Here is a 57,671-nt window from a genome sequence, read left to right on the forward strand (position 1 = left end):
AAGTAGACATATTTTTCATGTACGAATAAGCAATTCTATCGTTGCTTAATTTTTTTACACGCTGACGATTTTCATAAATCCATTCATCATATAAAAGCGATTTCAATTCATTATTTGAAATAGGATGAATCTTCGTAGAAATTGTTTTTCCTTTTCGGTCAAATTCAAGAGTTAATTCTTCTAATTTTTTAGGCGTTGTAAAATAAGTTTCACGATTCAGGTTTTGATCGATTTTTTGTCCATTTACACTCACTAAAATATCACCTTCTTGAATATCAACATTTTTAAGGAAAGCAGGAGATTTTCGTAAGATTTTTTCAACTGTAAAAGGTTGATCTTTTTTGAAAATAATTCCAGTTTCGTTTGTGAAATAATTCAATCTTCGACTTTCTTCTTTTCCGAAAGATGAAAAACCTAAATGCGAAGAATTTAATTCACCTAGCATATCATTTAGCAAAATTCTTAAATCATTTCGATTGTTTACATAAGGTAAAAACGTTGCGTATTGTTCTTTTTTCGCTTTCCAATCAATTCCATGAAAATTCTCATCATAGAAATTTTCTTCTACTCCAGCCCAAGCTTCTTCGTACATTTGATTGAATTCTGAAGCCAAGTTTTTATTGAAATTATATTTAATACTAACTTTTTCAGGATTTGTAGAATTAATACCAAATTTGTAAACAGAATTATCGATTAAAGCGTAAAGATTTTTTTCATTTTTCAAGATAAAATCAGCGCCTTTGTTGAATATTTTGTCTGTTTTATCTTCTTCAAAATCAGCGGTCGTTTTTCTGTATAACTGAAATTTACCATTTTCTTGGTTAGTATTATAGAATAAAAATTGCTTTTTATCATCCGCAAAAACAAAAGGATTTGTCTGATATCCAAAACGGTCTGTTACCAATTCAATTCTTTCTAAGAATCCTTCTGGATTAATAGTTAATGCTTTAAAATCGTTCTTTTCTTCTTTTTTCTCTTTCTTCTCAACCTTTTTTTCTTCGACAAATAAATTATCAAATTTTTCTGATTTATAAGCTTGATCAAACCAATCTAAAGAAGCACGATAAATACTCGATTCTTGCATTCCCAAAGGATAGGAAGGGTTTTTTCTGTCGCTTGAAAAATAAATGTATTTTCCGTCTGGTGACCAAGTAGGGTCAGCTTCTGAAACACCAGTATTTGTTAAATTAACCGTTGTATTTTTCTTGATGTTGTGAATAAAAATATCTAACTCGAAATTACGTTTTGCAGAGAATAACACATATTCATCATTTGGAGAAAAAGATGGTTTCGAATTTTGGAAAGCCCAAATTTCATCTTTAACAATTGTTGATGATTTAAGTGATTTCAAATCTAATAATCTTACTTCATCGCGTCCGCTTAAATAAACAGCTTGTGATAAATCATTGTTGAATGTAATGTCTCGATTATTTCTTAAATCAGAAGTTAATTGTTCAACTTTTCCTTTTCCGTCAGCCGAAATTTTAAACCAATTTTGGTAACCTTTATACGTTTGGTTGAAGATTAAATTTTTGTTGTCTTTTAACCATTTTACTTCTAAAACACGCTCTTTTCCATCAGAAATTTGATTGACAAACTTTCCTTCATTATCCGAAACAAAAATAATTCCTCTGCTTACAAAGGCCATTTTCTTTCCATCAGGAGAAATGTCAAAATAATCGATGTTATTATCAACTTCAAAATTTTGCTCTTTTTCTAAAGATTTATTCGAATTAACATTAATTGTAAGAGGTTTCGACGTTTTAGTTTTTACATCGTAAACAAATAATTGATAATCTTTTTCGAAAACAACTTTTGAACCATCAGCCGAAACAAAAGGTTTCTTAATTGAAGTTTCAAATTTTGTTAACGCTTCTTTTTTACCATTTGCTAATTGATATAAGTTGTATTCGCCATTATTTTCGTCCGAAATAAAATAAATAATTCCGTTTTTATCAACTGTAGGATTGAAATCTTTTCCGTTATAATCGGTATATTGTTTATAACTTTTTGTGGTTGGATTATATCCTAATAAATCTGGATTATTTTCTCCTTTGTATCTTTTTCGTGTAACTTGACTTGCACTTTCAGATGAATTTGTGAAAATATATTCGCCTTGAGGAGTTTCTACTAAACCATTTGTTGTGTTGAAATAATTTGTAAAAAGCGCTTCTGGTGTTTTTCCATTTAAATTAATTTTAAAACTTCCAAATCCATTATTTTGGTTTGATGTAAAATAGATCGATTTACTATCCCAGCTCCAACTTTCGACTTCGTCTTTGGCTTGATGAAACGTCAATTGCTTAATTTTTCCACCATTTATAGGCATTACATAAATATCGTAATTCCCGTATTGATTAGAACTGAATGCCAACCATTTTCCGTCTGGTGAAACACGAGGATTGATTTCTTCTCCTTCTAAAGCCGTTATTCTTGCTGCATTTCCGCCATTTATATCGGTTGACCAAATGTCGCCATCGTAACTGAAATAAACCGTTTTAGCATCTGGACTTAAAGAAGGAGTAGAGGTGAAATACACTTTTTCCTGAGCAGAAACCTGCGAAATGGCAAAAGCACTAAGTAAAGTAAAAACTATTTTTTTCATGTGTGTGAATTTATAATTACTATAAACTTAGAAAGTTTTTTAGTATTTGTTCTCCTATTCCTGCAGATTTCTCTGGGTGAAATTGAGTTGCGTAAAAATTATCTTTATTTAAAGCAGCTGAATATTCTAAAATATAGTCTGTTTTCGCAATCGTATATTCTGAATTTTCGCAATAAAAACTATGTACATAATAAATGTCAGAGTTTTCTTGAACATTATTAAACAAAGGTGTTTTTAAATCATAAATCGTATTCCATCCCATATGAGGAACGATTTCTGTTGAAGGAAATAATTTCACTTGAATAGGGAAAATTCCTAAACAATCGGTATTTCCTTCTTCCGAATAAGCGCACATTAATTGTTGTCCCAAGCAAATGCCTAAGGTTGGTTGTTTTAAGTTTTTAATGACTTTATCTAATCCTTTTACTTTTAAATAAGTCATTGCGGAACTTGCTTCTCCAACTCCTGGAAAAATTACTTTGTCAGCATTTTGCAAAGTTTCAAAATCGTCTGTAATTATAGCTTCGAACCCCAAACGAGTTACTGCATTATATACCGATTTTACATTTCCTGCATTGTATTTTACTATTGCTACCATATTCTTTGATTTACGACTTTTGATTTACGATTGATATTAATCTTAAATCTTCATTCGTCAATTATAAAAGTCCTTTTGTTGAGGGTAAAATCATTTTTTCAGGATCGCGTTTTACAGCTACTTTAATGGTTTTTGCAAACGCTTTGAAAATCGCTTCTATTTTGTGATGTTCGTTTGTGCCTTCCGCTTTGATGTTTAAGTTGGCTTTTGCTCCGTCTGTAAATGATTTGAAGAAATGATAAAACATTTCTGTTGGCATTTGACCAATCATTTCACGTTTAAAATCTGCTTCCCAAACCAACCAATTCCTTCCGCCAAAGTCAATCGCCACTTGTGCTAGACAATCGTCCATTGGTAAAGTAAATCCGTAACGTTCGATGCCTAATTTGTTTCCTAAAGCTTGGGCAAAAACTTCACCCAAAGCAATTGCTGTATCTTCAATTGTGTGGTGTTCGTCAACTTCTAAATCGCCATCGACTTTAATCACCAAATCCATTTGTCCATGACGCGCAATTTGATCTAACATATGATCGAAAAAGTGAATTCCTGTCGATATATCCGATTTTCCTGTTCCGTCCAAATTCAAATTGATTTTAATTTTTGTTTCATTCGTATTACGAACAATTGAAGCAGTGCGATTTTGAAGTTTTAAGAACTCGTAAATTTCTTTCCACGACCTTGTTTTTAAAGCAATCGTTTCATTCAAACCTTCGTTATCATTGATTTCGTCTGCGCCTAAAGCTTCATCATTCGCGATAAAAATTCCTTTTCCACCCAGATTTTGAGCTAATTTCACATCCGTTATTCGATCACCAATCACAAACGAATTTACTAAATCATATTCAGGATTGTCGATGTATTTCGTCAATAGAGCAGTACCAGGTTTACGCGTTGGTGCATTTTCGTGGGCAAAAGTTTTATCAATGTAAATATCCTCGAATTTCACGCCTTCGTTTTCAAAAGCTTTTACCACGAAATTTTGAATCGGCCAGAATAATTCTTCTGGATTAGCGGGCGTTCCCAAACCGTCTTGGTTCGTAACCATTGCTAATTCGTAATCCAATTCTTTCGCAATTTTACCTAAATAAGTAAATGCTTCAGGATAGAATTCTAGTTTCGAAAAGCTGTCAACTTGGTAGTCATGTGGTTCTAAAATCAGTGTTCCATCACGGTCTATGAATAGTATTTTTTTCATAATTTTATATTTACGATTTACAATTTTTGATTTACGAATGACAGAAATCGTCAATCGTAATTCAAGAATCATAAATTAAATTATTTTAAGTGTTTGTATTAATTTTTGGTTTTCCTCTTCTGTTCCAATCGTTATTCTTAAACAGTTTTGACACAAATCATCGTTGTTTCGATTTCGAATAACAATTCCTTTTTCAACCAATTGATTGTAACGTTTGTTCGCATTATCAACTTTAATCAAAATGAAATTCGAATCGCTTGGATAGATTTTTTCTACAAATGAAATCTCAATTAAAGCAGTTTCTAAAACTTCTTTTTGTTCGATAATTGTATTTGTAACAGCTATCACTTTATCGTAATCGCTTAAAATTTCAATCGCTTTTAATTGCGTTAATTGATTAATATTATAAGGCGGTTTGATTTTATTCAAAACATACACAATTTCTTGTGAAGCATACAAAATTCCTAAACGAATTCCAGCTAAACCAACCGCTTTTGATAAAGTTTGTGTAACAATAACGTTTGGATAATTTTTGATTTCTTCTATCCAAGACGTTTCTGTAGCGAAATCAATATAAGCTTCGTCGATAATCACTAATCCATTGAAACGATTTACAATTTCTAAAATAGTTTCTCTTTTGATGATTTCTCCAGTTGGATTATTAGGCGAACACAAGAAAATCATTTTCGTATTGTCATCAACTTTTGAGAAAATATCTTCGATATTTGGTTGAAAATCTTCTTCGTTTAATAAAGATTTTCGGTATTCAATTGCATTCAGATTAGCTAAAACACCATACATTCCATAAGAAGGAGAAATCGCAATAACATTATCTTGATTCGGTTCGCAAAATGCACGAAAAATTAAATCTAACACTTCGTCACTTCCGTTACCTAATAAAATTTGATTTGCAGGAAATTTTTTGATTTTACTTAAAATCGATTTTACATTACGTTGTAAAGGATCAGGATAACGATTCAATCCATTATTGAAAGGATTTTCGTTCGCATCCAAGAAAACGAAATCGTTATTTATTTCTTGAAATTCGTCACGAGCTGATGAATAAGCTTTCAGCGTTTTTACGTTAGGACGAATGATGTTATTTATGTTGAATGAATTCATGTACGATTTTTGATTTACGATTTTAGATCATTTAGTCTTAAGGTTACTGCATTTTTGTGCGCAAATAACTCTTCGGCTTCAGCCATTAATTCGATTGCTGGACCAATGTTTTGAATTCCTTCTGCTGATAATTTCTGAAACGTGATTTTCTTGATAAAACTATCAAACGAAACTCCTGAATAATTTTTTGCATAACCATTAGTTGGCAAAGTGTGATTGGTTCCTGAAGCATAATCACCAGCCGATTCACACGAATAATTTCCTAAGAAAACTGAACCTACATTAATAATTTTATCGATATAATTTTCAGCCATTTCGCAAGCGAAAATTAAATGTTCAGGTGCATAAATATTTGAAAAAGTTACACATTCTTCGATAGAATTTAAAACAATTCCTTTTGAATTTTCTAACGCTTTAGTCGCTAATTCTTTTCTTGGTAGAACTTCTAATTGAGCATTAATTTCAATAATTGTTTCGTTTAATGTTTGCTCGTTTGTTGTTAATAAAATCACTTGTGAATCTATTCCGTGTTCTGCTTGCGATAATAAATCGGCTGCGACATATTTAGGAACTGAAGTTTCATCAGTAATTACCAAAACTTCGCTTGGACCAGCAGGCATGTCGATGGCTACACCAAAGTTTTGAGCAACTTGTTTTGCTGCAGTTACATATTGGTTTCCTGGACCGAAAATTTTATCCACTTTTTGAATCGTTTCTGTTCCAAAAGTTAACGTTCCAATCGCTTGAATTCCGCCAACTTTGTAGATTTTTTCAATTCCGATTAAGTTCGCAGTATATAAAATTGCAGGGTGAATTTTTCCTTCTTTATTTGGAGGTGTACATAAAATAATATTTTGGCAACCAGCTAATTTAGCAGGAATTCCTAACATTAAAGTTGTAGAAAATAACGGAGCTGTTCCACCTGGAATATAAATTCCAACATTTTCGATACCGCGAGATTCTCTCCAACAATTTACTCCTTTTGTGGTTTCAATAACTTTTACTTCTTCACGTTGTTCAGTGTGAAACTTCTCAATATTAGAAGCTGCTAATTGAATTGCTCCTTTTAATTCTTCAGAAATTAAAGTTTTTGCTTCTTCAATTTCTTGAGTAGAAACTTCTAAAGAAGTTAGCTTAACTTGATCAAATTTTTCTGTAAAATCAATTAAAGCTTGATCTTTCTCGGTTTGAATTTTTCCAAAAATATCTAAAACTATTTCTTGTAAATCTTGTGCTTCTTTCGTTGGTCGAGCTGTTAACGTAGACCAATCTGAAAGTTGAGGTTTGATATATGTTTGCATTTTGTTACGAATTACGATTTTAGAATTACGAATTACGATTCAATCGTAAATTGTAAATCGTCAATCAAAAATTATAAAATCATTTTTTCAATTTCTAGTACTAAAATTCCTTCAGCACCCAAAGCTTTCAATTGCTCGATGATGTCCCAAAAAGTATCTTCTTTAATTACAGTGTGGATTGATGACCAACCTTTTTCGGCAAGTGGTAAAACTGTTGGAGATTTCATTCCGGGTAACAAAGCAATGATTTCTTCTAACTTTTCGTTGGGCGCGTTTAATAAAATATATTTGTTCTCAGAAGATTGTTTTACCGCTTCAATTCTAAATAAAAGACGATCTACAATTGCTTGTTTTTCATTGTCGAGATTTTTGTTAGAAATTAAAACTGCTTGTGATTCAACCACTGTTTCCACTTGTTTCAAACCATTTGTTAATAATGTTGAACCTGTAGAAACGATGTCAAAAATAGCATTTGCCAAACCGATACTTGGAGCAATTTCTACGCTTCCACCAATTTCTTCAATCTTAACGTTGATACCTTTTTCTTGGAAAAATTTTTGTAAAATACGTGGATAAGAAGTGGCAATTTTTTTGTCTTGAAAATAACTTAAATCTGTATAAGCTTCATCTTTCGGAATAGCTAAACAAAGTTTACAACCTGCGAATCCTAATTGACGAATTTGAGTGACATTTTTATCTTTTTCCCAAACTTCATTTTCTCCTAAAATACCGATGTCAGCAACGCCTTGTTCTACATATTGTGAAATATCGTCGTCTCGTAAGAATAAAACTTCGATAGGGAAATTTGGAGATTCGGTTCTTAATTTTCGATTACTTGTAGAAATTTTAATTCCGCAATCTTTCAATAATTCGAGTGATTTTTCACTTAATCGACCACTTTTCTGAATGGCTATTTTTAATTTACTCATTTTTAATGTTTTATATTTTTTAAGTTTGAGTAAATCGATGATTAAATCTTGAAGTAACAAAAAATCCCGTTCGATTTACTCAAACGGGATTTAGATATTGTGATAAAATCATTACATACCACTATCTGCTCGCTTGAGTGCAAGTATGATGGTGATGATGATGTAATTGATTTTTGTACATTTTTACTTTTTTGTCGGAACAAATGTAGAAAGGAAATTTTAATTGACAATAGATTTTTTGAAAATTAGTAAATAAACTTGTTATTAATTATGAAAACCTTATTTTTTTCTATTTTTATCCAAAAGAACTCAAATATTTATTGAGTTTTATTGATTTGATTAATTCTCAATATTTTATAGAAAGTTCGGTTACATCCAAAACTTTCTTTTATTTTTGCAGTAATATATGTTAGAAAAACAAGAAGCACAATACGAAAAAGTAGTTTTAGTTGGATTGATTACACGTGAACAATCCGAAGAAAAACTGACGGAATATATGGACGAATTGGAGTTCTTAGCTTATACAGCTGGAGCGACAGTTGGAGAACGTTTTACGCAAAGAATGGACAAACCTGATTCTAAATTCTTTGTAGGAAGCGGGAAATTAGATGAAATCACGGCTTTTGTCGAAGAATATGATATTGATACAGTTATTTTTGATGATGAATTAACGCCTTCTCAGTTGAAAAATATTGAGAAAGTTGTCAACAAAAAAATCATCGACCGTACACAATTGATTTTAGATATTTTTGCTCAACGAGCGCAAACTTCATATGCACGTACGCAGGTAGAATTGGCTCAATACCAATATTTATTACCACGATTAACACGAATGTGGACACACTTAGAGCGTCAACGTGGAGGAATTGGTATGCGTGGTCCTGGTGAAACGGAAATTGAAACGGATAGACGTATTATTCGTGATCGAATTACGTTATTGAAAGAGAAATTGAAAGGAATCGATAAGCAAATGGCGACTCAACGTAAAAATCGAGGAGCATTGGTACGCGTTGCGTTGGTTGGGTACACAAATGTTGGGAAATCAACGTTGATGAATGTCTTATCGAAGTCCGAAGTTTTTGCCGAAAATAAATTATTTGCAACATTAGATACAACGGTTCGAAAAGTGGTAATTGGTAATTTACCTTTCTTATTAACGGATACTGTTGGGTTTATTCGCAAGTTGCCAACACAATTGGTAGAATCGTTTAAATCTACATTAGATGAGGTTCGTGAAGCGGATTTGTTGGTCCATGTTGTGGATATTTCGCATGCGAGTTTTGAGGATCATGTGAATTCTGTGAATCAAATTTTAGCTGAAATAGAGTCGAAAGAAAAACCAACGATTATGGTTTTCAATAAAATTGATAATTTTTCTTATATCAAACAAGATGAAGATGATTTGTCTGAAAAGAAATTTGAAAATTATTCGTTAGAAGATTGGAAACGTACGTGGATGGCGAAAACAGATTATCCGACATTGTTTATTTCGGCAACGGAAAAAGATAATTTAGAAGATTTGCGAAAAACGGTTTATGAAGAAGTGAAAGAAATTCACATGAAACGTTTTCCTTATAATAATTTCCTTTTTCAATATTACGATGAGGAAGAAAATGATTCGGAAGAGTAATAGTTTTAATTTTTAGATTTTTTAAGATTAAAAATTAGAATTAATATAACCATAAATAATAATCCAATTTGAATATAAAGACCCATTGAATTTTCAGGAAAATTATTATACAACTTTATAAGACCATTGATTATTATAATCAGGAAGAAGAATAATATTAGAGGCTTGTGTTTGAAATTCATAAATGTAAGTTTGCATTAAAGTTATTAAATTTATATTTAATATTTTAAAATAAATAAGAGTTCAGTTTTTGGACTCTTTTTTTGTTAACTTCAAAATCTAATTGATAAAATATGATAGAGCAATTAAAATCAACTTTACAAGATTTAGCGGACGATGATAAAGCGAAGATTATGATGCGTTTTTTCAAAACTGGAAAAGGAGAATATGGTGAAGGAGATATTTTTCTTGGGATTTCTGTTCCGAATCAACGTTTGATTGCGAAAGAATTTTATCAACAAGTTTCTTTAAATGACATCAAAAATTTATTGAATTCCGATATTCACGAATGCAGATTAACTGCTTTATTGATGTTGGTTTTGAAGTACGAAAAATCAAAAGATGAACAAATAAGAAAAGATATCATCGATTTTTATCTTGCTCAAACTTCTCAAATCAACAATTGGGATTTGGTTGACACAAGTTGTTATAAAATTTTGGGACATTATTGTTTTCATCAAAAACGAGAAGAATTGCTTTTTGAATTGGCGGATTCTGATGATTTGTGGGAAAAACGAATAGCAATTGTATCAACGATGTATTTTATCAAACAAAAATCATTTTCAATTGTTCCAGAAATTGTGTTGAAAAATCTTAATCATTCGCACGATTTAATGCATAAAGCAAATGGTTGGATGTTGCGTGAAATGGGAAATATGAACGAAGAAAAGTTGATTGAGTTTTTGGACGAATATACATTACAAATGCCAAGAACGACGTTGAGATATGCGCTCGAAAAAATTGATCCAATTCTCAAAGATTATTATATGAAATTGAAATAGTTTGCATAAAAAAGTCGCTCACAGAGCGACTTTTTATTTTATATAAAGAATAAATTCTTACAAAATAACATGACCTAATTTTGTCAATTTTTGATGATCTAAAACTTTTATTTTTCTTCCTTCAACTTCGATTAATTCATCAGTTTTGAATTCAGAAATCAAACGAATTGCAGATTCTGTTGCTGTTCCAATCAAATTTGCCATTTCTTCGCGTGTCAACGAAATGTTGATAAATCCGTCTTTGTCTGTTCCTAATTTTCCTTCTAATAAAATTAAAACTTCAGCCAAACGTTCGCGAACTGTTTTTTGTGCTAAATAAGTAATTGTTCTTGCATATTCTCCCAAATCTTTTGCAATTCTTTGTAAAATATTGAAAGCTAATTTTGGATTAACTTCTAATAATTTTAAGAAGAATTTTTCTGGAATATAATATATTTCAACAGGGGTCATTGCAGTTGCAGATGCACCAAAAACTTCTTGACTTAAAATTGAGCGATAACCGATAATGTCACCTTCGTTGATAAAACGTAGAATTTGCTCTTTTCCATTAAAACCAATTTTGAACAACTTAGCAGTTCCTTTCATGACGCAATATATACCTTTTGGTGTGTGACCTTCCTGGATAATTTCGTCTCCTTTTTTTAGGTTGATGATTTTCTTTTCTTGCTCAAACTCCAATAATTCTTCCTTACTAAAAACCCCGAAAGACTCTGGGTTATCAAACATCGCTTTAATCAATACTACATTCTCATTAAACTCTGACATATCTTGTTGTTATGACTTAATTCATACAAAGTTAACGTTAATTCTGATAAAAGGAAAGTAATTTTGTAAAATAGTATGGAAGAGAATTGTTTTCACTGTGGTCAACGAATTGAAGAAGAGGTTATTCAGTTCGATGAAAAGGATTTTTGTTGTCAGGGTTGTAAAACGGTTTACGAGATTTTAAACGTAAATAATTTAAAAGATTATTACGACCTTAATCGTAATGCAGGTTTGCGTCCTGATGGAAAAAGTAATCATCAATTTGATTTCTTAAACACAAAAGAAATCTTTGATAAAGTTGTCGATTTTTCAGATGATGGCGTTACTGTTGTGTCCTTTTATGTGCCTGTAATGCATTGTACTTCGTGTGTTTGGTTGTTAGAAAGTTTGGATACAATTAATCCAAATATTATATCTTCTAATGTCAATTTTACGCAAAAAACTGTTCAGATTACGTATCGAGATGCGGATTTGAAATTAGGTGATTTGGCAAGATTTATTACAAATTTAGGCTATAAACCTTCGATTAATCTAAAAACATTAGACAAAAAGAAAAAAAGCAAAGTCGATCGTTCTTTAGTGAGCAAATTGGTTATTGCAGGATTCTGTTTTGGGAATATTATGCTTTTATCATTTCCAGAATATGTCGAAGTTTTTGGTAATGTAAAAGAACAATGGTTAGATCAAAACAAAGGATATTTCCGTTGGACAATGTTCGCGTTATCATTGCCTGTTTTCTTTTATTCATCTACCGATTATTTTGTTTCGGCTTGGCAAGGTCTGAAAAATAAATATATCAATATCGATGTGCCAATTGCGTTAGGAATCATCGTGATTATGTTCAAATCGACTTATGATATCATTTTCGATATTTCGCCAGGTTACTTTGATACATTAGCGATGCTTTTATTTTTGATGTTGACAGGGAAATGGTTTCAGCAACAAACAATGCAAGCGTTGGCATTTGATCGAGATTACAAATCGTTTTATCCAATTGCAGTTGCAAAATTAGAAAATGGTTATGAACAACCAATTTTGTTGGCTGATTTGAAAAAAGGTGATCGAATTTTAATTAGAAATGAAGAAATTATTCCAGCCGATGCTATTTTGATGAAAGGTGAAGCGATGATCGATAACTCGTTTGTGACTGGAGAATCTCGTTTGATTCAGAAAAAAGCTGGAGATAAAATATTTGCTGGGGGAAAACAATCTGGGCATGCAATTGAGTTGGAAATTATTTCGGATGTTAATCAAAGTTATTTAACCCAATTGTGGAACAATGATGCTTTCCAGAAAGAAGAATCTGAGTTGAATGCTTTGACGAATAAAATCAGTCATTATTTTACATTAATCATTCTTATTATTACAGCAATTTCTGCTGTTTATTGGTATTTCCACGATTCGTCAAAAATATTAGAAGTTGTTACATCTATCTTAATTATTGCTTGTCCTTGTGCGTTAGGTTTGTCATCTCCATTTATTTTGGGACACATGATGCGTATATTCGGTAATAAGAAATTCTATGTAAAAAATACATCGACAATCGAAAGAATGGAGAAAATTACAGATGTAGTTTTCGATAAAACTGGTACAATTACGGAAAGTGATGAAGCGCAAGTGCAATACGAAGGGAAAGAACTTTCGGAGTATCAAAAACAATTGGTAAAAGCGTTGATTAGAAACTCTAATCACCCATTAAGCCGTACATTATATAAAAAGTTGACTGTTGACGATCATTTACCGATTTCAAATTACGAAGAAATTGTAGGAAAAGGTCAGCAAGCTAATGTAGATGGACATCAAATAAAAGTTGGTTCGAGAAGTTTTACGAATGCTATTTTTAATGAAAATACTTTAAATCAATCTCAAGTATTTATATCAATTAATGAAGAAGTTTTTGGTAAATTTGTTTACACCAATCGATATAGAAAAGGTTTAGATCGTTTATTGAAAGAATTGGATGCTTATCAGTTACACGTTTTGTCTGGGGATAATGATTCTGAAAAAGAATATTTAGAAACAATTTTTCCAACCAATGCAAAATTGATTTTTAATCAATCACCAACTGATAAGTTAGAATATATCAAACAACTGGAACAAGATGAGAAGAAAGTGATGATGCTTGGAGATGGATTGAATGACGCTGGAGCTTTGAAGCAAAGTACAGTTGGGATTTCTATTTCTGAGGATATTAACAGTTTTTCGCCTTCATGTGATGGAATTTTGGATGCAAAAAGTTTTTCAGCAATTCCAAATTTCTTAAAGTTATCGAAGACCACGATGAAATTTGTAAAAATTGCTTTTTTTATCAGTTTCTTGTATAATATTGTTGGACTTAGTTTCGCTGTTTCTGGTTATTTACAGCCAGTTGTAGCGGCTATATTAATGCCAATAAGTTCTATTTCAGTGTTAATTTTTGCAACGGCAAGTACGCGAATTGTAGATAAATTAACAAAATGGAATTTAGATTGATTTTAAATTAGACTTATACATACTGCTCTGACCAAAATCATTGTGATAAGAACTTAGGGCTTTGTAATTTTGTGGAGCTATGGGGATATTATTATTAATGATATTAGTTAGTGTCTCTTTGGGGGCAATTTTCTTACTTTTATTCTTTTTAGGGTATAAGAAAGGACAATTTGATGAGGATGAATCCCCAGCAGTGAGAATGTTAAAAGATGATAAAAAAACACAAGATAAAATCGACTCATAATGCAAATGCAGACTTTTAGTTACGACAATAAGATCGTAAAGTATTTCCTTTATGCCACATTGTTTTGGGCAGTTATGGCATTTTTCTTTGGAGTATTGGTTGCAACTTTGTTGTTTTTTCCAACGTTACCAGAATACATCTTCGGATCGGATGATGGTACAATCGGAGGGAACATCCAAGGGTTAATCAATTCACAAGGGACACTTGGTTTTGGTAGATTAAGAATGATTCACACAACATTTGCGGTGTTCGCGTTTGTTGGAAACTCGTTCTTTACCGGAGCTTATTATTCAATGCAAAGGTTGTTGAAAACCAGAATGTACAGCGATGTTTTAAGCTGGATCGTTTTCTGGGGATGGCAATTATTTATTGTATTATCATTTGTAACATTTATCTTAGGATACAACACTTCTAAAGAGTATGCTGAGCACGAATGGCCAATTGATATTTTAATCGCTTTAGTTTGGGTATTGTTTGGAGCACAAATGTTCTTAACGATTGCTAAACGTCGTGTTCGTCATTTGTATGTAGCAATTTGGTTCTTTATCGGAACTTGGGCTGCAATTACAATGTTACACGTGTTTAACAATTTAGAAATCCCTGTAACATTTAGCTTAACGGCTCCGAAATCATATTCATTGTATTCTGGAGTTCAAGATGCGTTAGTACAATGGTGGTACGGACACAATGCGGTAGCATTCTTCTTAACGACACCTATCTTAGGATTAATGTATTACTTTGTACCAAAAGCAGCTAATAGACCTGTATTCTCATACAAATTATCTATTATCCACTTCTGGTCATTAATCTTTATTTATATTTGGGCTGGTCCTCACCACTTGCTTTATACCGCATTACCAGGTTGGGCACAAGCTTTAGGAACAGGTTTCTCTATCATGTTAATCGCTCCATCTTGGGGAGGTATGTTAAATGGTTTATTAACATTACGTGGTGCATGGGATAAAGTACGAGAAAATCCTATTTTGAAATTCTTCGTAGTTGCCTTAACTTGTTATGGTATGGCTACTTTTGAAGGTCCAATGTTAGCAACAAAAACATTAAATAAAATTGGTCACTTTACAGACTGGGTTCCTGCTCACGTACACGTAGGTACTTTAGGATGGAATGGATTTATCGCTTTTGGTATGATCTATTATTTAGCACCAAAATTATTCAATACAAAATTAGCTTCTGTTAAGATGGCTAATGCGCACTTCTGGATAGGTACTTTCGGTATCTTATTCTGGGTAATTCCTATGTATGTTGCAGGATGGACACAAGGTTTAATGTGGAAACAATTCGCAGCAGATGGAACATTAGAATATGGTAACTTCTTACAAACAGTTACAATTCTTAAACAATGGTTATATCCATTGCGTGCATTTGGTGGAACATTATACTTAATAGGAGCAATCTTAATGATTATCAATGTTTGGAAAACTGTAAAATCTGGACACTTTGTTGCAAATGAAGAAGCAGAAGCTCCTGCATTGGCTCCAAAAACAGCAGCGCGTACACAAGGAGAAGGCGTACACTCTTGGATCGAAAGAACACCAATCGTGTTAACAATCGGAGCTGTATTAACTTTAGCAGTAGGTGGATTAGTAGAGATTGTTCCTACAATCGTAGTAAAATCTAACGTACCTACAATTGCAAGTATCAAACCTTACACTCCATTAGAGTTAGAAGGACGTGATTTATATATTAGAGAAGGATGTAATGCTTGTCACACGCAAATGGTTCGTCCATTCCGTGATGAAGTAAAACGTTATGGTGAATACTCTAAAGCAGGAGAATTTGTTTACGATCACCCATTTTTATGGGGTTCTAAAAGAACTGGTCCAGACTTACACCGCGAAGGAGGTAAAAACCCAGACGCTTGGCATTACAAACATATGTGGAATCCACGTTCTACATCAGATGGTTCTATCATGCCACGTTACCCATGGTTAATTGAAAACAAATTAGACCGTGAGTTAACGCGTGATAAAATGAAATCAATGGTTGCATTAGGTGTCCCTTATCAACAAGAAGATTTTGACAGTATGCAAGTTTCTATGAACAAACAAGCTTTAGCAATCGAGCAAACTATCTTTAAAGATGCGTCTGATTTGAAAGAGTTATATGCGAAAAAAGAAGCAGAAGCTAAACAACAAGGTAAAGAGTTTGTTCCGTTAAGAGATCGTGAGATTACAGCGTTAATCGCATATTTACAACGTTTAGGAACAGATATCAAAGCTGAACAAGTAGAGACAGCAAGTAACTAATGTTAAAATATTATAAAGAATTCCTTTCTCAGTATGAGTATGCATCTTTATTGCAGACATTAATCCTAATAGGATTTATAGCAGTCTTTGTGACAATTTTTGTTAAGGTTATGAAAAAACCAAAAGAGTATTACAAAGACAGCGAGTCAGCAGCTTTAGATTTAGAACCAGAAGAGAACGAAAAAAATAATACAAAATGAGACAACGTACCCCGGCTTATATATTTATTCCATTAACGCTATTAGCAGTAATCTTAGCGTTTACAATGGTGACGCCAGTAGATGTGGTGCCAGAACCAGGTTTTCAAGGAATGATGCACAATTTATTGGAGCACTTGAAACATGTGTTTGCACAAGGAATTTTCTGGGCAGTATTAGCAGTTGCAATCGTGATGCTTTTAATCATCAATGCTTTAAACAAAGTTGTTGAAGCAGAGAAATTCAAAAGATTATCTGAAGATGAACAAGCTAAATATTTAGAAGAAGCTAAAATAGGTTACTTCAAAAGATTGTTCAGTAGTGCTGGTAAAAAACAATCAGACGAAGAAGAAGAATCTATTATCTTAGATCACGGTTTTGACGGAATCAAAGAGTTAGACAACGCTTTACCACAATGGTGGTTATCATTATTCTACTTTGGTATAGTATTTATGGTAGTTTACGTAATGGCATATAGCTTCACAGACTTTGCTCACATGGACAAAGAATACGAAGAAGAAATGGTTTACAAAGATGCGCAAGATAGTATTTGGGCAGTTGCAAATGATATTGATATCACAGGAGCTGTAAACAAATCTAACGATCCTGCAATCGTAGAACAAGGTAAAAAAATCTTTGAGCAAAACTGTACACAATGTCACATGGAAGGTGGTAAAGGAGGTATTGGACCAAACTTAACGGATGATTACTGGGTGAATCATGTAGAAGATAGTTTGTTCAAAAATATCTATCACATTGTTTATAATGGATCTCCTCACAATCCTCAAATGCGTGCATTTGGTCAACGTAAAGAGTTATCTGGATTAGCAATTGAGAAAGTAGCTTCTTATGTTTATTACATCAACCAAAAAGAACCTACGAAAACAGTTGCAGAAGGTGCAGCTGCTCCTCAAGGTGACTTAATGGAAGCATGGAAACAAAAGTAATTCATTAATAATTACAACAAATATCATATTGAAAGAGAGCTTATTTATAAGCTCTCTTTTCTTTTTTAGTCGTAAATTTGTATATATTTAAAATTCACTAAAATGAGTGTTCAAAATTCTGACCCAAAAGATGAATTTAATTTAGACGATTATTTGGATGATAACAGCCAAATGAACGAAGATGTTCGTAGTTCCATTGGAACCATGGAGCGAACCGGAGAACGTAAATGGGTTTATCCTAAAAAACCAAAAGGTAAGTTTACAAACTATAGGACGTATGTAAGTTATGTATTGTTAGCAATATTAATCTTAACGCCTTTCTTTAAATTACCTAATGGAAATCCATTGTTCAAATTTGATGTTTTGCACAGCCAATTCATCTTATTCGGATTTCCGTTCTTTACATCCGATTTCTTCCTTCTAGCTTTAGGAATGATTACGACAATTATTTTCATCGTTTTATTTACCATGGCTTATGGTCGTTTATTTTGTGGATGGGTATGTCCGCAAACAATTTTTTTGGAAATGGTTTTCCGAAAAATAGAATACGCCATAGAAGGAGATAGAGCAAAACAAATTAGATTAGATAAGCAAGATTGGGACGAAGAAAAAATTCGTAAAAAATTATTGAAATGGACCATCTTCGCAATCATTTCATTTATCATCGCCAATGTATTCTTAGCTTACATTATTGGAGCTGATGCGTTGTATGATGTGATAAAAGAAGGACCAGCCGAAAATGTAGGAACATTGGTTGGATTAGTTTTCTTCTCAGCAATGTTTTATTTCGTATTCGCATGGTTTCGCGAACAAGCGTGTACATTGGTTTGTCCTTACGGACGTTTCCAAGGTGTATTAATTGATTCGCATACAATCAATGTAACATACGATTTCAAACGTGGTGAAGGAACAGCTGGTCGAGCAAAATTTAAAAAGAACGAAGATCGTAAAGCTGAAGGAAAAGGGGATTGTATTGACTGTGGTCAATGTGTTGTTGTTTGTCCTACTGGAATTGATATTCGTAACGGAATCCAATTAGAATGTGTTAACTGTACAGCTTGTATTGATGCGTGTGACGAAGTAATGGAAAAAGTCGGTTTACCAACAGGATTGATTCGTTATGCTTCGGAAGATGATATCAAACGTGGCGAAAAATTCAAATTCACAAAACGATTAGCTGCTTATACATTTGCTTTATTATTATTAATTGGAGCAATGACAGCTTTCTTGTTCTCTCGTTCTGATGTAGAATCTAAATACCTTAAAGTTCCTGGAACAGATTACAAAGTAGAAGGAAAATACTACGTTAATCAATTCGAGTATACATTGTACAATAAAACGAATGCAGATCAAATTGTAACTGTTCAATTGCTATCACACAAAAACTCAAAAGTAGAAATGTATGAAGGCGAAAATAAATTGAACATGGAAAAAGGTCAAATCATTCAAGGAAAATTCTTCTTGAAAATTCCAATGGATGAAGTTAAATCGTACAAAGAAAAAGTAGTGATTGGCTTAGTTAATCAAAAAGGAAAAGTAATCGATAAATACGAAACGAGCTTCTCAGCTCCATTCAAATATTAATCATATGAAGTTAAATTGGGGACATTATGTAGCAATTGCTTTGGGATGTTTTATGATATTCATTCTATCATTGTTATATTTTGCAGGAGATACAGGTGGAATGGTAACCGAGGATTATTACGAAAAAGAAATTCATTTTCAGGATGAAATAAATGCTGAAAAACGTGCAAATGCTTTGGCCGAAAAACCAGAAGTTATTGTACAAGCAAATGGATTTTTATTTCAATTTCCAGCAACTACTGCTGCCGATTTTAAAGGAGATATTTTTTTGATGCGTAATGATGACGAAACAAAAGATGTCAAAATGCCGATTAAATTATCTGATAAAAAGAATTTTTTAGTACCATCTGTTAAGTTAATTGACGGAGAATACGAATTAACTTTAAGCTGGAAAGAAAATAATCAAACTTATTTGATTAAAAAGTCCATTCGATGGATTTCACAATAGTTATCATAGCATTATCCATAGGTCTTACATCGTCCCTGCATTGCGTGGGGATGTGCGGGCCTATTGCTTTATCTTTGGGATTAGAATCTCAAAACAAACTAAAATTTACACTTCGTAATTTGACGTATCAATTAGGACGTGTAACAACTTATACAATTTTAGGCGCAATTTTAGGATTGATTGGTGAATCATTTTCATTTGTTGGATTACAAAATTACTTAAGTATTTTGATTGGAGTTTTGATGATTATTATGGTCATGATTCCAAAATTCTACGAAAATGGTGCTACGCAACTTCGCCCTGTTAACGCCTTGATGGTAAAAGTAAAACTCTCTCTTGGTAAATTCTTAATCAAGAAAGATTCTTCCTCTCTTTATATAGTTGGTCTATTAAACGGACTTTTACCTTGCGGAATGGTTTACGCTTCACTTACAGCAGCCATTGGTTTAGGATCAGTTTACAAAAGTGCACTATTCATGTTCTTCTTTGGACTTGGAACCTTGCCTTTAATGTTTGCCACCGTTTTATTTGGTAATTTTTTATCAGTGAAACAACGTCAAACTATCTTAAAAATCTTACCAATTATCACACTTATTTTGGGTGTATTATTTATCCTTCGCGGATTAGAATTAAACATTCCTTTCATTTCACCAGCCAAAGAAGCACTTCAGCTAAATGGAATGGATGAGCATTGTATGTAAATTTATTTGTAATTAATTGAATTTTTGAATTTTTGAATTTGAAAAATTTAAAAATTATTATTTTATCCTTATTAATTTCAATAATAATATTATTTATAGTTCAACATTTTGGAAAAGTATTTGAACAAAGTCCATTAGAATCTGACGGATTATATCCTTGTGAAAAAAATTATGAGGGTTATTTTGAACCATTACCTTATTCATTTGATAAAAATTATGATGACAAATTAAGATGTTCTAGTCTTAAAACGAGAGTAACGTTTAATAATCCTATTAGTGATAAAGAGTATTCAACTGATTATTTTAAAACTGTATTTACATTTCCTCCGTTTAGTACGACGGTTATATTTCAAACCAACAACAATATGAAAAACTAAAAATTGATTTCTCAAAATATTTAATTCAAATCAATTGAAGCCTTGTCAAGATTTAAATCTTGACAAGGCTTTCATTAAAATCAATACTTTCATCCTTACAAAATAAATCGTATTTTTGACGTTATCACTATATGTGTGTAACTAAATAAACATCAAAATGATAACACAATTAAGAGGTAAATTAATCGAGATTTATCCAACAAATGCTGTAATAGATTGTAATGGGGTCGGATATTGGGTCAATATTTCATTGAATACATATTCTACTTTAGAACACGAAGAGTTGGTTACAATTTTTACACATTTGATTGTTCGCGAAGATGCGCATATACTTTATGGATTTGCAACAAAATTAGAACGAGAAATTTTTCAGAAATTAATTAGTGTTAACGGTGTTGGTCCAGCTTCTGGAATGATGATTATTTCTACACTTTCTTCCAAAGAAATTGCAACTGCAATCGCTCAAGAAGATGCCAGATTATTGCAAAGTGTAAAAGGAATTGGAGCTAAAACAGCGCAAAGAATCATCATTGACTTGAAAGATAAATTGGATCAAAATTTAATATTAGATGTTAATTCTACTTCGGTTAAAAATAAATCTAAGAATGAAGCGTTATCTGCTTTAGAAGTTTTAGGAATTCCTAAAAAATCTGCAGAGAAAATCATGGACAAAATCCTACAAGATCAGCCAGATGCAGACGTGGAATTCTTAGTAAAAGAAACCTTGAAGAAAATTTAATGAAGATTCATAACGAACCAAAAACTATTCGTAAAGGCTCTACTATAGCGGCTTTGTGTTTCCTTTTTGCAATGGGAACTATGAGCGATGTTATGGCTCAGGAAAGTGATACGCTTAAGTTTCCTATCCGAGATCAAAAAGGTGGATTGTTTTTAGATAATCAAATAAAATACGATGTACAATATGATGCGATAAAGCGTCAGTATATTTTATATCCTCAAATTGGAACAAGTTTAGTTTCCGAACCTATCTATTTGACACGTCAAGAATACCTGACTTTGGTTCAGAATCAAGACATGAAAAATTATTTCCGAGTAAAATCTCAAACCAACGATCAATTTTATCGTGAAGAACGTTTTGGAGATAAGGAAGGAAAAAAAGAAGGAAGTATTTTACCAAGTTTTAAGGTGAAATCTAAAGCTTTCGAAACTATTTTTGGTGGATCAGAAATTTCATTGATTCCGCAAGGTTATGCAAATTTAGAATTGGGTGTTTTCTTGCAAAAGATAGACAATCCAATGTTGTTACCGCAAAACCGTCAAACGCTTACAATGGATCTTAACCAACGTATGCAATTGAGTATTTTAGGTAAAGTCGGAGAAAATCTTCAGATGAAAGTGAATTATGATACGCAAGCTGGTTTTGGCTTCGAAAATCAAATGAAACTTCAGTGGAGAAAGGCTTTAGGGAATAAATTGGATCCATTTGGAGGTGAAGATGATATCCTACAAAATATAGAGGTTGGTAATATTTCGATGCCACTTAGTACTTCGTTGATTACAGGTGCGCAATCACTTTTTGGAGTTAGAACAGATCTTAAATTCGGTCGTACAAATGTATCGGCTGTCTTTTCAGAACAACGTTCAGAATCTAAAAATATCGTGGTTCAAGGAGGTGGTGTGATGACTGATTTTAAAGTCGCTGCCGAAAAATATGAATACAATAGACACTTTTTCTTAGGTCAATTTTTTAGAAATAGTTACGATAGAGCGTTAGCAAATTATCCTGCAGTTAACAGTAATATCAATATCAGTAATATTGAGGTTTGGAAAGTTGATAAATCTGGAGGGAATCAACAGAATAGACGTTCTATTATCGCTTTGCGAGATATTGCAGAAGGTGATACAGCGCCTCAAAATAGTAGTAATGCCTTATTTAATGAGATTAATTCTCAAGGTTTTACTAAGATTAGTGATGCAAGAAGTTATTTGAACGGATATTCTTTCAATGGAGAACAATTTCAGGATGGAGAAAACTTTATCGTCAACGAAAATGTTCGTAAACTTGATGCTTCCGAATTCACTTTCTATCCAAAATTAGGATACATTTCCTTGAATACGCCTTTGGTTGATGGTGAAGATTTGTTAGCGGTTTCGTTTCAGTATTCGTTAAGCTCTGATCCGACAAAATTATACAAAGTTGGACAAATGTCGAGTGAGACAGATAAACCAATTATCGCGAAATTAATCAAACCAAATTCTGCAGTTAATGTGGCTTCGCCAATGTGGGATTTGATGATGAAAAATATTTATTCGTTAAATGCTTATGGTGTTTCGAGTGAAGATTTCTTGATGAATATTAATTTCAAATATAATGGTGAACAATCTTCTGGAAAATTAAATTACTTACCAAATTCTGCTGTTTCAGAACAATCGTTAATTCAAGTTCTGAACATGGATAGATTAAATTCGAACGGACAATTACAACAAAATCCTGACGGAAGTAAAGGTGATGGTTTATTTGATTTTCAACCAGGGTTAACAATTGATACAGAAAGAGGAAATATTATTTTCACTTCTGTTGAACCTTTTGGTAAATATTTGAGCAATAAATTAAAAGGTCAAAATGAAGAATATGTTTTTAATCAAATTTATCGTCAATTACCAAATACACTTTCTGGCGAAAAATTAGCTAATCGTTATACGTTAGAAGGTCGTTACAAAGGAACGGTGACAGATGGTATTCCGTTGGGCGCTTTCAATGTGCCGCAAGGTTCTGTTAAAGTAACTTCTGGTGGAGCAACGTTGACGGAAGGCGTAGATTATACGGTAGATTATCAGTTGGGGCGTGTAAAAATCATTAATGAACAATTGAAAAATTCTGGAGCACCAATTAATGTTTCTTTAGAAAATCAATCTACATTTAATTTACAGAAAAAACGTTTCATGGGAATTAATGTCGAGCATAAATTTAGTGATAAGTTTATGTTAGGCGGAACTTTAATTAATTACCAAGAACGTCCAGTTACGCAAAAAACACAATTTGGTTCAGAACCTGTGAATAACACAATTGTTGGACTTAATACACAATATAACTCAGAAGCTGAGTGGTTAACTCGTTTAACAAATAAAATTCCGGGAATCAAAACGGACCAAATGTCGAACATTAGTGTTCAGGCAGAGGCGGCTTATTTGATGCCAGGAATGAACAAAGTGACAGGAGGTTATTCTTATATAGACGATTTCGAAGATGCACAATCGCGCATTAGTTTATTAGATGTTGGTTCATGGAAATTTGGATCAACACCAGGAAAACCTGCTGGATATTCTGCTTCTGGTTACCACCCGTTCTTCCCAAATGGAATGAAAAATGACGATTTATCATTCAACAATGGTCGTCGTATGTTATCATGGTACACGATTGATCCTCGTTTTTATGGTATGGGAGGAAGTTCGCCTTTAACAGATCAACAAATGTCAACACACATGGCACGTCGCATTAAGTTAAAAGAGCTTTTTGATCAACGTGATGTAATGGCTGGTACAAATTCGTACATCAGCACATTTGATATGACATTCTATCCGCAAGAACGTGGACCTTATAATGTTAATCCAAATGCAGTAGATACGAAAAACTGGGGAGCAATTATGCGTCCTATTTCAGTTTCTAACTTCAAAGATTCGAATGTGGAATACATCGAGTTTTGGATGATGGATCCTTATGCAGATGGAAAAGGTGGAGAAGGAGAGTTATTGGTACATTTAGGAAATGTTTCAGAAGACGTCTTAAAAGACGGCGAAATGATGTACGAAAATGGATTGCCTCATTCTGGAAATGGTGCGGCGACTGTTGCTTCTAAATGGGGATTAACACCTCAGTTAAATCCAATTTTATATGCTTTTGATACGGAAGGAGCTGCCCGAAAACAACAAGATTTGGGTTATAATGGATTAACAGATGAGGAAGAAGCGCAACGTTATGGAATTACGAGTAATAATTTAGTGACAGGAGAATTAGATCCTGCAAATGATAATTATTTATTCTTCTTAGATGATCGCTTTAGAGGTGCATCAATCGGGAATACGGTTCAAGATCGTTACCGTTATTTCAGAAATCCGCAAGGAAACAATTCAACTGATAATCCTTTACATGCATCATCTTTAACGCCAGATACAGAAGATATTAATGGCGATTTCAATTTAGATCAGACAGAAAACTATAATCAGTATACGTTAAAAATTAACCGTCAAACGTTAGAAGATCCAAACAATAAATTTATTGTTGCAAGAAAAACGGTTCAGGGAGAATTTCCTGACAAAACGAAACATGATGTAAAATGGTATCAAGTTCGTATTCCTGTTGATAACTTTGATTTAGATCTTGACGGAGATGGAGTAGAAGAGTTAAACAATGATGCGTCTATTGCACAAGCAGAAAGTGTGTTAACAGCTGCTCGTTTTATGCGTATGGTGATGCGAGGTTTCGAGGAAGAAACAACTCTACGTTTTGGTACTTTTGATTTAGTTCGTTCTGAATGGCGTCGTTATACAAAAAACATTTATCCTTATATCATTAGTAATCAAGAAGGTTATGAGGAGGATAAAAATATTGATGATTTAGAAATTGGTGAGGTAAGTATCGAACGAAATGGTACAGATCGTCCTCGTTATATGATTCCTCCTGGAGTTTATCGTGAACAAACACAAGGAACAACGGGATATCAATCTCAGAACGAAGCTTCGATGACATTGAAAGCGAAGTTTAAACCAGGAAGTACTTCAAAAGCTATTTTTAAGAATACAAATTTAGATTTGCGTCGATACAAAAAGTTGCAAATGTTTGTATCTGCTCAAAACTTATTAGATAGAGCGTCAAATGCGATTGATAATGGTACAAAATTATTTATTCGTGTAGGTAGTGATTATACAGATAACTACTACGAATATGAAATGCCGTTGAAATATACGCCACAAAGTTCTGCAACAGAAAGCACAGTTTGGCCAGATGAAAACTTTATCGATCTGAATACAGATTTGTTTACAGATGCTAAAAAACAAAGGGATGCTGATGGTTTCAGTACATTGCAACGTTTCAATTTTGCTTTTGATCAAGAGAATCCAAACAAAACGGTTTATGTAAAAGGTCGTCCAACATTGGGTAATGTCTCTTCGATTATGATTGGGGTTCGTAACACTTCTGGACCGTCTGATAAAGAAGTTTTACTTTGGGTAAATGAACTTCGTTTAAGCGAAATTGATAACCAAGGTGGTTATGCAGCTTCAGCAAATGTGCAGTTCAATTTAGGTGATTTTGCGAATGTACAAGTTTCTGGAAGCACAAGTTCTGTAGGTTTTGGTGCGATAGATCAAGGTCCTGCAAATCGTAATCAGGACGAATCATTACAATATGCGTTGAATGCACAAGTAAAATTAGACAAATTCTTACCAAAGAAATGGGGAATGGAAATTCCGTTCGATTTTACAATTCAGGAAAGTTTTGTCGATCCAAAATATAATCCATTAGACAATGATATTATTTTTGATGAAGCGCCTAATAAAGCTGAATTAGAAAAAGTTGTTCGTACTTATACACAGTTTAAAAGTTTTGCTTTTAATAACATTCGAAAAGTTAGATCAACAAATAACAACAACCCTGTTCGTTTTTACGATCCTTCTAACTTTTCAGTTTCGATGATGTATTCGGATAATTATTACCGTGATATTTATACGCAATATAACATCAACCAACAATTAAGAGCGTCGATTAATTATAATTACGGATTTAGAGGAAAATCGTACGAGCCTTTCAAAAAATGGCGTGCGGTTCAACCAAAAGAGGAATTAGGAAAATATTTACAATTTATTCGTGAATTTAATGTGAATCCTTTGCCAACACGTTTCTCTTTCCGTACAGAGATTGTGCGTACCTACAGTGAAAGACAATATCGAGATATCAGTCAATATTTAGGTGGAGGAAGCTCATCGAGTTTAATTAGTCCTACATATAGTAACAATTTCTTGTTCAATTGGCAATATAATTTAGGTTTTGATTTGACAAAATCGTTGCGTTTAGATTTAACATCTTCGACAATGACGTTGAATGATGGAACAACTTTCCAGCGTGCAGATCAAGATATGATTTGGCAAAATATGTTCACAATTGGACGTCCAGTTCAATACGATCAACAATTTCAGGTGAATTATAAATTACCTTTAAAATTCTTCCCATATTTAAATTGGATGAATGTTGAAGCTGGATTTACTTCGAATTATAACTGGATTGCAACTTCTACAGCTTACAGAAATTTTGAGACAGAAGTTACAAATCCTGATGGTTCTACATCAACACAAATTGCGGATTTAGGTAGAGGTACAGCTCAAAACTCGAATTCGATTAATTTGATGGGAGATTTAGATTTTACGAAATTCTATCCAGAGTTTAAAGGTTACAAACGTTACGATTCGATCTTAAAAGGACGTCGAGCAGAAATAGATTCGTTGAATACAGTTTATACAAATTTATTTGCTAAAAAACGTCGTACAAATAAGAAATCAGCTTATAAATTCAAACATAAATTTACAGCAAAAGATTATGGTTGGATGGTTTTATCATCGTTGAAACGCGCTAATTTTACATTTAATCAAACAAATGGAGCAGTAATTCCAGGATTATTGTATGAGCCAGGTTTCTTTGGTGTTGATGGTAAAAATGGACCAAGTTTAGGTTTTGTTTATGGAACACAATTCGATATCAAACGTCAATTGGTTGAAAGAGGATTGATTGTTGGTGATGAATTGATGACAGATGCGTATCAAATTACAAAAGGTTCTGATTTTAATGGAACTGCTTTAATTGAGCCTATTCCAGATTTACGAATTGATTTGAGTGCAAAACGTACAAAAGATCGTCGTATTTATCATTCAGGATTCAATTTAGCAGTCGAAAATCCTTACATTGATGAATTAGCAAATCTTAATATTTCGACCGTAAATATCAAAACAGCTTTCAAAGATGGAGATGCAATTTTTGAGCAATTCCTAACAAATACTAAAACTATTTCTGGACGTTTAGCACAAAAAAGAGGTAGCGGAAATGTAGATGGACTTGGTTATTACGAAGGATTTAATGCAAGAAGTTCTGATGTACTTTTACCAGCCTTTTTAGCGGCGGTGCAAGGAAAAGATGCAGGTTCGTCGAAGTTAGGATACAATCGTTCTATTCCTGTTCCGAACTGGCGCGTAACGTACACAGGATTGAAATCTGTTCCAATTATCAATAAATATTTTGATAATGTTGAGGTTTCGAGTTCATATAATTCGACTTACACAATAACAGGAATTCAGTCTAATCCAAACTTCATGTTAGATACAGGAATTATGGGTGGTGGACAAGTGACTGGTAAAGATGAAAATGGAAATTACTATACACAGAATTTATATGGAGCCGTTACGATGATCGAATCTTTCTCGCCATTGATTGGAGTAGATTTAACATTCCGTAACAGTATGCAATTGCGTGCGCAATATAACAGAGATCGTTTGTTATCATTAAGTACAACAAATTATACGTATACAGAAGATTATGGATCTGAATATATTGTTGGATTTGGATATATTTTCAAAGATTTCAAAATGAAAATTCGTTACCAAGGAAATCAGAAAACAATCAAAGGAGACTTAAATATTCGTGGAGATTTTTCTTTAAGAGATAATCAAACAACAATTCGAAAAGTAATTTATAACTTTGATGACGTACAAAATCCAAACGTACCAACAAGTATTTATGGAGATTCGCAAATTACAGGTGGACAACGAATTATGACGTTTAAGTTAACGGCAGATTATAACGCAAGTAAGAATTTGAACTTGAGATTCTATTGGGATCAGATGATGAGTAAATATAAAATTTCAACAGCTTTTCCAATTTCTCAAATTCGTGCCGGATTTAGTGCTACCTTTACATTCGGAAATTAAAAAACAATAAAACAAACATTATGAGCATTCCAAACAATTTAAAGTACAGTAAAGATCACGAGTGGATTTCTGTAGAAGGAGACTTTGCAACAATCGGTATTACAGCTTTCGCACAAGGAGAGTTAGGAGATATTGTTTATGTTGACGTAGAAACAGAAGGAGAAACTTTAGGTCAAGAAGAAGTATTTGGAACAGTAGAAGCAGTAAAAACAGTTTCTGATTTATTTATGCCAATTAGCGGTGAAGTTGTAGAATTTAACACTGAATTAGAAGGTGAGCCAGAATTAATCAATACTGATCCTTACGGAAAAGGGTGGATTATCAAAGTTAAAATTGAAGATGCTTCTCAATTAGATACTTTATTAGATGCAGCTGCTTACGGAGAATTAATCGGTGCATAAGACAAAGAAAATAATATTTTTTGCATATGTAGCGTTGGTGTTTTATCTGACGCTACTTCCACAAGAAAATTTCTCTAAATTAAGTACAATCGAAGAATTAGGAATCTTTTTTAAGATTGATAATTTTGATAAAATAGTACATTGTGGAATGTTTGGAATGATGACGATTTTGTTATTTGTCGCTTACAAAATAACAAATCTACGTTTGATGATAATTCCGTTTTTGGTAAGTTTTCTTATCGAAATTTTACAAGGCGTTTTAATATCACTTCATCGTAGTTTTGATTTTGTCGATTTAATGGCAAACTTATCTGGAATCGCCCTCGCATATATTGCAATAACATATTATTTACAACATAAAAAAACTCAGTAGTATTACTGAGTTTTTTGTTTTTAGTATATTTTTTTGATTTCTCAAATGTAAACTAAGAAAATATCATTCCGATGCTATGAGGAATCTTAGATTCTTCACTCTACTAAGGCTGTATTCAGAATGGCATTATCATTATACGTAAGTTATGTTGAACTCGTTTCAACATCGCTCCCAAATAAAAAAGCAATCTTTCGCTTGCTTTTATATTGAAAAAATTAATTTTGCTTACCGCTTACCGCTTACCGCTTACCGCTTACCGCTTACCGCTTACCGCTTACCGCTTACCGCTTACCGCTTACCGCTTACCGCTTACCGCAACTTACTTCATCAACTCCTCAGGAATATCACATATCGGAATTGGAACCATCTTGTGTTGGTTAATACGATTTAATCTCGAATAAATCTCGAAAACTTCTTTTTCTCTTCCTTCAAATTCATCTGCAGTTTTTCCAGCTTCTTTCGCTTTCATCGCCCATTCCAATTCATCGTAATTTGCTCCTAATTGATCTTCATCTGAACGATCATCGCCAAACAAACCATCGGTTGGTTTTGCTTTTTGAATATCTGTATTAATGCCTAAAAACTCAGCAATTTTATACACTTCCGATTTCATCAAATCTGCAATTGGACTAAGATCTACACCGCCATCACCATATTTGGTATAAAAACCAACGCCAAAATCTTCAACTTTATTTCCAGTTCCTGCAACCAAATAATTGTGTAAACCAGCAAAATAATAAAGCGTTGCCATACGCAAACGAGAACGTGTATTGGCCAACGCTAAATTCACTTTATCCGTCGTTTCTGTTTCTGGTAAAGCCGAAACCATTGCGTCAAAAGTTGAGGTTAAATCAACTTCTATCGAATCGATTGGCGACGAAAACTTATTTTTTAACCATTCAATATGACGTTTTGCTCTATCCGCTTGATTTTTTTCTTGATGAATTGGCATTTCCAAATTAAGCAAAGGATAACCTGTCATTGCACAAAGCGTTGAGGTTACAGCCGAATCAATTCCGCCCGAAATTCCAATCACAAAGCCTTTTTGGTGCGCTGTTTCCAAATAATCTTTCAACCAAGAAACAATATATTCTACAACTTTTTCAGTTTGCATAGTTTAATAATTTATTTCAAAGATAGCAGATTATGAAAAAAATTAGGGTTGAAAATACTACAGATTATTTTACTATTTTTGTTAGCTAAATAACCAAGCAATGAAATTTGTATATGGCTTAGCTTTTGCGAGTTTAATTTTATTTACTGCGTGCAAAAAAGAAAAATCGTGGGAAGTGGATGTCAAAGAACAAAATGTTCAGTTGAATATTCATGATATCAGCCAAGATTTTTTTAACGATTCGATTCCTTTAGCGGCTTTACGAAAAGATTATCCTTTCTTTTTTGATGCAAAAACTGCGGATGACGTATGGGAAAGTCAACGTCGTAATAAAGAAGAGTTGAGTATTTATGGACAATCTCGAAAGGTTTTTGGAGATTTTAAAAACTTAAATGAATCGTTAACTCCGATGTTTCAACGTTACCAATTTTATTTTCCAGAATATAAAATTCCGACGGTTTATACCTATTCATCAGGTTTGCAAAATATAGATTATCCTGTGATGTTTAGTCAGCAATCTGGCTTGATGTTTATTGCGATGGATGCGTATTTGGGGTCAAAGAATAAATTATATGATAGCATTGGCGTAGAACGTTATTTACGCACAAATTTAGATCTTAATCGTTTGCCTTCTCAAGCTGTTGATGCGATTGCGAATGATGTGGTAACATTTAGCCCAAGAAATCAATTATTTATTGATAAAATGATTTATGAAGGGAAGAAATTGATTTTGCAAGATGCATTGTTAACAGATACACCAGACGAATATAAAGTTGGTTACACGCCAGAACAAATTCAGTGGTGTATTGAGAACGAAGGTCAAATTTGGAACTTTTTTGTGGAGCAAAATTATGTATTCAGTTCAGATGCTTCTTTGGATAAACGCTTTTTAGCAGTTAGTCCATTTTCAAAATTTAATAATGAAATAGAACAAGATTCTCCAGGAAGAATTGCGGCTTGGATTGGTTTGCAAATTATTCGCCAATACATGAAAGAGAATCCGAAGGTAGAATTGAAAGCTTTGTTAGATGATATGGATGGTCAAAAAATCTTCAAAGATTCTAAATATAAGCCAGCTTTAGAAAGTAATAATTCAACAAATTATACAACAAAAACAATTGATGGTAAAGTTTACCATTTTGTGAAATAAACTAATAATTAGAAGTTATGAGAACAACAAATATTACGGTAGAGATTGAATTGGACGAAAATCACGTACCAGAAAAAATGACTTGGAATGCACCAGACGGTGGAATTAGTCACGAAGAAACAAAAGCAATGTTACTTTCTGTTTGGGATGATAAAGCAAAAGAGGCTTTGCGTATCGATTTGTGGACAAAAGAAATGACACAAGATGATATGAAACGTTTCTTTCACCAAATTTTAATTTCAATGTCTAGTTCTTACGAAAGAGCAACAGAGGAAAAAGAAGTTGCAGAAAGAATCGCTGCTTTTGCAGAAGAATTCGCAATTGCTTCAAAAATTAAAGGTTAAGATTTTAACCAAATAAAAACTTTAAGTCGAATTTCGTAACATTTTGGTTAGAAATTCGACTTATTTTATATCTTTAATTTTCTGACAAGAATAGTCTATGAAACAATTATTTTTTACTTTACTATTTATTACTTCTCTTCCTTCGTTTGCCCAAGAAGGATGGACAATTGAAAAATGTATTGAATATGCTTCGAAAAATAATTTGACTGTTCAGCAGAATACCATCAACCAAGAAATTTTTAATAAAAATTTAGAGTTAACCTACAATGCTTGGTTGCCAACGGTTTCGGGTTATGTAGATACTAACTTTACAATCGGAACTTATAATCCAACAATAGAAAAGGGATATTATCAATTTGCGCATTCATTTGGCGTACAATCGAGCATTAATATTTACAATGGTGGAGTTGTTCAATTGAATAAAGACAAAGCTGCTTTGGAATTAGAAGCGTCGAAAGTACAAACTGCGATGACGATAAATGATATTTCGTTACAAGTTGCAAATTATTATTTGGCGGTTTTATTGAACAAAGAATTGAAACAAGTTGCAGTTGGAAATCTAACTATTTCGAAGCAATTATTGGATCAAAATCAAAAAAAGTTCAAAGCTGGAACTGTAGCTCAATCTGTTGTAGCTCAATCTGAATCTGAAGTCGCGACAAATACTCGTGAAGTGGTAAATGCACAAATCGAAATAGAGCGAGCATTATTCAATTTAGCAATGTTGTTGCAATTAAATGATTACCGAAATTTTGCTGTAACCGATGTGAAGATTCCAGATAATGTTATGTCTCAATTGTATAATTTGGATGATGTGGTGGAAACGGCTTATCAAAATCAGCCTTCTGTCAAACATGCCGAATTGCAAATTGATGTTGCTGCGAAAGAAACTCAAATCGCGCGAACTTCATTATTTCCAAAAGTGACAGGAAGTTTCAATTTCGGAACGAATTATCTACAATATTTCAATAAAAGATTACGTCAAGATGCATTATTAGAGCAATTAGGACATAATGTAACAGGCGTTTTTGGAGTTGGTGTGAGTATTCCAATTTGGAATCAATATTCCTATAAAATTAATATTCAGAAAGCATTAATCAACGAGGATTTAGCAAAAGTTGACCTTCTACAATCGAAACAAGATGTGCTGAAAAATGTTCAATCTGCGTATTTCGAAGTAAATAGTTCTTATGCGTCATACGACTCGTCGAAAGAAGCGGTAAAATATGCGAAAATTTCATACGATTTTGCACAAAAATCGTATAATGCAGGAGTCATTAATCAATACGATTTTAACCGTTCGCGTAATGATATGATGGTTGCAGAATCGCAAATGTTGCAAGCGAAATACAATTACATTTTCAAACAAAAAGTATTAGATTTCTATGCTGGCGTTCCAATAACGTTGGAAGGAAAATAGAGGTTAAATGAAGTAAATAGAGAAAATATTAATCAAATTATTGAAAATTATTTTCATAAAAGAGTTTCAGAGTGTAATAAATATTTCTAAATCTATTCTAAAATCATAAATTCAAACTTTATACATCAATTTTCCTTGTGTATCTTTGCAACATGGCAACAATCTTAAATTTAGAAACTTCAACAAAAAATTGTTCGGTTTCGATTGCTAAAGATGGCGTTCAACTATGTTTGGTTGAAGAAAGTGATGAAAATTATGCACATGGTGAAAAACTGAATCAGTTTGTGGATTGGTGCGTGGAAGGCGCGCAAATAAATTGGAAAGATATAGAGGCGGTTTGTGTTTCAAAAGGCCCAGGTTCTTACACAGGTTTGCGTATTGGCGTTTCGTCTGCCAAAGGTTTTGCATATGGATCTGATATTCCACTTATGGCAATTAATTCGTTGCAAATTTTGGCGGAATCACAATTGAATCAAGAGGTCGATTATATCATTCCGATGATTGATGCAAGACGAATGGAAGTCTATACAGCTTTGTTTGATAAGCAAGGAAATCAGTTAACAGAAACAGAAGCTAAAGTAATCGATGAAACTTCTTTTGAAGAATTGAAAGGAAAGAAAATTATTTTTGTGGGTGATGGAGCAGAAAAATGTCAAGAAGTTTTAGCGCATTTAGATGCTACGTTTATACAAACTTTTCCATCGGCAAAAGATATGATTCGTGTTGCGGAAGAAAAATTTAACCAAAAATCATTTGAAGATGTTGCGTATTTCGAGCCATATTATCTGAAAGATTTTGTTGCCGGAAAAAAGAAATCTGAATAAAATAAAAAGAGATAATTTATGAAAAATCTTGTGTTGACAATTGCTTCATTATACGGAATGACGGCGGTTATATTAGGCGCTTTCGGAGCTCATGCGTTCAAGAAAATTTTACCAGCCGAAAAATTAGCAAGTTTTGAAGTCGGAGTACGTTATCAAATGTATCACGCAATTGTTTTGTTAGCTGTTGGAATGTATTTTCAATTTAATAACGGATTAGAACGTTCTGCAGCTTGGTGTTTAATTGCCGGAACATTTGTTTTTTCTGTAAGTATCTATTTGTTGTCATTCGCAGAACATTGGAACGCAAATCTTAAATTTTTAGGGCCAATTACGCCACTTGGAGGTCTATTTATGATTATCGGTTGGGGTTTATTGGCTTGGATTTTTATGAAAGGAAAATAATTTTCTTTAAATTTATATAATTGTTAATCAGTTATATGGATTTGTGGAATAAACTATTGGTTGGATTATTATTTTTACTTGCAATTAATACAAAAGCGCAAGATAAATTAGTATTGACGACTCCTTTAATCTTTAAACATAGCAACTTTGAATTGAAATTGTTTAATAATCAACAATTCAAATACAAGTCGGTTTTTTATAACTGTATTGTAGAGTTAGATAAAAACGGTAAAGAAATCAATAATGCTAATTATGATTTTGCTGAAGGAACTTATCAAGTAATGGATAATAAATTAATCTTAACTGTAAAATCATCAAGTGGCTATTATTTCTTAGAGAAAGAATATTACTTTTTGATTCTTGATAAAAAGACTTTTTTGATGTCTAATAAGGATCGAAAAAATCTCAAAGAAGCAAGAATGCAAAGGTCAAATAAATCTTTTCCGAATTATATTATAGATACGGATAATCGTAGAGAATATACATTTTATAGTACTGATCAAAAAGTAACTATCGAAGGTTACGAAAAAGATAAAATATATCAAATGTTTAAATAAAAAAGACACTTTATAAAGTGTCTTTTTCTATTTTTAATCTTTACCATTTATCATTTTAGAAACAATTCCAGAATTTTTATTGACTTCATCGATAATAACTCCAATGAGATGAATAAGAAAAAAGATAGGAAACCAATAAATTGCAGTTTTATGCAGTTCTTCCATTGGGTCTTTGTAAGTTCCATTTCCCCACATTAAATAAAATCCTGTCACAATATTAATTAGCATTAACAAATAGAAAATCATATAAATTATTCCCTGAAATTTTTCGGATGTTGAATGACTTTTCAAAGGATTAGGAAATCGGATTCCCTTTACCAGCATATAAACAATTCGGGCAGTAAAAAGACCTAAAGCGATATAAGCAAATATTTCGTGCCATTGCCACATTGGTTCTAAAGAACTTCTTCCAATTGTTTTTAAAGTAGCGTCAGAAATGTTTAAACCTTCTTTTGAAACTTCATTGGTAATTAAAGCAGAAAGATTTTTCTTGCTCATCCATTCCATTCTCAAAAAGCCAGTTAAGAAAAGCATTATCATCGATATTCCGATTGTCCAATGTAATAATCGATGAGTTAAAGTAAACTTTTTCATAATTTATAGTGATTAAAAAAACCTCTCTAAATTGAGAGGTTTTTGTTGTATTTTTTTTATTCAAAATCGTCTTCCGTGAATTCGAATTCTTCAAATGTACATTCTATTTCGAAAGGAATATCTTTTTCAGATTCTTCTACAAAATCTTGCACTTCACCTTTCCAATTCAAGGTCAAAATTCCTTTGTCGTTTACACTAAAAGTTAATTCGTTGTTTACCGTTTCGTAATCTTCTTCCGAAACATTCAACGTTGTATAATATACTTCCACAGTTTCACCTTCTTCGTCTTCTTCCTCGGCAAAACCGTAAGGAATAGAAACTTTTTTACCGTTTAATTCTTCTACAGATTCTACATCCAAAGGAAAATCATCAATAAATAAAGAAAGTTGAGGAAAATCGTTTTGTAACGAATCGCCTTCTACGTGTTCTAAGTCATCAGTCGAATGTATTTCGACCAACAAACATTTTTTATTTCCTTGAAAAACGACTTTGCATAACGATTTTTCAATATTATAATTAAATGTTTCATCCGGATGGAAGAACTTAATTGTTTTCATTGTTTTGTTAATGTATGTTATTAATTATGAGTACGAATATAATTAAGTTCAATTAATTATCACAAAAAAAATGAGAGAAATTATATTTTTTCGCCTCTAAAACAAAAAAGCCATCTATCTAAGATAAATGGCTTCTATTATTTTATGAATATTCAATTCGATTATTTTGCAGCTTCTTCAGTTGCAGCAGCTGGTTTAGCTGATAAATCTACTTGTAATAAAACTTCGTCTTTTATGATAGAACCTCCAGCACCTACGAATGCAATTCCGAAATCTTTACGGTTAATTCCGAATTCTTCAGATTTGATTGTTACACCATTCGCATCAACAGTTACATTAGCTTTGAAAGTAACATTTTTAGGAACTCCACGGAAATCTAAGTTTCCAGAAATTTCTGAATTGTAATCTCCACCTTCTAAAGCTTTAACTCCTGTAATTTCGAAAGTTGCAGTTGGGAATTTTTCAACGTCTAAGAAATCAGCAGATTTTAAGTGTCCGTCTAATTTTCCTTTGCTTTCTGCATCAGCATCTAAATCTTTAGATTCGAAAGAAGCAAAATCAGCAACAAATTTCCCTGATTCTAAAACTCCATCGTGTACTTTTACAGAACCTTCTTTTAATTTTACAACTCCGTAGTGACCTTCTTCTGGTTTGTTGATATCGTCAAAAGTTTTTCCACCTTTCCAATTTACAACAGATGCAGTTGTATCAACAGCATATTCTGCAGCTCCTTCAGTTGATGTTGCTCCTTCTTGAGCTTCAGTTGCAGCTTTAGTTTCAGTTTTTCCTCCACAAGAAGTTAATGCAACAGCAGAAACAACAGCCAATCCTAAGAATAATTTTTTCATATTGCTTTTTTTAATTTTTTCTTTTACAAAACTATAATATAAATTAATAGTTGATATTGATTTATATCAATAAATGAAATAATTAAACAATTATTTCATATTGAATAAATCTAATACCTTAGCCAAACATAAGAAAAATTATTCAATCGTGCTAAACGTAAAACAACTCAGTTATAATTATCCAGATTTCGAAGAAAAAGTACTCGATAACATCAATTTTGCAGTTAACAAAGGCGAAGTGATAAGTATTATTGGGGAAAGTGGAAGTGGAAAATCAACTTTACTGAAATTGATTTATGGTTTGCTAGATTTTAAAGAAGGAGAAATTTACTATCATACTAAGAAATTACGTGGTCCTGCTTATAATTTGATTCCAGGTCATAAAATGATGAAATACGTAGCGCAAGATTATGATTTGTTAGATTTTGTGACTGTTGGTGAAAATGTCGGAAAATTCTTAAGCAATTTTGATTTAGAACTTAAGCAACAACAAATTGACGAAGCGTTAATGGTGGTTGAAATGTTAGACTTTAAACATATTTTTCCAAATAAACTGAGTGGAGGTCAACGACAGCGTGTGTCTATTGCGCGAGCTTTGGCACAACAACCCGAAATTTTGTTGTTGGATGAACCTTTTTCTAATTTAGATCAAACATTAAAATTAACCATTCGAGAAAAAATTATGGATTGGTGCAAGGAGCATCAAATTACAGTGATTTTTACAACGCATGATTTGAATGATGCTTTTTATACTTCGGATAAAATTTTAGTTTTGCAAAACGGAAAAATGATTCAGTTTGATGAGGTCGAGAATGTGCGAAATTCTCCTGCGACAGCTTATGTGGCCAAACTTTTTGGTTATGTAAATGTGTTGGATGATTCGCAAGATTTAGGAATTGATTCGTCTAAAATTGTCATTTATCCAGAAGAAATTGCAATTTCAGAAAATGGAAAATTCGAAGGAAAAGTAATTTCATCAAAATTTCAGGGAAGAGATTATTTGGTAAGATTTACATTCAAAAACATTGAATTGTTGACTTATTCTTCTCAAAAATTAATGAAAGATGAGTTGATACATTTTGAAGTTATAAAATTTCATCAATTATGCATTTAGAAAGTTTACAAGTAACGGAATTGTGTAGCGAACGATTAATTTTGATGCCGTTCACGATTTCCATTTGCGAAAATATATTACAAAATAATTATACCGAATTAGAGCAATTAAATTTAGTTAGAGGAAAAGGTTGGCCAGATGCAGATGTAATCGAAACATTGCCTCGAATTATTGTGAACTTGTCTAAAGTTGATGCACCAACAGGTTTCGAATCGTGGATGATTATCAAGAAATCAACACGAGAAATAATTGGTGACATTGGTTTTAAAGGTTATAATTTTGTTGGAAGAAGTTGTGATATTGGTTATGGAATTATAGAAGCAGAAAGAAAGCAAGGTTTTGCTATAGAAGCAGCTGTGGAATTGATAAATTGGGCATTTACAAAAGAAACTTTAGAAGAAGTAACAGCTTGTTGTTTGATAGAAAATATTGGTTCAACGAAACTTTTAACAAAACTAAATTTCACTGAATTGAGTCGAGATTCAACTATGATTTATTGGTCGTTGTTGAGAGAAAATAAATTGAGTTAAAGAATAGATTCCTCGATAAACTTGGAATGATAATCAGATATAAAAAAAGCGAAATTCAAATTATGAATTTCGCTTTTTTGTTTTTATTTATTCAACAAGAAATCTAAAACTTCTGCTGTAAAATCTTTCGGATTTTCGGCATGTAACCAATGTCCTGCATTTGCAATTTTCTTGATTTCCGCATTTGGAAAACGCTCTTTGATAATCATTTCATCTTCTGGCATAATGTAATTTGAATTTGCACCACCCAAAAATAAAGTTGGACCATCAAATTCTCCTTTCAATAATTCAGAACCAATCATCTCTTGATAAAATTTCTCCAAAATAGCTAAATTGAATCGAAAAGCATATTTACCATTCTCGGCGTGGTAAACGTTTTTCAATAAAAATTGTCGCACACCAATTTCAGGAATATATTGTTCCAAAGTCGTTTCTACATCTTTTCGAGTTTCAACTTGATCAAAATTAACAGATTTCAACGCTTTGAAAATCGCATTATGATGAGGTTGATAAGCTTTTGGTGCCATATCAGCTACAATCAAATGATCTAATCTATTTTGATGAATCATCGCAAAATCAATCACAATTCTTCCGCCAAGCGAATGTCCCAACAAATGTGCTTTTTCGATAGAATTTGCATCCATATAATTCACGATATCTTGTGCCATCGCTGCTAAAGAAGAATCTTCGCTATGAAAACTACGTCCATGATTGCGTAAATCAATCAAATGTGTTGTAAAATATTCGCCAAAATGTTTTCCTAATGTGCTCCAATTATCCAATTGTCCAAACAATCCATGAAAAACCAATAAATGTTTTTCACCAGAGCCGACAATTTTGCTATGTAAGATTTCTGCCATTTTCTACAAATTTACTAATTCAATTTTACGTAAATACGCTTGTATTGTATTTTCTAAACCTAAATATAGCGCTTCAGAAATTAATGCATGACCAATAGAAACTTCTGCAATTGTTGGAATTTCACGAATAAAATATTCAATATTATCTAAACTCAAATCGTGTCCGGCATTTACAGCCAAGCCATTTTCGATTGCCAATTTAGCTGTTTCTTTATAAGGGTTGATCGCTTCAAGATTTCCTAAACCATATTGCGTTGCAAATTCTTCTGTGTACAATTCGATTCGATCAGCACCAGTTTTTGCAGCACTTTCAATTAAAGCAGGATTTGGATCTAAGAAAATAGATGTTCTGATTCCAGCATCTTTAAAGGTTTTAATCACATCAGTTAAATAATCAAAATGTTTGATTGTATCCCAACCAGCATTTGATGTAATTGCATCTTCAGCATCAGGAACCAAGGTAACTTGTTCTGGTTTTGAGTTTAAAACCAATTCCATAAAACTATCAATCGGTTTTCCTTCAATATTAAATTCAGTCGTTACAACAGGTTTCAAATCGTACACATCTTGATAACGAATATGACGTTCGTCTGGACGTGGATGAATCGTAATTCCTTGTCCTCCGAATTCCTGAATTTTGATTGCCGCTTCTACAAGATTTGGCGTATTTCCACCGCGCGCATTACGAATTGTGGCAATTTTATTTATATTAACACTTAATTTAGTCATGATTTTATATTATAATTTTTTTATATCAGAAAGCGAAATGCTTTGCATAATTTCTAAGTCAAATTTACGACAAGCTGTCAACAAATGATCGAAAATATCGGACTGAATTCTTTCAAATTCCAAATTGCTTGCCGAAGTTGTAAAACATCCAATTTCTATGGGCATTCCAAGCGGAGAAACAGGTAATTGTTTTACGATAATTGGATCATTTTGCGAAACTGTTTTCAAACTTTTTAAATAATGTTCAACATAAATTCTAAAAACACCAATATTGGTTAAGTTTTTACCATTAATATCTAAATCAGAATTTTCAATGTTTTGATTATAGATGGAAATTTCGTGACGTTTTTGTTGAATATAATGATGAATTAAAGTAATATTTTCGAAACGATTTAACATTTCTTCGTTACAAAACTGAAACGAATTAACATTAAACGAAACCGAACGTTTTATTTGACGAGTTCCAGTCGCCAACATCGCCATATGATTGGTTACTTGCGACGAAACCAAATCCACAGTAGGAACCGTTGCAATAGATTTATCAAACTTCTCAATTTTCACCAAATTGATGTTAATTTCTTTTACTGTTCCTTCAATATCGCCTTTGGAAACGGTAATCCAATCGCCAACTTTTACAATTTTAGAATAGGAGATTTGCAAACCAGAAACAAATCCGAAAATTGCATCACGAAAAATCAATAAAACAGCTGCGGTTAAAGCTCCGAGAACGGTAATAATTGTGTTTTTATCAACCGTAAACAAAATCATTATTCCAGAAATAATCGCAAAAAACGTGATAATAAACTTCAACATTTGCCCAAAAGTTCGCACTCCAACTGTTGTATAACTATTTTCTTCGTTGTACACATCAATAATTGTATTGATAACTCGGAAAATAAGTTGCGTAAAAACGATTAATGAAATAAGTTGTGTAATGCGTTGAACAACATGAAAAATATTTCCTTCATTCTTGAACAAAATAACATTCATGCTTAATGCAAAACTGATTGGAATGAGATGAATAGCTGAAACAAAGACTTTGTTTTTGTACAAAAACTTCAACCAATCGTTTTCGGTGAAATTTTTCAGTTTTTTTAGAAGCGGAAGAATAATAGCTCTTAGCACAAAATCTAACACAAAAAGAATAGCTATCCAAGAGACAATTTCTAAGAAATTAAAAAGATTTTCAGACAAATCAATTTTGAAATATTGATTGAAAAAAAATTTTACACCATCAGAAAATTCTTCATAAAAAGATTTATCTTGCATAAGCTGTGAATTGAGTTTAAATAGATTTGTTTGTGCAAAGTTACAGTTTTAAAAATACTAAAATAATGGATAACGATAGTATACTAAATCTTATTAGTGGAATTTTATTGGTTGTTGGTTTGGTCGGAACTGTTTTGCCAGTTTTACCAGGAGCACCTTTGGCATTGGTCGGATTATTGGTTTTCAAATTCAGTGGTGATTGTAGTTACAATTGGGGAACGATAATTATTGCAGGACTTTTTGTGTTATTAGGTGCGCTTTTAGATTATTTATTACCAGCTTACATGACCAAAAAATTAGGTGGAACCAAATACGGAATTTGGGGATCTATTATCGGATTAATCATCGGATTATTTTTTCCACCAATTGGTTTTATTGTAGGTCCTTTTCTGGGAGCATTATTAGGCGAATTAATTTTTACTGCGGCTTCGCCAAAAGTTGCATTAAAATCTGCTTTCGGATCTTTTGTAGGATTTATTTTAACAACAGGTTACGACATTATTTTAACGTTAATATTTATCGGAATATTTGTATATCAATTGATGAATTAATCAGATTAAATGGTTGAAATTAGGTCAATAAAAAAAAATGACCTATATTTGCAAAGAATTTAAAGGAATAAATGGAGGAGGGCTGGTTATAGCTCTCTTTTTCGTTGTATATGGATTCAAGTAAAGTAAAACAGCTGATAGACGAAGCAATTGCGGAAAATCCGTCATTGTTTCTTATCGATTGGAAAATCACTCCAGATGATAAAATTGTAATTTTAGCAGATGGAGACGAAGGTCTTTCAGTCGAAGAAATTGTAAGAATAAGCCGACATGTAGAGCATAATCTTGATAGAGAAGAATGTGACTTTGCATTAGAGGTTTCCTCTCCTGGTGTAGGAAGTAACCTAACCATGCCACGTCAATTTGCTAAAAATGTAGGAAGAACTTTAGAAGCTACATTAAATGACAAAGTGATGGAAGGCGAAATTGTAGAAGCCGATGAAGAAGGTGTTACAATTTTTTGGGAAGCACGCGAACCAAAACCTGTAGGAAAAGGAAAAATTACAGTAGAACACGAAGAAAAAATAAATTACGCTGACATTAAGAAAGCGATTATAAAAGTCACCTTTTAAAAAAATTAAAGTTTAATGGACAATCTTGCATTAATTGAATCTTTTGGAGATTTTAAAGACGATAAGAACATCGACCGTATTACGCTGATGGCAATCTTAGAAGAAACCCTGAAAAGTGTTTTGAAAAAGAAATATGGTACAGATGATAACTTTGATATTATTGTAAATCCTGATAAAGGAGACTTAGAGATTTGGCACAACCGTATCGTTGTAGAAGACGGTTTCTCAGAAGACGACGCAACAGATATCGAATTATCTGAAGCACGTAAAATTGAGCCAGATTTTGAAGTAGGTGAAGAAGTATCGGAAAAAATTCCGATCGAAGCATTAGGTCGTCGTGCGATTTTAACATTACGCCAAACATTGGTTTCTAAAGTAATGGAGCATGATAACTCTAATTTATACGAGAAATTTAAAGGTTTAATTGGAGAAGTAGTTTCGGGAGAAATCCACTATGTACGTCACAAACAAGTGATTATTATGGATGACGAACAAAACGAAATGATTTTACCAAAAGAAAATCAAATACCATCAGATTTTTTCAGAAAAGGAGATACATTACGTGCAGTTGTAGATGACGTAAAATTAAGAGGAGCAAAACCTCAAATTATTTTATCTAGAACATCACCAAAATTCTTAGAGAAATTATTTGAACAAGAAATTCCTGAAATTTTAGACGGATTAATTACAATCAAAAATGTAGTTCGTATCCCTGGAGATAAAGCAAAAGTTGCAGTAGAATCTTACGACGATCGTATCGATCCAGTAGGAGCTTGTGTCGGAATGAAAGGATCTCGTATCCATTCAATTGTACGCGAATTACGTAACGAGAATATCGACGTAATCAACTACACAAACAACATGAGTTTGTTTATTCAACGCGCTTTAAGCCCAGCTAAAATTTCGAATATCGAAATTAATGAAGAAGAAAACAAAGCCTTAGTTTACGTAAATGCAGACGAAGTTTCGAAAGCAATTGGTAAAGGAGGTTACAATGTTCGTTTAGCTTCTAAATTAGTTGGAATGGAAATTGATATTTTCAGAGAAGGAGCCCAAGACGAAGACGTAGAATTATCAGAATTCTCAGACGAAATCGATGCATGGGTAATCGAAGCATTTAGTGCTATCGGGTTAGATACTGCCAAAAGTATTTTAGAACAAGATGTTGATGATTTAATCAAACGTACGGATTTAGAAGAAGAGACGATCTTAGACGTTATCCGTGTGTTAAAAGAAGAGTTTGAAGATTAATTCATACTCAAGTCATAAACAATTCATACATTTGCAAACATTAAAATAAGAGATTAGCTTCATATGTCGGAAACAATAAGATTAAGTAAAGTATTAAAAGAATTAAATATATCAATAGATAGAGCTGTTGATTTTTTAGAAGGGAAGGGTACAACAGTAGAAAAAAATCCGAACTCTAAAATCGATGTGCCAACTTACGATATTTTAGTTAATGAGTTCCGATCTGATGCTAAACAAAAGCAAGCTTCCGGTGAAGTAGTCATTAACAAAATTTCAGATATCAAAGCCGCTGAGAAAAAAGAAGCAGAAGCAAAAGCTGCAACTGAAAAACCAGTAGAAAAGAAACCTGAAATCATTGAAACGACGAAAGTTGAATTGGAAGGACCAAAGACTGTTGGAAAAATAGACTTAGATGCTTTGAAACCTAAAGCCAAAGTAGAAAAAACTGCGGTAAAAGAAGAGGTGAAGAAAGAAGAAATCAAGAAAGAGGAAGCTCCAAAAGCTGAACCAAAAACTGAATCAAAAGAGGAAACGAAAGGACCAAAAGTGATTAAAGTTATTGATCTTGATAAAATAAATAATACAGGTAAACCTAAAAAGCAAGATTCTCCAGCTCCTAAAAAAGAGCAAGCAGAACCTAAAAAGGCGGAAGCACCGAAGGCGGAAGTTAAAAAAGAGGTGAAGAAAGAAGAACCTAAAAAGGTGGAAGAGGTTAAAAAGCCTGAAATAAAAACGGAAGCGAAGCCTGAAGTGAAGAAAGAAGAGATTGAAGAAGTAGCAGCAGTTGAACCTCAAAAAATTGAAACTGTCTACACAAAATTAGATGGACCTAATTTTACAGGTGCAAAGATTGACTTATCTAAATTTGATAAGAAAAAAACTGACGATAAAAAAGGGAATCAAAAAGGTGCTAATAACGCTGCTGACAAGAAAAAGCGCAAACGTATCCAGAAAAACGTTAAACCAGAAGATGTAGCAAAAGCTGGAGAAAACGGAGGAAACAATAACAATCGTCAAGGTGGTAATAACAACCACGGAGGAGGAAATAATAATAACCGCCAAGGTGGTAATAACAACCACGGAGGAGGAAATAATAACAACCGTCAAGGTGGTCAAGGACAAGGTGGAAATCGCCCAGGAGGTCAAGGCGGAAATCGTCAAGGCGGACAAGGTGGTAATCGTCAAGGTGGTGGAAACTTTAGAGGTGGAAACAATCGTGGACCAAGAGTTCCTCAAGTAGAACTTTCTGACGAAGATGTTAAAAAACAAATTAAAGACACTTTAGATAAACTTACTAATAAAGGAAAAGGATCTAAAGGGGCTAAACACAGAAGAGACAAACGTAAAGAACGTCGTGAGTTTGCTGAGCAAGAGCAAGAAGCAATGGACATGGACAAAACTTTACACGTAACAGAATTTGTAACGGTTAACGAATTAGCTTCGTTAATGGATGTTTCTGTTACAGAAGTTATCTCTGCATGTATGTCATTGGGAATCATGGTTACCATGAACCAACGTCTTGAAGCGGATACAATTCAATTAGTTGCAGATGATTTCGGATTCGAAGCAGTATTTGCTAATGCTGAAGAAGAAATCTCAACTGAAGAAGAAGAAATCGATAACGAAGAAGATTTAGTAACTCGTGCGCCAATCGTAACTGTAATGGGACACGTTGACCACGGTAAAACATCTTTATTAGATTATATTCGTAAAGCAAACGTAATTGCTGGTGAGTCTGGAGGTATTACACAACACATTGGTGCGTACAACGTAACATTGCCAAGTGGTAAACGTGTAGCGTTCTTAGATACACCAGGTCACGAGGCCTTTACAGCGATGCGTGCTCGTGGTGCTCAGGTAACGGATATTGCAATTATCGTGATTGCGGCCGATGACCAAATCATGCCACAAACACGTGAAGCAATTTCTCACGCTCAAGCAGCTGGAGTACCAATGGTATTCGCAATCAACAAAGTTGATAAACCAGCAGCTAATCCAGAAAAAGTAAAAGAGCAATTAGCTCAAATGAACTTATTAGTTGAAGACTGGGGTGGTACTTACCAATCTCAAGAAATTTCGGCTAAATCTGGTTTAGGAGTAGAAGATTTATTAGAAAAAGTATTATTAGAAGCTGAGGTATTAGACCTTAAAGCAAATCCAAAACGTAAAGCTTCTGGTACAGTTGTAGAAGCTGCATTAGACAAAGGACGTGGATATGTTTCGACAATTATTGTACAAACAGGTACATTACACATCGGAGATTATGTATTAGCAGGATCTCACCATGGTAAAGTTCGTGCAATGTTAGATGAGCGTGGTAACAATATCAAAGTTGCTGGACCATCAACACCAGTTACAATATTAGGATTAGCAGGTGCGCCAACTGCAGGTGATAAGTTCAAAGTTTACGAAGACGAACGCGAAGCGAAACAAATTGCAACTCGTAGAGATCAATTACAACGTGAGCAAACTATTCGTACACAAAAACACATCACACTTGATGAGATTGGACGTCGTATCGCTTTAGGAGATTTCAAAGAGTTGAATATTATCTTGAAAGGGGACGTGGATGGTTCTGTAGAAGCATTGACAGACTCTTTACAAAAACTTTCGACAGAAGAAATTATTGTTAACATCTTACACAAAGGAGTTGGACAAATTACAGAATCTGACGTATTATTAGCTTCTGCTTCAGATGCGATTATTATTGGATTTAATGTTCGTCCTGGTGGATCTGCTCGTGATATTGCAGAAAAAGAAGAAGTTGAAATTAGAACATACTCAATTATCTATGCTGCGATCGAAGAGATCAAAGAAGCGATGGAAGGAATGTTATCTCCAGAGTTGAAAGAGCAAGTAACAGGTAATATTGAGGTTCGTGAAACATTCAAAGTAACGAAAGTTGGTACTATTGCCGGATGTATGGTCTTAGACGGTAAAGTTTATAGAAACTCTAGTATTCGTATCATTCGTGATGGAGTTGTGATTCACGATGGTGAATTAGCTTCATTGAAACGTTTCAAAGATGATGTGAAAGAAGTTAGTAAAGGTTACGAATGTGGTCTTAACATCAAAAACTTCAACGACATTCAAGTAGGTGACATTATCGAAGCTTACGAAACTGTAGAGGTTAAAAAGAAATTGAAATAATCAATTCTCAACAAATATTTTAAAAAGGAGCTCAATTTGAGCTCCTTTTTTTATGAAATTTTATTTAATAAAAATCAATACTCTACTTATTATATAGAATTATATTCTGTTATTAATCTTATTTTTAGAATAGAATCTCTATTTAACATTAATTTAAAGTTTTATTTTATTTAAAAACGACTTGTTTTATATTCTATAAAGTCTATAAATTTGCTAGACTTTTAAAATTGTAAATATGAACAAGAAATTATACTCACTCAAAAAAATATTTTTTCTAACTGCTCTTTTCGGCGGGACATTTTTATTCGCCCAAACTAAAGTCACAGGTACGGTTGAAGATGTAAATGGACCAATCGATCAAGCAACGGTTAATGTAAAAGGAACAAATATTACGACGACAACAGATGCAGATGGTTTATATCAATTAACGTTAGAGCCTGGAAAGTATGAAATTATTGTTTCAAAAATAGGTGAGCCAACAACGACGCAAACGATTAATGTGCTTGATGAAAATGAAGTTTCTTTAGATTTCTTTTTACAATCAATCAATTCGGAGACTGATCTTAGCGAAGTTGTTTTAATTGGTTCGCGCGCAGTGGGACGTACACAATTAGATTCTTCAACACCAGTTGATGTGATAGATATTAAAGAGGTGACAAAAGATGTAGGACAAGTTTCGTTGAATCAAATCTTAAATTATGTTGCGCCATCTTTTAGCTCGAATACGCAAGTTATTTCTGACGGAACAGATCATATAGATCCTGCTTCTTTGCGCGGTTTAGGACCAGATCAAGTATTGGTTTTGATTAACGGAAAGCGTCGTCATACAACATCATTGGTTAATATTAATGGTTCGTTTGGTAAAGGTTCTGTTGGTACAGATTTGAATGCGATTCCAACTTCTGCAATTAAAAGAATTGAAATTCTTCGAGAAGGAGCCGCTGCTCAATATGGTTCTGATGCGATTGCAGGTGTGATTAATATTGTCTTGGAAGATTCGACAGATAAACTACGTGCGTCAATTTCGTATGGAGGAAATCTTTCGAGAAATGCAGAAGATAATTTTGATGGCGAAACTTTTCAAGCGAATGTGAATTATGGTGTAAAAGTTGGAGAAAAAGGAGGATTTGTAAATGTTGCAGGTTCTTACGACAAGCGTCAACCATTCAATCGTCAAAAAGAATTTACAGGAACAATTTTTTCAGATTATAATCGACCAGATTTATATCCAAATCCAACTGGAAAAGATATTACAGAGGAGGAATTAGCCCGCCGTGGAGAAACGCGTGCTGATTATGTTTCGCGTATTGGACAATCATAAAATGAAGGAGGTGCGATTTTTATTAATTCACTTTTCCCAGTTTCAGATAAAACCGAAATTTATGCATTTGGAGGATTAAATTATCGTTTGGGTGAATCGGCGGCTTTTCGTCGTCAGCCTGCTCAGTTACATCAAACAGTAGCGTCAATTTATCCAAATGGATTTTTACCATTAATTCAAACTAATAATTACGATCGCTCTTTAGCAGCGGGAATTCGTAGTGAAATTAACGGTTGGAAAGTTGATTTTTCAAACACATACGGAAATAATACCATCGATTTTGGAGTCAAAAATACAGTTAACGCATCGATGAAAGAATCTTCGCCAACATCTTTTGAAGCTGGTGGATATCGTTTTACGCAGAATACAACCAACCTAGATTTTACGCGTTTTTTTGATGATGTTTTAGCTGGAATTAATGTCGCGTTTGGTGCAGAATTTCGTTATGAGAATTATCAAATTGTAGGAGGTGAAGAATCATCTTATGCGAATTATGGTAAAGTTCGTCAAATTGGCGTAGACGGAAATGGAAAGCCAGTTTATGTACAAGATTTTAACGGAAATATCAATACTTTATTTGCTGCAAATGGTACTGCTTTAGCAGGCGGAGCGCAAGCTTTTCCTGGATTTTTACCAGCGAACGAAGTCAATGCAAATCGTCATTCTGTTGCGGGGTATTTAGATACTGAATTCAATTTTACGAAAGATTTCTTAGTAGCTGCTGCGTTACGTTACGAAGATTATTCAGATTTGGATCAACGTTAAATGGAAAAATTTCGACACGATACAAATTAGGAAACTATGTGTTGAGAGCCGCTGCAAGTACAGGATTTAGAGCACCATCTTTGCATCAATTATATTTTAGCGCAACTTCAAGTTTATTCTTAGATGGAGCAATTTCTAATTCAGAAACTTTTACAAATGATAGTCGTGCTGCAAAATTATTAGGAATTCCACAATTGAACGAAGAAAAATCGAAATCAGTTTCGGCTGGAGCAACGGCAAATTGGGGAAAATTCAAATTGAGTGTTGATGGATATTTTATCAGAATTGATGACCGAATCATTTACACAGGATCTTTCACAGGAAGTAATGCAGCAAATGCATCAGCACAAGATAAAGAGATTTACGAATTATTGCAACAAGCAAATGCAACTTCAGCTCGTTTCTTCGCAAATGCAATTGATACCGAAACGAAAGGAATAGATGTTGTTTTGACGTATCAAGATCGTTTGGGAGCAGGAAAATTACGTGGAGATTTATCGGCGACTTTTAGCAAGACAAATGTTGTGGGTGATGTACATGCTTCCGATTTATTGAAAGGAAAAGAGTCTACTTATTTTGATCGTTCAAGTCGTATTTATTTAGAATCGGCTATACCTCGTACAAAAATTAATTTATCCATGAATTATTCATTGGATAAATGGAATGTTTACTTAAGAAACGTGTATTTTGGAGAAGTTGATGCAGCGACAAATACGGTGGCCGATTCGCAAACATTTAGCGGAAAAGTTGTAACAGATTTGAGTTTTGGTTATGCTTTCAACAAAAATATTTCGTTAACAATAGGAGCAAATAATTTGTTTGATATCTATCCTGATGAAACGAAAATTGGAGGAAATAGAGGAGCAGGATATTTTGTGTATTCACGTACTGGACAACAATTCGGAACAGGAGGACGTTTTGCTTTCGCTCGTTTATCATTAAGTTTATAATTTAAATAGTTTATATGTTTTACCAAATCTTTGTCGTAATTGATGAAGGTTTGGTATTTTTGTTTAAATCGATTTTATGAAAAAAATATCATTTATTATAGTTTCATTCTTCGCGATTATTCAGTTGAATGCGCAAGAATCTTACAAAAATGGAGCTGTTGTAACAGCTCATCCCGAAGCTTCAAAAGTTGGAGTTGAAATTCTAAAAAAAGGTGGAAATGCGATTGACGCTTCTATTGCAGTTCAGTTTGCGTTGGCGGTTGTTTATCCAAATGCAGGAAATATTGGTGGCGGTGGATTTTTGGTTTATCGTGATTCAAAAGGAAAGACCGATGCGTTAGATTATCGTGAAAAAGCACCTTTGAAAGCGAGTGAAGATATGTATTGGGACAAAAATGGAAATGCAATTACTGATCTTAGTTTGTATGGACAATTTGCTGCAGGAGTACCCGGAACAGTCGATGGAATGGTGAAAGCGCATGAAAAATATGGGAAATTAAATTGGAAAGAATTAGTTCAGCCAGCTATTAATTTAGCTCAAAAAGGATTTAAAATAACAAAACAACAAGCGAGCGAACTGACAAATAAGCATAATGATTTTGTAAAATATAATTCAAAAACGAATGCTTTAACGTCTAAATCATCTTGGAAAGAAGGAGATTTGTTGGTTCAAAAAGATTTAGCAAATACATTAAAATTAATTCAACAAAAAGGTCGTGCTGGTTTTTATGAAGGAAAAACGGCTGATTTAATAGTGAAAGAAATGAAACGCGGAAACGGAATTATTTCGCACGAAGATTTAAAACAATATCAATCGGTTTGGAGAACGCCAGTTTCGGGAAATTATAAAGGTCTTAAAGTAATTTCGATGCCGCCGCCTTCAAGTGGAGGAATTGCATTGGTTTCGTTATTTCAATCAATCGAAGATTATCCAATCAACAAATGGGGATTTCAAGCAGATTCTACAATTCAAGTGATGGTAGAAGCAGAGCGTCGCGTTTATGCTGATCGCGCAGAGCATTTAGGTGATCCAGATTTTATAAAAGTTCCGCAAAAACAATTGTTGGATAAAAGTTATAATGTAAATCGAATGAAAGATTTTTCGTTTGATAAAGCAACACCAAGTTCAGCAATTAAAGCGGGAGAAATAATTGGTAAAGAGTCAATGGAAACAACGCATTATGTAATTGTTGACAAAGATGGCAATGCGGCTTCTGTAACGACTACTTTGAATAATTCCTATGGATCTTTGGTTGTAGTAGAAGGTGCAGGATTTTTGTTGAATGATGAAATGGATGATTTTTCTGTAAAACCAGGTACACCAAATTTATATGGTTTAGTTGGAGGAAAAGCTAATGCGATTGAACCTTCGAAAAGAATGTTAAGTTCGATGACGCCTTCTATTTTAGAGAAAGATGGTAAATTGTTTATGGTTGTGGGAACGCCAGGTGGCTCTACAATTATAACGTCAGTTTTTCAAGCCATCTTGAATGTTGTTGATTTCGGAATGACGATGCAAGAAGCTGTTGCAGCACCAAGATTTCATCATCAATGGTTGCCAGACCAAATCGATTATGAGCCAAATGCAATTTCAGAAAACGTTCGTGAATCGTTAAAACAAAAAGGTTATACATTGAAAGAACGTAAACCTTACGGGCGTGTGGAAGGAATTTTGGTCAACACTAACGGAACATATCAAGCTGGTGCAGATCCAAGAGGAGATGACAAAGCAGTGGGATATTAAGAAATACAAAAGGAACTCGATTCGAGTTCCTTTTGTATTTTTAAGAGAAAACTTTATGATAAAACGTCTTTAATTTCTGGATTTTTATCAAACTGCGCTTTTGCGAAAGGACATAAAGGAATTACTTTTATATTATTATTTCTTGTCCATTCAACCAATGCTAATAAAGCTTTTTTTCCTAAACCTTGTCCGCCATAAGTTTCGTCAACTTCTGTATGATCGATAATGATTTTATCATTACCAGCCCAAACGTAAGCCATTTCTCCAGCTTTTTTATCGCCATCTAAAACGACAAAAGCACCATTTTTCTTATCATCAATTTGTTTAATTTCCATCGAATATATTTTTAAGTTGAATATTTAATTTTCTAATGTACCAAATTTTCCGTTATTGTAATCGTCAAATGCCTCACGAATTTGATCTTGTGTATTCATTACAAACGGTCCGTATGATGCGATTGGTTCATTTAGAGGTTCTCCACTCAAAATTAGTACAATGCTATTTTCAGTTGCTTCGATTGTAAAATCTTCTCCTTCGTTAGTAAATAATAATAAATGATCTGTTGGAACAATTTCTTGTTCATTTACTTTCACCTCACCTTCAATAACCAATAAAACGGTATTGTAATTTGCAGGAAAACTAAAATTCGCTTTTCCGCCTTCATTCAATTTTGCATTCAACATATTAACAGGTGAAAAAGTAGATGCAGCACCTTTTGCTTGGTTATATTCACCAGCAATAACTTCTACAAATCCATTTTCTACGTCAACAGTAGGTATATCTTTGTGTGAAATTGCTTGATATTTTGGAGTGCTCATTTTATCCTTTGCAGGAAGGTTTACCCATAATTGAACCATTTGAAAAATTCCACCTTGTTTATAAAATTCTTCTGCATGATATTCTTTGTGTAAAACACCAGAAGCTGCTGTCATCCATTGTACATCTCCTTGATGAATTGTTCCTCCTCCACCAGAACTATCATGATGAGAAACGCTTCCTTCATAAGCAATAGTTACAGTTTCGAAACCACGGTGTGGATGCACACCAACACCTTTTGGTTTGTCTGTTGCTGGAAAATTGAATTTAGAATTGTAATCTAACATAATAAATGGATCCATTCTTTTCATATCTAAATGATAACCACTTGGAATAAAATTGTGAACTCTAAACCCATCTCCAACGAAGTGAGGTTCTCTTGGAGCGATAACTATTTCTATATTTTTTGTATTCATAATGATTTTTTTATATGTTTTTATTTTTGTTATACAAATTTACGAAGCTAAATAGTTGATTATATTGATGTAGGTTAAGAAGTTTTAATTGAATAAGTTAACATATATCAATGGTTTGTATGATCTGTTAAATTTAAATAGTTCTAAAATATAGATGAACGATGTTTGTCTAATTATTGTTTTTTTTATATTTGGTTGTATCTATCTAACAAAATAAATAAAAATGAAAAAAAATTCAATAGTTTTAGGTGTATTTGCATTAGTTACATTAGGATCTTGTAAAAATGAAACACCTCAAGAAAAAGCGCAAAAAGAGTCACAGAAAGCTTTAGACAAAGCGTATGATGCAAACGAAGCAAATCAAGTTGCGACAAAGCTGTAGTAAAATCAGATATTGCAACAGTTATTTATACAGATATTGCTGCCGCAAATGCTGCTGTTGCTAAAATTCCGATGCCTGCATTGTTAAATGATAAAGCTAAAAAATTAGCAAGTGATTTGGGTAAAGCGTTGATTGATAGTATTAATGTAAAAGACGCAAAAGAAATAGAGAAATCTGAAAAGAAAATTACTGATTTGAAAAATGATGTTGAAAAAGCTTATCAAGACAGTAAAATAAATGTTGAGGATCGTGATGCAATCAAAACATATATCGAAGATTGTGTAAGAGCTGCAGTAGCTACTGTTGTAGCTATACATTCTTAATATTCTTTTTATAGAAGTATAAAGCCCACCTCAATTGAGGTGGGTTTAGTTATATATAATAAATTCTCATCAACCATATTAGGAAGTGTAACCTTTAGCAAAGGCTCTTCTTCCATGGCACGTTTTGTCGAAAAGATAGCTTCATCGTTTCATTCACATCCCAATGTATATTGATTTTAAACTGTTTTCAGCATCAGAATTTTATTCAACTGTTTATTTCAGGTCTATGAGATCACAATTAAACAAATAAATTAGTCAAGTAGTTTTTCTATAAATTCATTATTCTGAATTCTAATTTTTATAAAATTATCGCTATTAATTAAAAAATCTAAATATTTTTTAATAAGTATATCGCCGTATGATTTTTTAATTTTATTGATTAAATCAAGTTCCATATCTTTTTGAGAAGAATAACTGTAGAGATAAGCTAAACGTTTAAGTAAATTTATTAAGAAGGTATTTTTGTTAAATAAAAAGAGTTGATCAAAATAACATAAAATTATTTCAGCTGGAACATAATTACTTATTACATCGATCATTTTTTTATACTCCTTTTCAGCATCTAATATCTTAAAATATAAATCAATACAATCATCTGATTCGTAAAAATTTATTTTAAGATTAGTAAGTGTTTTCGTTCTGAATTTTTTAAACTTTTCTTCTTCATTTAAATGATTTTTTATAAAAAGAAAATCTTCTAATGATGGATTGTAAGGGAATTTTAAAAGTTTTATTTCTGTATATTTAGGCAAATCATTTGTCTGTTTATAAAGTTTTTCTAGAATATTGTAATAAGGGTAGTTGTATTTTTCTTTAGAATTGTTTGAAATAATATCTTTACAATAAGCTTCTACAGCAATATGGTCAGTTTTCATTAGTTCTTCTAAAATCATTAAATTATAGTCATTTTGATAAATTGATGGTTTGAAATAATCTTTTATTTCTGTAAACAACTCTGTCTCTATCATGATTTGTAGAAAGAATGTCTGAATCTCTATGTTATAATTTATATTTTCTTTATGCCATTTTTTTAGGTAATTTAGAAGGTGTTGTCCGATAATTTTTTTTCTCTCTGTAGTCGCTTGATAATATATTTCTTTATTTATTTCAAAATCATTTACAGTTATATTATCCATATTAAGGAAGTTGCTCCAATGATCAAGTACAACGTTTTTCCATTGTTCTTCTACTGCTATTTTATTGATCCTAAAAGCATATTTTTCTATAATAGCGTAAACATATTTTTCTAATCTTTTACTTGTTGTACCCGAGTTAAAATGAAAAGAAAGTAATAAATCACATATTCTTATAATTAGTGGTTTTACGATTTCTGTCGTCTTAATAATGCAATCTATATAAGCAAATACAGGTTCAAGAGCAATTTGTAGTAAATCGATTATCTTTTTTACTTCGGATATTTCTACTTTCCTTTTTTTACCTATTATTGAGGTTATTGTATCTTTTATTAATTGTTCTACTTCATCAAGAGAATACTCTTTTTGTTTTTGAGAAAATGATAACATGAAATATTGTTCAGCTTCTCTATTTGTATTAAAAAAATCAAGTAACCATTTTCTTAAATCTTCTTCTTCAATTAGTTTAAGTAAAGTTTCGCTCTCTTTTTCTTTTTTTATGCGAGTTTTTTTAACAGGTTTTAAAGAGGTAAGTTTTACGATTTCTTCTAGCATTTTTTTTTGATGAATACACCAAGATTCGTTACTTCCACAATCACAAGAATGGGAAGTAACTTCTTTATTTTTGATTACTATATTTACATCGTAACTATTCGACTGGTCATCTACAAAAGCAATAAAGTTCCCTTTTTTTTCTTCTTCTAATTCTCTAATTTCGAGTTTTTTAATATCTCTTTTGTTTTGAGAAGAAATTAATTTGAGTAAATTTTCAATAGTATTCATAAGCTTTTATAATAAATCTTCGTCAACGATATTCGGTAAAGTCACCTTTAATAAAGGTTCTTCTTCCATGGCACGTTTAATTGCAAAAATAGCTTCTTCGTTTCTTGCCCAAGAGCGACGAGCAATTCCGTTATTCACATCCCAATGCAACATTGATTTCAAGCGTTGTTCAGCATCAGAAGATCCATCCAATAACATACCGAATCCACCATTGATTACTTCGCCCCAACCAACGCCGCCGCCGTTGTGAATAGAAACCCAAGTTGCACCTCGGAAACTGTCGCCAATGACATTATGAATCGCCATATCGGCTGTGAATTTTGATCCATCATAAATATTAGATGTTTCACGGAAAGGCGAATCTGTTCCCGAAACATCGTGATGATCACGACCTAAAACCACAGGTCCAATTTCACCTTTTGCAATTGCATCGTTGAATGCTTTCGCAATCTTGATTCGACCTTCGGCATCCGCATATAAAATACGAGCTTGTGATCCAACCACCAATTTATTTTGTTGCGCTCCTTTAATCCACGTGATATTATCCTGCATTTGTTGCTGAATTTCTTGTGGAGAATGCAGCATGATTTCTTCTAAAACTTGGCAAGCAATTTCGTCTGTCTTTTGTAAATCTTCAGGTTTCCCCGACGTACAAACCCAACGGAAAGGTCCAAATCCATAATCGAAACACATTGGTCCCATAATATCTTGGACATACGACGGATATTTGAAATCGATGCCGTTTTCTGCCATCACATCAGCACCGGCACGAGAAGCTTCCAATAAGAATGCGTTCCCGTAATCAAAGAAATACGTTCCCTTTGCGGTATGTTTATTCACAGCTGCTGCATGACGACGTAACGATTCTTGTACTTTCTGTTTGAATAATTCTGGATTATTCGCCATCATTTCATTGGCTTCTTCAAAGGATAATCCAACTGGATAATATCCTCCTGCCCAAGGATTATGTAATGAAGTTTGATCTGAACCTAAATCGATGTAGAGATTCTCTTGGTCAAATTTTTCCCAAACCTCAACAATATTTCCATCGTAAGCAATCGAAACAACTTCTTTGTCTTCTTTCGCTTTTCGAACACGAGTGACTAATTCATCCAAATCCGAAATCACTTCATCGACCCAACCTTGTTCATGGCGTTTCCAAGTCGCTGCAGGATTTACTTCAGCTGTTACCGAAATCACGCCTGCAATATTTCCAGCTTTTGGTTGTGCACCCGACATTCCACCTAAACCAGCGGTTACAAATAACTTACCAGCTGTTCCGTTCGAATCGATTTTACGACAACCATTCATAACAGTAATCGTTGTTCCGTGAACAATTCCTTGCGGGCCAATGTACATATAACTTCCGGCTGTCATTTGTCCGTATTGTGAAACCCCTAAGGCATTCATTTTTTCCCAATCATCCGGTTTCGAATAATTCGGAATCACCATTCCATTCGTAACGACAACGCGAGGAGCATTTTTGTGTGAAGGAAATAAACCCATTGGATGTCCAGAATACATCACCAAGGTTTGCTCTTCTGTCATTTCAGACAAATATTTCATCGTTAATAGATATTGCGCCCAGTTCTGGAAAACGGCACCATTTCCACCATAGGTGATTAATTCTTCTGGATGTTGTGCAACTGCATGATCCAAATTATTTTGAATCATTAATTGAATTGCTTTTGCTTGTTCTGAATTTCCTGGATAATCTGTAATTGGACGTGCAAAAATTTTGTAATCAGGCATCAAACGATACATATAAATACGTCCGAAATCTTCTAATTCTTGCTTAAATTCTGGAATTAATTCTGCATGATCTTTTGGTTCGAAATAACGTAATGCATTTTTTAACGCTAATTTTTTTTCGTCTTCCGATAATATTTCTTTACGCTTTGGTGCGTGACTTACGTTAGGATTTCTGTCTTTTTTTTGAGGTAAAACAGAAGGAATGCCTTGTTTTATTTGTTCTTGAAAAGTCATTTTTTTGTGTTTTTATATTTTGCGTTAAACGTTATAAGTTTTACGATTTTTTGTTGTTATTCTGAACTTGTCGAGGAATCTCGTTCAAATTACATTTCTTTCATCAAATCTTTATCAATAAAAAATA

The 57,671-nt window shown here is 33.0% G+C and carries 51 protein-coding genes (2 of these 51 cut by a window edge); 32 read left to right on the plus strand and 19 right to left on the minus strand.

Annotated elements, in window-relative coordinates:
- The 6 genes from N5D03_RS06385 to hisG all read right to left on the minus strand — a co-directional run.
- Window positions 1-2,605, minus strand: the 5' portion of a protein-coding gene (locus N5D03_RS06385; RefSeq protein ID WP_280051203.1) for a S41 family peptidase. 515 nt of this gene lie to the left of the window's left edge; the window shows 2,605 of its 3,120 coding nt (coding positions 1-2,605); it begins with the start codon at window positions 2,603-2,605; the stop codon falls past the left edge of the window.
- A 19-nt stretch (window positions 2,606-2,624) separates the two neighbouring features.
- The gene (gene hisH / locus N5D03_RS06390) at window positions 2,625-3,203 is read right to left on the minus strand and encodes an imidazole glycerol phosphate synthase subunit HisH (RefSeq protein ID WP_280051204.1); all 579 of its coding nucleotides are present in this window, start codon (window positions 3,201-3,203) and stop codon (window positions 2,625-2,627) included.
- A gap of 61 nt (window positions 3,204-3,264) precedes the next feature.
- The gene (gene hisB, locus N5D03_RS06395; RefSeq protein ID WP_280051205.1) at window positions 3,265-4,398 is read right to left on the minus strand and encodes a bifunctional histidinol-phosphatase/imidazoleglycerol-phosphate dehydratase HisB; all 1,134 of its coding nucleotides are present in this window, start codon (window positions 4,396-4,398) and stop codon (window positions 3,265-3,267) included.
- 75 nt (window positions 4,399-4,473) lie between these two features.
- The gene (gene hisC, locus N5D03_RS06400; RefSeq protein WP_280051206.1) at window positions 4,474-5,520 is read right to left on the minus strand and encodes a histidinol-phosphate transaminase; all 1,047 of its coding nucleotides are present in this window, start codon (window positions 5,518-5,520) and stop codon (window positions 4,474-4,476) included.
- A 14-nt stretch (window positions 5,521-5,534) separates the two neighbouring features.
- Window positions 5,535-6,821 carry a histidinol dehydrogenase gene (gene hisD / locus N5D03_RS06405; protein WP_280051207.1) on the minus strand — a complete coding sequence of 429 codons (1,287 nt, stop codon included), beginning with the start codon at window positions 6,819-6,821 and terminating at the stop codon, window positions 5,535-5,537.
- 71 nt (window positions 6,822-6,892) lie between these two features.
- Window positions 6,893-7,750, minus strand: a complete 858-nt coding sequence (gene hisG / locus N5D03_RS06410; RefSeq protein WP_125349882.1) for an ATP phosphoribosyltransferase — start codon at window positions 7,748-7,750, stop codon at window positions 6,893-6,895.
- 406 nt (window positions 7,751-8,156) lie between these two features.
- On the opposite strand from hisG, the gene hflX reads away from it, so the two are divergent.
- Together hflX and N5D03_RS06420 are read left to right on the plus strand one after the other, a co-directional pair.
- Window positions 8,157-9,380: a GTPase HflX gene (gene hflX, locus N5D03_RS06415; protein WP_221854272.1), complete on the plus strand. Its 1,224-nt coding sequence runs from the start codon at window positions 8,157-8,159 to the stop codon at window positions 9,378-9,380.
- Between the two features lie 293 nt (window positions 9,381-9,673).
- Window positions 9,674-10,381, plus strand: a complete 708-nt coding sequence (locus N5D03_RS06420) for a DNA alkylation repair protein (RefSeq protein ID WP_280051208.1) — start codon at window positions 9,674-9,676, stop codon at window positions 10,379-10,381.
- 57 nt (window positions 10,382-10,438) lie between these two features.
- On the opposite strand, the gene N5D03_RS06425 is transcribed toward N5D03_RS06420, so the two are convergent.
- Window positions 10,439-11,146: a Crp/Fnr family transcriptional regulator gene (locus N5D03_RS06425; RefSeq protein ID WP_114997980.1), complete on the minus strand. Its 708-nt coding sequence runs from the start codon at window positions 11,144-11,146 to the stop codon at window positions 10,439-10,441.
- 75 nt (window positions 11,147-11,221) lie between these two features.
- Between N5D03_RS06425 and N5D03_RS06430 the strand changes: the two genes are divergently transcribed.
- The 12 genes from N5D03_RS06430 to N5D03_RS06485 all read left to right on the plus strand — a co-directional run bounded on the left by N5D03_RS06430 (window position 11,222) and on the right by N5D03_RS06485 (window position 29,089).
- Window positions 11,222-13,618 (plus strand): heavy metal translocating P-type ATPase metal-binding domain-containing protein, encoded by a 2,397-nt coding sequence (locus tag N5D03_RS06430; protein WP_280051209.1) that lies wholly within the window; start codon window positions 11,222-11,224, stop codon window positions 13,616-13,618.
- 79 nt (window positions 13,619-13,697) lie between these two features.
- Complete coding sequence (gene ccoS, locus N5D03_RS06435; protein WP_019974626.1) at window positions 13,698-13,862, plus strand: cbb3-type cytochrome oxidase assembly protein CcoS; 165 nt, start codon at window positions 13,698-13,700, stop codon at window positions 13,860-13,862.
- Window positions 13,862-16,129 (plus strand): cytochrome-c oxidase, cbb3-type subunit II, encoded by a 2,268-nt coding sequence (ccoO, locus tag N5D03_RS06440; RefSeq protein ID WP_219033856.1) that lies wholly within the window; start codon window positions 13,862-13,864, stop codon window positions 16,127-16,129. The genes ccoS and ccoO overlap by 1 nt, the downstream gene beginning before the upstream one ends.
- A 196-nt stretch (window positions 16,130-16,325) precedes the next feature.
- Window positions 16,326-17,273 (plus strand): cbb3-type cytochrome c oxidase N-terminal domain-containing protein, encoded by a 948-nt coding sequence (locus tag N5D03_RS06445; protein WP_280051210.1) that lies wholly within the window; start codon window positions 16,326-16,328, stop codon window positions 17,271-17,273.
- Window positions 17,274-17,375: 102 nt separating this feature from the next.
- Window positions 17,376-18,857: a cytochrome c oxidase accessory protein CcoG gene (ccoG, locus tag N5D03_RS06450; RefSeq protein ID WP_280051211.1), complete on the plus strand. Its 1,482-nt coding sequence runs from the start codon at window positions 17,376-17,378 to the stop codon at window positions 18,855-18,857.
- A gap of 4 nt (window positions 18,858-18,861) precedes the next feature.
- Window positions 18,862-19,305 (plus strand): FixH family protein, encoded by a 444-nt coding sequence (locus N5D03_RS06455; RefSeq protein WP_038335014.1) that lies wholly within the window; start codon window positions 18,862-18,864, stop codon window positions 19,303-19,305.
- Window positions 19,290-20,006 carry a sulfite exporter TauE/SafE family protein gene (locus tag N5D03_RS06460; protein WP_280051212.1) on the plus strand — a complete coding sequence of 239 codons (717 nt, stop codon included), beginning with the start codon at window positions 19,290-19,292 and terminating at the stop codon, window positions 20,004-20,006. Before N5D03_RS06455 ends, N5D03_RS06460 begins: the two co-directional genes overlap by 16 nt.
- A gap of 38 nt (window positions 20,007-20,044) precedes the next feature.
- The gene (locus N5D03_RS06465; protein ID WP_280036616.1) at window positions 20,045-20,383 is read left to right on the plus strand and encodes a hypothetical protein; all 339 of its coding nucleotides are present in this window, start codon (window positions 20,045-20,047) and stop codon (window positions 20,381-20,383) included.
- A 157-nt stretch (window positions 20,384-20,540) separates the two neighbouring features.
- Window positions 20,541-21,122 carry a Holliday junction branch migration protein RuvA gene (gene ruvA, locus N5D03_RS06470; protein WP_219033851.1) on the plus strand — a complete coding sequence of 194 codons (582 nt, stop codon included), beginning with the start codon at window positions 20,541-20,543 and terminating at the stop codon, window positions 21,120-21,122.
- Window positions 21,122-28,315 (plus strand): cell surface protein SprA, encoded by a 7,194-nt coding sequence (sprA, locus tag N5D03_RS06475; RefSeq protein ID WP_280051213.1) that lies wholly within the window; start codon window positions 21,122-21,124, stop codon window positions 28,313-28,315. Before ruvA ends, sprA begins: the two co-directional genes overlap by 1 nt.
- Before the next feature lie 20 nt (window positions 28,316-28,335).
- Window positions 28,336-28,716, plus strand: coding sequence for a glycine cleavage system protein GcvH (gene gcvH, locus N5D03_RS06480; protein WP_219033849.1), 381 nt, complete (start codon window positions 28,336-28,338; stop codon window positions 28,714-28,716).
- Window positions 28,709-29,089 (plus strand): VanZ family protein, encoded by a 381-nt coding sequence (locus N5D03_RS06485; protein ID WP_280051215.1) that lies wholly within the window; start codon window positions 28,709-28,711, stop codon window positions 29,087-29,089. Before gcvH ends, N5D03_RS06485 begins: the two co-directional genes overlap by 8 nt.
- Window positions 29,090-29,408: 319 nt before the next feature.
- Here N5D03_RS06485 and nadE read toward each other — a convergent pair whose 3' ends face one another.
- Window positions 29,409-30,203 carry an NAD(+) synthase gene (gene nadE / locus N5D03_RS06490; RefSeq protein ID WP_280051217.1) on the minus strand — a complete coding sequence of 265 codons (795 nt, stop codon included), beginning with the start codon at window positions 30,201-30,203 and terminating at the stop codon, window positions 29,409-29,411.
- A 100-nt stretch (window positions 30,204-30,303) separates the two neighbouring features.
- On the opposite strand from nadE, the gene N5D03_RS06495 reads away from it, so the two are divergent.
- The 6 genes from N5D03_RS06495 (at window position 30,304) to N5D03_RS06520 (ending at window position 34,900) form a co-directional block, all read left to right on the plus strand.
- Window positions 30,304-31,353 (plus strand): gliding motility protein, GldB, encoded by a 1,050-nt coding sequence (locus tag N5D03_RS06495; protein ID WP_125349894.1) that lies wholly within the window; start codon window positions 30,304-30,306, stop codon window positions 31,351-31,353.
- Window positions 31,354-31,370: 17 nt separating this feature from the next.
- Window positions 31,371-31,697 carry a gliding motility protein GldC gene (gldC, locus tag N5D03_RS06500; protein WP_038335027.1) on the plus strand — a complete coding sequence of 109 codons (327 nt, stop codon included), beginning with the start codon at window positions 31,371-31,373 and terminating at the stop codon, window positions 31,695-31,697.
- 97 nt (window positions 31,698-31,794) lie between these two features.
- Window positions 31,795-33,117: a TolC family protein gene (locus tag N5D03_RS06505; RefSeq protein ID WP_280051219.1), complete on the plus strand. Its 1,323-nt coding sequence runs from the start codon at window positions 31,795-31,797 to the stop codon at window positions 33,115-33,117.
- Window positions 33,118-33,269: 152 nt separating this feature from the next.
- Window positions 33,270-33,941: a tRNA (adenosine(37)-N6)-threonylcarbamoyltransferase complex dimerization subunit type 1 TsaB gene (gene tsaB / locus N5D03_RS06510; RefSeq protein WP_038335034.1), complete on the plus strand. Its 672-nt coding sequence runs from the start codon at window positions 33,270-33,272 to the stop codon at window positions 33,939-33,941.
- Between the two features lie 18 nt (window positions 33,942-33,959).
- Window positions 33,960-34,343: a DUF423 domain-containing protein gene (locus N5D03_RS06515; protein ID WP_280049058.1), complete on the plus strand. Its 384-nt coding sequence runs from the start codon at window positions 33,960-33,962 to the stop codon at window positions 34,341-34,343.
- 35 nt (window positions 34,344-34,378) lie between these two features.
- A complete protein-coding gene (locus N5D03_RS06520) occupies window positions 34,379-34,900 on the plus strand; it encodes a hypothetical protein (protein WP_280051220.1) in 522 nt (173 codons plus the stop codon).
- Between the two features lie 33 nt (window positions 34,901-34,933).
- Here the strand turns inward: N5D03_RS06520 and N5D03_RS06525 are convergent, their stop codons facing one another.
- The 3 genes from N5D03_RS06525 to N5D03_RS06535 form a co-directional block, all read right to left on the minus strand.
- Window positions 34,934-35,494: a cytochrome b/b6 domain-containing protein gene (locus N5D03_RS06525; RefSeq protein ID WP_280051221.1), complete on the minus strand. Its 561-nt coding sequence runs from the start codon at window positions 35,492-35,494 to the stop codon at window positions 34,934-34,936.
- A gap of 56 nt (window positions 35,495-35,550) precedes the next feature.
- A complete protein-coding gene (locus N5D03_RS06530) occupies window positions 35,551-36,051 on the minus strand; it encodes a hypothetical protein (RefSeq protein ID WP_038335039.1) in 501 nt (166 codons plus the stop codon).
- A gap of 161 nt (window positions 36,052-36,212) precedes the next feature.
- Entirely contained in the window at window positions 36,213-36,899 is a 687-nt protein-coding gene (locus tag N5D03_RS06535; RefSeq protein WP_221854254.1) for a YceI family protein, read from the minus strand.
- A 100-nt stretch (window positions 36,900-36,999) separates the two neighbouring features.
- Between N5D03_RS06535 and N5D03_RS06540 the strand changes: the two genes are divergently transcribed.
- On the plus strand, window positions 37,000-38,013 hold the full coding sequence (locus tag N5D03_RS06540) for an ABC transporter ATP-binding protein (protein ID WP_280051222.1): 1,014 nt from the start codon (window positions 37,000-37,002) through the stop codon (window positions 38,011-38,013).
- Entirely contained in the window at window positions 38,004-38,543 is a 540-nt protein-coding gene (locus N5D03_RS06545) for a GNAT family N-acetyltransferase (RefSeq protein WP_280051223.1), read from the plus strand. Before N5D03_RS06540 ends, N5D03_RS06545 begins: the two co-directional genes overlap by 10 nt.
- Before the next feature lie 83 nt (window positions 38,544-38,626).
- Here the strand turns inward: N5D03_RS06545 and N5D03_RS06550 are convergent, their stop codons facing one another.
- The 3 genes from N5D03_RS06550 to N5D03_RS06560 are packed head-to-tail and all read right to left on the minus strand — an operon-like array spanning window position 38,627 to window position 41,401.
- A complete protein-coding gene (locus N5D03_RS06550; protein ID WP_280051224.1) occupies window positions 38,627-39,403 on the minus strand; it encodes an alpha/beta fold hydrolase in 777 nt (258 codons plus the stop codon).
- Window positions 39,404-39,406: 3 nt separating this feature from the next.
- Window positions 39,407-40,132 (minus strand): pyridoxine 5'-phosphate synthase, encoded by a 726-nt coding sequence (locus N5D03_RS06555; protein WP_280051225.1) that lies wholly within the window; start codon window positions 40,130-40,132, stop codon window positions 39,407-39,409.
- Between the two features lie 9 nt (window positions 40,133-40,141).
- Window positions 40,142-41,401: a mechanosensitive ion channel domain-containing protein gene (locus N5D03_RS06560; protein WP_280051226.1), complete on the minus strand. Its 1,260-nt coding sequence runs from the start codon at window positions 41,399-41,401 to the stop codon at window positions 40,142-40,144.
- A gap of 65 nt (window positions 41,402-41,466) precedes the next feature.
- Here N5D03_RS06560 and N5D03_RS06565 point away from each other — a divergent pair, with 65 nt between their 5' ends.
- From N5D03_RS06565 to ggt, 8 genes are all read left to right on the plus strand, one after another.
- On the plus strand, window positions 41,467-41,952 hold the full coding sequence (locus N5D03_RS06565; protein WP_125350498.1) for a DUF456 domain-containing protein: 486 nt from the start codon (window positions 41,467-41,469) through the stop codon (window positions 41,950-41,952).
- Between the two features lie 110 nt (window positions 41,953-42,062).
- The gene (gene rimP, locus N5D03_RS06570) at window positions 42,063-42,524 is read left to right on the plus strand and encodes a ribosome assembly cofactor RimP (RefSeq protein WP_125350497.1); all 462 of its coding nucleotides are present in this window, start codon (window positions 42,063-42,065) and stop codon (window positions 42,522-42,524) included.
- 15 nt (window positions 42,525-42,539) lie between these two features.
- A complete protein-coding gene (gene nusA, locus N5D03_RS06575; RefSeq protein ID WP_038335048.1) occupies window positions 42,540-43,775 on the plus strand; it encodes a transcription termination factor NusA in 1,236 nt (411 codons plus the stop codon).
- A 63-nt stretch (window positions 43,776-43,838) separates the two neighbouring features.
- A complete protein-coding gene (gene infB, locus N5D03_RS06580; protein WP_114997918.1) occupies window positions 43,839-46,925 on the plus strand; it encodes a translation initiation factor IF-2 in 3,087 nt (1,028 codons plus the stop codon).
- A gap of 235 nt (window positions 46,926-47,160) precedes the next feature.
- On the plus strand, window positions 47,161-48,246 hold the full coding sequence (locus N5D03_RS14985) for a TonB-dependent receptor plug domain-containing protein (RefSeq protein WP_347880913.1): 1,086 nt from the start codon (window positions 47,161-47,163) through the stop codon (window positions 48,244-48,246).
- An 87-nt stretch (window positions 48,247-48,333) separates the two neighbouring features.
- Entirely contained in the window at window positions 48,334-49,011 is a 678-nt protein-coding gene (locus N5D03_RS14990) for a hypothetical protein (RefSeq protein ID WP_347880914.1), read from the plus strand.
- Window positions 49,012-49,049: 38 nt separating this feature from the next.
- Window positions 49,050-49,961: a TonB-dependent receptor gene (locus N5D03_RS14995; RefSeq protein WP_347880915.1), complete on the plus strand. Its 912-nt coding sequence runs from the start codon at window positions 49,050-49,052 to the stop codon at window positions 49,959-49,961.
- A 76-nt stretch (window positions 49,962-50,037) separates the two neighbouring features.
- Window positions 50,038-51,705 carry a gamma-glutamyltransferase gene (gene ggt / locus N5D03_RS06590; RefSeq protein ID WP_280037276.1) on the plus strand — a complete coding sequence of 556 codons (1,668 nt, stop codon included), beginning with the start codon at window positions 50,038-50,040 and terminating at the stop codon, window positions 51,703-51,705.
- A gap of 53 nt (window positions 51,706-51,758) precedes the next feature.
- Here the strand turns inward: ggt and N5D03_RS06595 are convergent, their stop codons facing one another.
- On the minus strand, window positions 51,759-52,040 hold the full coding sequence (locus tag N5D03_RS06595) for a GNAT family N-acetyltransferase (RefSeq protein ID WP_219033833.1): 282 nt from the start codon (window positions 52,038-52,040) through the stop codon (window positions 51,759-51,761).
- 24 nt (window positions 52,041-52,064) lie between these two features.
- Complete coding sequence (locus tag N5D03_RS06600; protein ID WP_280051227.1) at window positions 52,065-52,937, minus strand: pirin family protein; 873 nt, start codon at window positions 52,935-52,937, stop codon at window positions 52,065-52,067.
- Window positions 52,938-53,160: 223 nt separating this feature from the next.
- On the opposite strand from N5D03_RS06600, the gene N5D03_RS06605 reads away from it, so the two are divergent.
- Both N5D03_RS06605 and N5D03_RS06610 read left to right on the plus strand, forming a co-directional pair.
- A complete protein-coding gene (locus tag N5D03_RS06605) occupies window positions 53,161-53,319 on the plus strand; it encodes a hypothetical protein (RefSeq protein ID WP_185144212.1) in 159 nt (52 codons plus the stop codon).
- Window positions 53,320-53,390: 71 nt separating this feature from the next.
- Window positions 53,391-53,642, plus strand: a complete 252-nt coding sequence (locus N5D03_RS06610) for a hypothetical protein (protein ID WP_125350491.1) — start codon at window positions 53,391-53,393, stop codon at window positions 53,640-53,642.
- Between the two features lie 251 nt (window positions 53,643-53,893).
- Here N5D03_RS06610 and N5D03_RS06615 read toward each other — a convergent pair whose 3' ends face one another.
- The 3 genes from N5D03_RS06615 to N5D03_RS06625 all read right to left on the minus strand — a co-directional run.
- Window positions 53,894-55,558 (minus strand): hypothetical protein, encoded by a 1,665-nt coding sequence (locus N5D03_RS06615; RefSeq protein ID WP_125350490.1) that lies wholly within the window; start codon window positions 55,556-55,558, stop codon window positions 53,894-53,896.
- Window positions 55,559-55,564: 6 nt separating this feature from the next.
- A complete protein-coding gene (locus N5D03_RS06620; RefSeq protein WP_280051229.1) occupies window positions 55,565-57,544 on the minus strand; it encodes a urocanate hydratase in 1,980 nt (659 codons plus the stop codon).
- 89 nt (window positions 57,545-57,633) lie between these two features.
- On the minus strand, window positions 57,634-57,671 hold the 3' portion of the coding sequence (locus N5D03_RS06625; protein WP_280051231.1) for a DUF2809 domain-containing protein. It continues 337 nt past the right edge of the window; the window shows 38 of its 375 coding nt (coding positions 338-375); the start codon falls outside the window, past its right edge; the stop codon is at window positions 57,634-57,636.

Origin of the sequence: Empedobacter sp. GD03861 (assembly GCF_029840885.1) — a bacterium.
In the GTDB taxonomy this organism is placed as follows: Bacteria; Bacteroidota; Bacteroidia; order Flavobacteriales; family Weeksellaceae; genus Empedobacter; species Empedobacter falsenii_B.

Coding starts and splice junctions, on each gene's coding strand:
- nusA (WP_038335048.1), top strand. CDS start 42,540: ATGGACAATCTTGCATTAATTGAATCTTTTGGAGATTTTAAAGACGAT.
- hflX (WP_221854272.1), top strand. CDS start 8,157: ATGTTAGAAAAACAAGAAGCACAATACGAAAAAGTAGTTTTAGTTGGA.
- infB (WP_114997918.1), top strand. CDS start 43,839: ATGTCGGAAACAATAAGATTAAGTAAAGTATTAAAAGAATTAAATATA.
- N5D03_RS06600 (WP_280051227.1), bottom strand. CDS start 52,937: ATGAATACAAAAAATATAGAAATAGTTATCGCTCCAAGAGAACCTCAC.
- N5D03_RS06455 (WP_038335014.1), top strand. CDS start 18,862: ATGAAGTTAAATTGGGGACATTATGTAGCAATTGCTTTGGGATGTTTT.
- gcvH (WP_219033849.1), top strand. CDS start 28,336: ATGAGCATTCCAAACAATTTAAAGTACAGTAAAGATCACGAGTGGATT.
- tsaB (WP_038335034.1), top strand. CDS start 33,270: ATGGCAACAATCTTAAATTTAGAAACTTCAACAAAAAATTGTTCGGTT.
- hisC (WP_280051206.1), bottom strand. CDS start 5,520: ATGAATTCATTCAACATAAATAACATCATTCGTCCTAACGTAAAAACG.
- ruvA (WP_219033851.1), top strand. CDS start 20,541: ATGATAACACAATTAAGAGGTAAATTAATCGAGATTTATCCAACAAAT.
- ccoO (WP_219033856.1), top strand. CDS start 13,862: ATGCAAATGCAGACTTTTAGTTACGACAATAAGATCGTAAAGTATTTC.
- hisH (WP_280051204.1), bottom strand. CDS start 3,203: ATGGTAGCAATAGTAAAATACAATGCAGGAAATGTAAAATCGGTATAT.
- N5D03_RS06420 (WP_280051208.1), top strand. CDS start 9,674: ATGATAGAGCAATTAAAATCAACTTTACAAGATTTAGCGGACGATGAT.
- N5D03_RS06515 (WP_280049058.1), top strand. CDS start 33,960: ATGAAAAATCTTGTGTTGACAATTGCTTCATTATACGGAATGACGGCG.
- N5D03_RS06620 (WP_280051229.1), bottom strand. CDS start 57,544: ATGACTTTTCAAGAACAAATAAAACAAGGCATTCCTTCTGTTTTACCT.
- N5D03_RS06525 (WP_280051221.1), bottom strand. CDS start 35,494: ATGAAAAAGTTTACTTTAACTCATCGATTATTACATTGGACAATCGGA.
- N5D03_RS06550 (WP_280051224.1), bottom strand. CDS start 39,403: ATGGCAGAAATCTTACATAGCAAAATTGTCGGCTCTGGTGAAAAACAT.
- N5D03_RS06565 (WP_125350498.1), top strand. CDS start 41,467: ATGGATAACGATAGTATACTAAATCTTATTAGTGGAATTTTATTGGTT.
- N5D03_RS06425 (WP_114997980.1), bottom strand. CDS start 11,146: ATGTCAGAGTTTAATGAGAATGTAGTATTGATTAAAGCGATGTTTGAT.
- sprA (WP_280051213.1), top strand. CDS start 21,122: ATGAAGATTCATAACGAACCAAAAACTATTCGTAAAGGCTCTACTATA.
- N5D03_RS06520 (WP_280051220.1), top strand. CDS start 34,379: ATGGATTTGTGGAATAAACTATTGGTTGGATTATTATTTTTACTTGCA.
- N5D03_RS06560 (WP_280051226.1), bottom strand. CDS start 41,401: ATGCAAGATAAATCTTTTTATGAAGAATTTTCTGATGGTGTAAAATTT.
- N5D03_RS14985 (WP_347880913.1), top strand. CDS start 47,161: ATGAACAAGAAATTATACTCACTCAAAAAAATATTTTTTCTAACTGCT.
- N5D03_RS06535 (WP_221854254.1), bottom strand. CDS start 36,899: ATGAAAAAATTATTCTTAGGATTGGCTGTTGTTTCTGCTGTTGCATTA.
- hisG (WP_125349882.1), bottom strand. CDS start 7,750: ATGAGTAAATTAAAAATAGCCATTCAGAAAAGTGGTCGATTAAGTGAA.
- N5D03_RS06495 (WP_125349894.1), top strand. CDS start 30,304: ATGAAATTTGTATATGGCTTAGCTTTTGCGAGTTTAATTTTATTTACT.
- N5D03_RS06595 (WP_219033833.1), bottom strand. CDS start 52,040: ATGGAAATTAAACAAATTGATGATAAGAAAAATGGTGCTTTTGTCGTT.
- N5D03_RS06610 (WP_125350491.1), top strand. CDS start 53,391: ATGCCTGCATTGTTAAATGATAAAGCTAAAAAATTAGCAAGTGATTTG.
- N5D03_RS06445 (WP_280051210.1), top strand. CDS start 16,326: ATGAGACAACGTACCCCGGCTTATATATTTATTCCATTAACGCTATTA.
- hisD (WP_280051207.1), bottom strand. CDS start 6,821: ATGCAAACATATATCAAACCTCAACTTTCAGATTGGTCTACGTTAACA.
- N5D03_RS06545 (WP_280051223.1), top strand. CDS start 38,004: ATGCATTTAGAAAGTTTACAAGTAACGGAATTGTGTAGCGAACGATTA.
- N5D03_RS06530 (WP_038335039.1), bottom strand. CDS start 36,051: ATGAAAACAATTAAGTTCTTCCATCCGGATGAAACATTTAATTATAAT.
- hisB (WP_280051205.1), bottom strand. CDS start 4,398: ATGAAAAAAATACTATTCATAGACCGTGATGGAACACTGATTTTAGAA.
- N5D03_RS06430 (WP_280051209.1), top strand. CDS start 11,222: ATGGAAGAGAATTGTTTTCACTGTGGTCAACGAATTGAAGAAGAGGTT.
- gldC (WP_038335027.1), top strand. CDS start 31,371: ATGAGAACAACAAATATTACGGTAGAGATTGAATTGGACGAAAATCAC.
- rimP (WP_125350497.1), top strand. CDS start 42,063: ATGGATTCAAGTAAAGTAAAACAGCTGATAGACGAAGCAATTGCGGAA.
- nadE (WP_280051217.1), bottom strand. CDS start 30,203: ATGCAAACTGAAAAAGTTGTAGAATATATTGTTTCTTGGTTGAAAGAT.
- N5D03_RS06605 (WP_185144212.1), top strand. CDS start 53,161: ATGAAAAAAAATTCAATAGTTTTAGGTGTATTTGCATTAGTTACATTA.
- N5D03_RS06505 (WP_280051219.1), top strand. CDS start 31,795: ATGAAACAATTATTTTTTACTTTACTATTTATTACTTCTCTTCCTTCG.
- N5D03_RS06555 (WP_280051225.1), bottom strand. CDS start 40,132: ATGACTAAATTAAGTGTTAATATAAATAAAATTGCCACAATTCGTAAT.
- ccoG (WP_280051211.1), top strand. CDS start 17,376: ATGAGTGTTCAAAATTCTGACCCAAAAGATGAATTTAATTTAGACGAT.
- N5D03_RS06460 (WP_280051212.1), top strand. CDS start 19,290: ATGGATTTCACAATAGTTATCATAGCATTATCCATAGGTCTTACATCG.
- N5D03_RS06615 (WP_125350490.1), bottom strand. CDS start 55,558: ATGAATACTATTGAAAATTTACTCAAATTAATTTCTTCTCAAAACAAA.
- ccoS (WP_019974626.1), top strand. CDS start 13,698: ATGGGGATATTATTATTAATGATATTAGTTAGTGTCTCTTTGGGGGCA.
- ggt (WP_280037276.1), top strand. CDS start 50,038: ATGAAAAAAATATCATTTATTATAGTTTCATTCTTCGCGATTATTCAG.